At 69.1% G+C, this 57,007-nt stretch carries 51 protein-coding genes, 2 tRNA genes and 3 pseudogenes (2 of these 56 only partly in view); 36 read left to right on the forward strand and 20 right to left on the reverse strand.

Translation table 11 applies throughout. The features are described 5' to 3' along the window. Positions 1-2,541, forward strand: the 3' portion of a protein-coding gene (locus tag AS96_RS04815; protein ID WP_036286250.1) for a glycoside hydrolase family 65 protein. The gene continues 3 nt to the left of window position 1, outside the view; 2,541 of the gene's 2,544 nt are visible here — the last part of the coding sequence; its start codon lies off the left edge, out of view; its stop codon occupies positions 2,539-2,541. Between the two features lie 6 nt (positions 2,542-2,547). Here AS96_RS04815 and AS96_RS04820 read toward each other — a convergent pair whose 3' ends face one another. Beyond that, entirely contained in the window at positions 2,548-3,699 is a 1,152-nt protein-coding gene (locus AS96_RS04820) for an NAD(P)-binding domain-containing protein (RefSeq protein WP_036286251.1), read from the reverse strand. 71 nt (positions 3,700-3,770) lie between these two features. Here AS96_RS04820 and AS96_RS04825 point away from each other — a divergent pair, with 71 nt between their 5' ends. From AS96_RS04825 to AS96_RS04870, 12 genes and pseudogenes are all read left to right on the forward strand, one after another. Continuing rightward, complete coding sequence (locus tag AS96_RS04825; protein ID WP_197017261.1) at positions 3,771-5,972, forward strand: DNA polymerase III subunit gamma and tau; 2,202 nt, start codon at positions 3,771-3,773, stop codon at positions 5,970-5,972. Positions 5,973-5,975: 3 nt separating this feature from the next. Continuing rightward, positions 5,976-6,569 carry a recombination mediator RecR gene (gene recR, locus AS96_RS04830; RefSeq protein ID WP_036286253.1) on the forward strand — a complete coding sequence of 198 codons (594 nt, stop codon included), beginning with the start codon at positions 5,976-5,978 and terminating at the stop codon, positions 6,567-6,569. Further along, complete coding sequence (locus AS96_RS04835) at positions 6,569-7,483, forward strand: DMT family transporter (RefSeq protein WP_036286254.1); 915 nt, start codon at positions 6,569-6,571, stop codon at positions 7,481-7,483. The genes recR and AS96_RS04835 overlap by 1 nt, the downstream gene beginning before the upstream one ends. A 150-nt stretch (positions 7,484-7,633) precedes the next feature. Then, the gene (locus AS96_RS04840; RefSeq protein WP_155947524.1) at positions 7,634-8,134 is read left to right on the forward strand and encodes a hypothetical protein; all 501 of its coding nucleotides are present in this window, start codon (positions 7,634-7,636) and stop codon (positions 8,132-8,134) included. After that, complete coding sequence (locus AS96_RS15635; RefSeq protein ID WP_081767971.1) at positions 8,131-9,078, forward strand: serine/threonine-protein kinase; 948 nt, start codon at positions 8,131-8,133, stop codon at positions 9,076-9,078. The genes AS96_RS04840 and AS96_RS15635 overlap by 4 nt, the downstream gene beginning before the upstream one ends. Beyond that, positions 9,075-9,671, forward strand: coding sequence for a sortase (locus AS96_RS04845; protein ID WP_231477114.1), 597 nt, complete (start codon positions 9,075-9,077; stop codon positions 9,669-9,671). Before AS96_RS15635 ends, AS96_RS04845 begins: the two co-directional genes overlap by 4 nt. Positions 9,672-9,793: 122 nt before the next feature. Further along, positions 9,794-10,678: a phosphate ABC transporter ATP-binding protein gene (locus AS96_RS04850; RefSeq protein WP_081767976.1), complete on the forward strand. Its 885-nt coding sequence runs from the start codon at positions 9,794-9,796 to the stop codon at positions 10,676-10,678. A 17-nt stretch (positions 10,679-10,695) separates the two neighbouring features. Then, positions 10,696-11,502 (forward strand): annotated as a pseudogene (locus AS96_RS15905) (lytic murein transglycosylase); the annotation flags it as partial. Between the two features lie 198 nt (positions 11,503-11,700). Beyond that, positions 11,701-13,002 (forward strand): aspartate kinase, encoded by a 1,302-nt coding sequence (locus tag AS96_RS15645; protein WP_036286444.1) that lies wholly within the window; start codon positions 11,701-11,703, stop codon positions 13,000-13,002. Positions 13,003-13,175: 173 nt separating this feature from the next. Continuing rightward, on the forward strand, positions 13,176-14,249 hold the full coding sequence (locus tag AS96_RS04860; RefSeq protein WP_036286264.1) for an aspartate-semialdehyde dehydrogenase: 1,074 nt from the start codon (positions 13,176-13,178) through the stop codon (positions 14,247-14,249). 202 nt (positions 14,250-14,451) lie between these two features. Continuing rightward, a complete protein-coding gene (locus AS96_RS04865) occupies positions 14,452-15,927 on the forward strand; it encodes a malate:quinone oxidoreductase (protein WP_036286266.1) in 1,476 nt (491 codons plus the stop codon). 22 nt (positions 15,928-15,949) lie between these two features. Then, positions 15,950-16,552 carry a thymidine kinase gene (locus AS96_RS04870; protein WP_005051245.1) on the forward strand — a complete coding sequence of 201 codons (603 nt, stop codon included), beginning with the start codon at positions 15,950-15,952 and terminating at the stop codon, positions 16,550-16,552. Here AS96_RS04870 and AS96_RS04875 read toward each other — a convergent pair. Continuing rightward, the gene (locus AS96_RS04875; RefSeq protein WP_036286268.1) at positions 16,545-17,375 is read right to left on the reverse strand and encodes a DUF1295 domain-containing protein; all 831 of its coding nucleotides are present in this window, start codon (positions 17,373-17,375) and stop codon (positions 16,545-16,547) included. The genes AS96_RS04870 and AS96_RS04875 overlap by 8 nt on opposite strands. Before the next feature lie 108 nt (positions 17,376-17,483). Here AS96_RS04875 and AS96_RS04880 point away from each other — a divergent pair, with 108 nt between their 5' ends. Beyond that, on the forward strand, positions 17,484-18,221 hold the full coding sequence (locus AS96_RS04880) for a FadR/GntR family transcriptional regulator (protein WP_005051241.1): 738 nt from the start codon (positions 17,484-17,486) through the stop codon (positions 18,219-18,221). 2 nt (positions 18,222-18,223) lie between these two features. On the opposite strand, the gene AS96_RS04885 is transcribed toward AS96_RS04880, so the two are convergent. The 4 genes from AS96_RS04885 to AS96_RS04900 all read right to left on the reverse strand — a co-directional run bounded on the left by AS96_RS04885 (position 18,224) and on the right by AS96_RS04900 (position 22,716). Then, the gene (locus AS96_RS04885; protein WP_005051237.1) at positions 18,224-18,988 is read right to left on the reverse strand and encodes an HAD-IIB family hydrolase; all 765 of its coding nucleotides are present in this window, start codon (positions 18,986-18,988) and stop codon (positions 18,224-18,226) included. Between the two features lie 72 nt (positions 18,989-19,060). Continuing rightward, positions 19,061-19,134 (reverse strand) — tRNA-Pro (locus tag AS96_RS04890). A gap of 16 nt (positions 19,135-19,150) precedes the next feature. Continuing rightward, on the reverse strand, positions 19,151-20,146 hold the full coding sequence (locus AS96_RS04895) for a metallophosphoesterase (protein ID WP_016464453.1): 996 nt from the start codon (positions 20,144-20,146) through the stop codon (positions 19,151-19,153). Next, the gene (locus AS96_RS04900) at positions 20,143-22,716 is read right to left on the reverse strand and encodes a transglycosylase domain-containing protein (protein ID WP_036286270.1); all 2,574 of its coding nucleotides are present in this window, start codon (positions 22,714-22,716) and stop codon (positions 20,143-20,145) included. The genes AS96_RS04895 and AS96_RS04900 overlap by 4 nt, the downstream gene beginning before the upstream one ends. An 86-nt stretch (positions 22,717-22,802) precedes the next feature. Between AS96_RS04900 and AS96_RS04905 the strand changes: the two genes are divergently transcribed. Genes AS96_RS04905 through AS96_RS04915 form a run of 3 tightly spaced genes read left to right on the forward strand, consistent with a single transcriptional unit; the run spans position 22,803 to position 23,911 of the window. After that, positions 22,803-23,021, forward strand: coding sequence for a hypothetical protein (locus AS96_RS04905; protein WP_036286273.1), 219 nt, complete (start codon positions 22,803-22,805; stop codon positions 23,019-23,021). Continuing rightward, on the forward strand, positions 23,018-23,485 hold the full coding sequence (locus tag AS96_RS04910) for a RidA family protein (RefSeq protein ID WP_036286275.1): 468 nt from the start codon (positions 23,018-23,020) through the stop codon (positions 23,483-23,485). The genes AS96_RS04905 and AS96_RS04910 overlap by 4 nt, the downstream gene beginning before the upstream one ends. A gap of 54 nt (positions 23,486-23,539) precedes the next feature. After that, positions 23,540-23,911: a PLD nuclease N-terminal domain-containing protein gene (locus AS96_RS04915; RefSeq protein ID WP_036286277.1), complete on the forward strand. Its 372-nt coding sequence runs from the start codon at positions 23,540-23,542 to the stop codon at positions 23,909-23,911. Positions 23,912-23,951: 40 nt separating this feature from the next. Here AS96_RS04915 and acs read toward each other — a convergent pair whose 3' ends face one another. Continuing rightward, a complete protein-coding gene (gene acs / locus AS96_RS04920; RefSeq protein WP_036286278.1) occupies positions 23,952-25,922 on the reverse strand; it encodes an acetate--CoA ligase in 1,971 nt (656 codons plus the stop codon). A 400-nt stretch (positions 25,923-26,322) separates the two neighbouring features. Between acs and AS96_RS04925 the strand changes: the two genes are divergently transcribed. The 7 genes from AS96_RS04925 (at position 26,323) to tmk (ending at position 32,740) form a co-directional block, all read left to right on the forward strand. Next, positions 26,323-27,429 carry a TadA family conjugal transfer-associated ATPase gene (locus tag AS96_RS04925; protein WP_036286280.1) on the forward strand — a complete coding sequence of 369 codons (1,107 nt, stop codon included), beginning with the start codon at positions 26,323-26,325 and terminating at the stop codon, positions 27,427-27,429. Further along, entirely contained in the window at positions 27,426-28,370 is a 945-nt protein-coding gene (locus AS96_RS04930; RefSeq protein ID WP_036286282.1) for a pilus assembly protein TadB, read from the forward strand. The genes AS96_RS04925 and AS96_RS04930 overlap by 4 nt, the downstream gene beginning before the upstream one ends. A 38-nt stretch (positions 28,371-28,408) precedes the next feature. Continuing rightward, on the forward strand, positions 28,409-28,645 hold the full coding sequence (locus AS96_RS04935; protein ID WP_036286284.1) for a DUF4244 domain-containing protein: 237 nt from the start codon (positions 28,409-28,411) through the stop codon (positions 28,643-28,645). Between the two features lie 50 nt (positions 28,646-28,695). Then, complete coding sequence (locus tag AS96_RS04940) at positions 28,696-28,977, forward strand: TadE family protein (RefSeq protein WP_231477115.1); 282 nt, start codon at positions 28,696-28,698, stop codon at positions 28,975-28,977. A gap of 49 nt (positions 28,978-29,026) precedes the next feature. Then, positions 29,027-29,353 carry a hypothetical protein gene (locus tag AS96_RS04945; protein WP_036286297.1) on the forward strand — a complete coding sequence of 109 codons (327 nt, stop codon included), beginning with the start codon at positions 29,027-29,029 and terminating at the stop codon, positions 29,351-29,353. Positions 29,354-29,480: 127 nt separating this feature from the next. Next, on the forward strand, positions 29,481-32,120 hold the full coding sequence (gene topA / locus AS96_RS04950; RefSeq protein ID WP_051498758.1) for a type I DNA topoisomerase: 2,640 nt from the start codon (positions 29,481-29,483) through the stop codon (positions 32,118-32,120). Then, on the forward strand, positions 32,117-32,740 hold the full coding sequence (gene tmk, locus AS96_RS04955; protein WP_036286303.1) for a dTMP kinase: 624 nt from the start codon (positions 32,117-32,119) through the stop codon (positions 32,738-32,740). The genes topA and tmk overlap by 4 nt, the downstream gene beginning before the upstream one ends. Before the next feature lie 107 nt (positions 32,741-32,847). Here tmk and AS96_RS14895 read toward each other — a convergent pair. The 3 genes and pseudogenes from AS96_RS14895 to AS96_RS04975 all read right to left on the reverse strand — a co-directional run. Then, a pseudogene (locus AS96_RS14895) lies at positions 32,848-33,144 on the reverse strand (transposase); the annotation flags it as partial. Further along, positions 33,141-34,035, reverse strand: a protein-coding gene (locus tag AS96_RS15230) for an IS5 family transposase (protein ID WP_155947526.1) whose coding sequence is annotated in 2 segments (ribosomal slippage) — positions 33,141-33,683 and positions 33,685-34,035 — 894 coding nt in all. Because the reading frame shifts where the segments join, the coding sequence is not laid out codon by codon here. The pseudogene AS96_RS14895 and the gene AS96_RS15230, both read right to left, overlap by 4 nt. A gap of 47 nt (positions 34,036-34,082) precedes the next feature. After that, positions 34,083-35,018, reverse strand: a pseudogene (locus AS96_RS04975) (IS110 family transposase); the annotation flags it as partial. A gap of 269 nt (positions 35,019-35,287) precedes the next feature. On the opposite strand from AS96_RS04975, the gene AS96_RS04980 reads away from it, so the two are divergent. Then, positions 35,288-36,475, forward strand: a complete 1,188-nt coding sequence (locus AS96_RS04980; protein ID WP_051498754.1) for a DNA polymerase III subunit delta' — start codon at positions 35,288-35,290, stop codon at positions 36,473-36,475. Then, positions 36,472-38,052, forward strand: a complete 1,581-nt coding sequence (locus AS96_RS04985; protein WP_036286311.1) for an alpha/beta hydrolase — start codon at positions 36,472-36,474, stop codon at positions 38,050-38,052. Before AS96_RS04980 ends, AS96_RS04985 begins: the two co-directional genes overlap by 4 nt. 3 nt (positions 38,053-38,055) lie before the next feature. Here the strand turns inward: AS96_RS04985 and AS96_RS04990 are convergent, their stop codons facing one another. The 3 genes from AS96_RS04990 to AS96_RS05000 all read right to left on the reverse strand — a co-directional run bounded on the left by AS96_RS04990 (position 38,056) and on the right by AS96_RS05000 (position 40,723). Next, positions 38,056-38,715 carry a methionine ABC transporter permease gene (locus tag AS96_RS04990; protein WP_051498755.1) on the reverse strand — a complete coding sequence of 220 codons (660 nt, stop codon included), beginning with the start codon at positions 38,713-38,715 and terminating at the stop codon, positions 38,056-38,058. Further along, positions 38,708-39,748, reverse strand: a complete 1,041-nt coding sequence (locus AS96_RS04995) for a methionine ABC transporter ATP-binding protein (RefSeq protein WP_036286314.1) — start codon at positions 39,746-39,748, stop codon at positions 38,708-38,710. The genes AS96_RS04990 and AS96_RS04995 overlap by 8 nt, the downstream gene beginning before the upstream one ends. Positions 39,749-39,829: 81 nt before the next feature. Continuing rightward, on the reverse strand, positions 39,830-40,723 hold the full coding sequence (locus tag AS96_RS05000; protein ID WP_036286317.1) for a MetQ/NlpA family ABC transporter substrate-binding protein: 894 nt from the start codon (positions 40,721-40,723) through the stop codon (positions 39,830-39,832). 226 nt (positions 40,724-40,949) lie between these two features. Here AS96_RS05000 and AS96_RS05005 point away from each other — a divergent pair. From AS96_RS05005 to AS96_RS05025, 5 genes are all read left to right on the forward strand, one after another. Continuing rightward, positions 40,950-41,025, forward strand: a tRNA-Thr gene (locus AS96_RS05005). Between the two features lie 26 nt (positions 41,026-41,051). Next, positions 41,052-41,447 carry a hypothetical protein gene (locus AS96_RS05010; RefSeq protein WP_036286321.1) on the forward strand — a complete coding sequence of 132 codons (396 nt, stop codon included), beginning with the start codon at positions 41,052-41,054 and terminating at the stop codon, positions 41,445-41,447. Positions 41,448-41,509: 62 nt separating this feature from the next. Next, on the forward strand, positions 41,510-43,792 hold the full coding sequence (locus tag AS96_RS05015; RefSeq protein WP_036286324.1) for an MMPL family transporter: 2,283 nt from the start codon (positions 41,510-41,512) through the stop codon (positions 43,790-43,792). Between the two features lie 47 nt (positions 43,793-43,839). Further along, on the forward strand, positions 43,840-44,424 hold the full coding sequence (locus AS96_RS05020) for an isochorismatase family protein (protein ID WP_036286327.1): 585 nt from the start codon (positions 43,840-43,842) through the stop codon (positions 44,422-44,424). Beyond that, positions 44,421-45,203, forward strand: coding sequence for a DUF2510 domain-containing protein (locus AS96_RS05025; protein ID WP_036286331.1), 783 nt, complete (start codon positions 44,421-44,423; stop codon positions 45,201-45,203). The genes AS96_RS05020 and AS96_RS05025 overlap by 4 nt, the downstream gene beginning before the upstream one ends. Positions 45,204-45,232: 29 nt before the next feature. Here the strand turns inward: AS96_RS05025 and AS96_RS05030 are convergent, their stop codons facing one another. Next, a complete protein-coding gene (locus AS96_RS05030) occupies positions 45,233-46,468 on the reverse strand; it encodes a serine/threonine-protein kinase (RefSeq protein WP_036286334.1) in 1,236 nt (411 codons plus the stop codon). Between the two features lie 432 nt (positions 46,469-46,900). Here AS96_RS05030 and AS96_RS15235 point away from each other — a divergent pair, with 432 nt between their 5' ends. Continuing rightward, positions 46,901-47,470, forward strand: a complete 570-nt coding sequence (locus AS96_RS15235; protein WP_155947527.1) for a hypothetical protein — start codon at positions 46,901-46,903, stop codon at positions 47,468-47,470. On the opposite strand, the gene AS96_RS05040 is transcribed toward AS96_RS15235, so the two are convergent. Further along, the gene (locus AS96_RS05040) at positions 47,454-48,116 is read right to left on the reverse strand and encodes a fasciclin domain-containing protein (protein WP_005051175.1); all 663 of its coding nucleotides are present in this window, start codon (positions 48,114-48,116) and stop codon (positions 47,454-47,456) included. The two genes, AS96_RS15235 and AS96_RS05040, sit on opposite strands and share 17 nt — an antisense overlap. 278 nt (positions 48,117-48,394) lie before the next feature. On the opposite strand from AS96_RS05040, the gene sigK reads away from it, so the two are divergent. The 4 genes from sigK (at position 48,395) to AS96_RS05060 (ending at position 51,694) form a co-directional block, all read left to right on the forward strand. Beyond that, positions 48,395-48,994, forward strand: a complete 600-nt coding sequence (gene sigK, locus AS96_RS05045; RefSeq protein WP_016464474.1) for an ECF RNA polymerase sigma factor SigK — start codon at positions 48,395-48,397, stop codon at positions 48,992-48,994. Next, the gene (locus AS96_RS05050; RefSeq protein WP_051498756.1) at positions 48,991-49,803 is read left to right on the forward strand and encodes an anti-sigma factor; all 813 of its coding nucleotides are present in this window, start codon (positions 48,991-48,993) and stop codon (positions 49,801-49,803) included. The genes sigK and AS96_RS05050 overlap by 4 nt, the downstream gene beginning before the upstream one ends. Positions 49,804-49,836: 33 nt before the next feature. Beyond that, positions 49,837-50,475: a hypothetical protein gene (locus AS96_RS05055; protein WP_036286340.1), complete on the forward strand. Its 639-nt coding sequence runs from the start codon at positions 49,837-49,839 to the stop codon at positions 50,473-50,475. Between the two features lie 334 nt (positions 50,476-50,809). Beyond that, entirely contained in the window at positions 50,810-51,694 is an 885-nt protein-coding gene (locus tag AS96_RS05060) for an aminodeoxychorismate lyase (protein ID WP_036286343.1), read from the forward strand. Between the two features lie 183 nt (positions 51,695-51,877). Here the strand turns inward: AS96_RS05060 and AS96_RS15650 are convergent, their stop codons facing one another. The 5 genes from AS96_RS15650 to AS96_RS05085 all read right to left on the reverse strand — a co-directional run. Continuing rightward, positions 51,878-52,369, reverse strand: a complete 492-nt coding sequence (locus tag AS96_RS15650) for a DUF559 domain-containing protein (protein ID WP_016464478.1) — start codon at positions 52,367-52,369, stop codon at positions 51,878-51,880. 567 nt (positions 52,370-52,936) lie between these two features. Continuing rightward, complete coding sequence (gene pstB, locus AS96_RS05070; RefSeq protein ID WP_005051164.1) at positions 52,937-53,716, reverse strand: phosphate ABC transporter ATP-binding protein PstB; 780 nt, start codon at positions 53,714-53,716, stop codon at positions 52,937-52,939. Between the two features lie 15 nt (positions 53,717-53,731). Next, positions 53,732-54,832, reverse strand: coding sequence for a phosphate ABC transporter permease PstA (gene pstA / locus AS96_RS05075; protein ID WP_036286345.1), 1,101 nt, complete (start codon positions 54,830-54,832; stop codon positions 53,732-53,734). Then, positions 54,829-55,830: a phosphate ABC transporter permease subunit PstC gene (pstC, locus tag AS96_RS05080; RefSeq protein WP_036286347.1), complete on the reverse strand. Its 1,002-nt coding sequence runs from the start codon at positions 55,828-55,830 to the stop codon at positions 54,829-54,831. Before pstC ends, pstA begins: the two co-directional genes overlap by 4 nt. A 166-nt stretch (positions 55,831-55,996) precedes the next feature. Continuing rightward, positions 55,997-57,007, reverse strand: the 3' portion of a protein-coding gene (locus AS96_RS05085) for a phosphate ABC transporter substrate-binding protein PstS (protein ID WP_005051159.1). The gene runs 117 nt beyond the window's last position; the window shows 1,011 of its 1,128 coding nt (coding positions 118-1,128); its start codon lies off the right edge, out of view; its stop codon occupies positions 55,997-55,999.

Raw genomic sequence — 57,007 nt, forward strand, 5'->3', positions numbered from 1 at the left:
GATCGCGACCGCTTCCCGATCGACCCGTGGCGCCTCGTGGAGACGCGCTTCTCGCTCGACGACGTCGGTGTCACCGAGACGCTGTTCGCCCTCGGCAACGGCTACCTCGGCCTCCGCGGCAATCAGCCCGAAGGCCGCCACGCGCACGAGCACGGCACCTTCATCAACGGCTTCCACGAGATCTTCCCGATCCGTCACGCGGAGCAGGCGTACGGTTTCGCCGAGGTCGGGCAGACGATCATCAACGCTCCGGACGCCAAGGTCATGCGCGTCTACGTCGACGATGAGCCCCTGTCGTTCGACGTCGCCGACGTCCGCGAGTACGAGCGCGCGTTGGACATGCGCGCGGGCACGCTCACGCGTCACGTCCGGTGGATGACGCCGAGCGGCAAGGACGTCGTGATCGACTTCGAGCGGATGGTCTCCTTCGAGGAGCGTCATCTCGCGGTCATGCGAGTCACCGTGACGGTGCTCAACAGCGACGCCCCGGTGACGGTGAGCTGCCAGATCGTCAACCGTCAGGACGGGCAAGACGTCTACGGCGGCTCGGCGCCCGGGGGCGCTGCGAAGAAGGGCTTCGACCCGCGCAAGGCGGAGAAGATCGAAGATCGCGTCCTGCACCCCGAGGAGTACTGGCAGGACGGCGACCGCGTCGCGCTGTCGTACCGGGTGAACGCGTCGGGGATGACGATGGCGGTCGTCGCCGACCACGTCGTCGACACCGAGAACGAGTACTCGTCCCGCACGCTCATCGAACCCGACATCGCGAAGAACGTGTATCGCGTGCAGGCGAAGGCGGGCGTGCCGGTGACGGTCACGAAGCTCGTCAGCTACCACACGTCGCGCGGCGTCCCCGCGCGCGAGCTCGTCGATCGGGGTCGCCGCGCGCTCGATCGTGTGGGTGCCGAGGGCGTCTCTCGGCAGTTCGAGCGCCAGCGGGCCTGGATGGACGCGTTCTGGGACCGTTCCGACGTCGCCATCGGCGGTCACGACGACCTGCAGCAGGCGACACGCTGGTGTCTGTTCCAGCTCGCGCAGGCAGCGGCCCGCGCCGACGGCCAGGGCGTTCCCGCCAAGGGCGTGTCGGGCTCGGGGTATAGCGGTCACTACTTCTGGGACACCGAGATCTACGTGCTCCCGTTCCTCATGTACACGACCCCGCTCTGGGCTCGCAACGCGCTGCGGATGCGCTACCTCATGCTGCCGGCCGCGCGTCGTCGGGCCGCTCAGCTCAACGAGGCGGGGGCCCTCTTCCCGTGGCGCACGATCAGCGGTGAAGAGGCGTCGGCCTACTACGCCGCCGGTACCGCGCAGTACCACATCAACGCCGACGTTAGCTTCGCGCTCGCCAAGTACGTGCGTGCCACGGGCGACGACGAGTTCCTGTACCGCGAGGGCGTGGACATCGCCGTCGAGACGGCGCGGCTCTGGGCCACGCTCGGGTTCTGGCGCTTCACCGAGGACGGCCAGCCCGAGGTGTTCCACATCCACGGCGTCACCGGTCCCGACGAGTACACGACGGTCGTCAACGACAACCTGTTCACGAACGTGATGGCGCGCTTCAACCTGCGTTTCGCGGCGCGTATCGTGCGTGAGATGGCGCAGGATGCGCCGGAGCACTACGCGCAGATGGTGGAGCGGCTCTCGTTCGACCCGGCGGAGGCCGACGCGTGGGATGCCGCCGCGGAAGCGATGCACATCCCGTACAGCGAGGGCCTCGGCATCCATCCTCAGGACGAGGTGTTCCTCGAGCGTGAGGTGTGGGATCTGGAGAACACGCCGCCGGAGCAGCGCCCGCTCCTGCTGCACTTCCACCCGCTGGTGATCTACCGCTATCAAGTGCTCAAGCAGGCCGATGTCGTGCTGGCGCTGTACCTGCAGGGCAATCACTTCACCGACGAGGAGAAGCTGGCCGATTTCGAGTACTACGACCCGCTGACGACGGGAGATTCGACGCTGTCGGCGGTCGTCCAGGCGATCCTTGCGGCAGAGGTCGGGTACCAGGATCTGGCTCTGGAGTACTTCTCGCAGTCGATCTTCGTCGACCTCGGCGACCTGCACCACAACGCGTCCGACGGGGTGCACGTGGCCTCCGCCGGCGGTGTCTGGACCGCGCTCGTCGCCGGCTTCGGCGGCATGCGGGATCACTACGGCGAGCTGAGCTTCGATCCGCGCCTGCCCAAGGCCTGGCCGTCACTGTCGTTCACCCTGCACTGGCAGGGCACGCCGCTGAAGATCGAGATCACCGCGGAGCAGCTGCGCGTGGATGCCGGTGCCGGCGAGCCGGTCTCCTTCTCGGTGCGCGGCGAGACGTTCGTCGTCGGAGCGGAGTCGACGCTGACGGTGCCGCTGCGCGGTCAGGGGCCCGAGCTGTCGGGTCGTCCCACGATCAGCGACATCGGCGACGCCCTGCGCGAGGACGGCACGTTGCTATCGGCTTCCGTGCCGACGATGACGACCTCGATTCCGGTGATCACCGGCAGCATCCCGATCGTCGGGGCGATGCCGGGTGACGACGCGAACCTCGGCATCGACTCCTGAGTCCCGTCACGCCGTCGCGGAGGCGACGGTGCGCGACACCGATGGGCCCGCACCAGGGCTGCGGTGCGCATCCGTCTCGGCGGCGATGGCGCGCGCCGCGTCGCGCCCGGCGCGGTTGGCGCCCACCGTGGACTGCGAAGGTCCGTAGCCGATGAGGAACAGGCGCGGCTCGTCGATCGCGCGACGGTTCGCCACGCGTACGCCGCCGGCTGCGGTACGCAGTCCCAGCGGGGAGAGGTGGGCGATGTCGGCGCGAAAACCCGTCGCCCAGAGGATCACATCGGCGGGTTCGAACGTGCCGTCCGGCATCCGGACGCCGTGCTCTTCGATGCGATCGAACATCGGATGCCGCACCAGCACTCCCCGCTCGTGGGCGGCTCGCGCCCACGGCGTCCAGTGCTGCCCCGTCACCGAGATGACGCTCCCTGGGGGGTCGCCGCGACGCACGCGCTCCTCGACACCCGCGATCGCCGCCACCCGGGCGGCGGTGTCGAACTGCGCGGCATCCCAGGTCACGTCCTTCCGCGTCACCCAGAACGTGTCGGTGACGCGGGAGATCTCCTCCAGCAGCTGCACGGCCGAGATCCCCGCGCCGACGATGACGACGCGCTGCCCGACGAACTCGTCCGCCGAGGCGTAGTCGTGGACATGCAGCTGTCGGCCGGCGAAGTCCTCCTGGCCGGGGTAGTGGGGCCAGAAGGGGCGTCGCCACGTGCCGGTCGCGTTGATGACGTACCGCGCGAACCACACGCCGTGGTCGGTCTCGATGCGCAGGAGACCGTTCGGGTCGTCGTCGACACGGCGAACCGCGCGCACGATCACCGGACGGTGCACGCGCAGATCGAAGCGACGCTCGTAGTCCGCGAAGTACGCGGGCAGCACGCCCGCGCTCGGCGCCATCGGATCGGCGGGCGGCACGGGTGCGCCCGGAAGCTCGTAGATGCCGTTGACCGTTCCCATCCGCAGTGACCGCCAGCGATGCTGCCACGCCCCGCCGGGGGCGGCGTCGGCGTCGAGCACCGCGAAGGTGCGGGCGCTGCCGTCGCCCGGGGCGGGGACGAAGCCGCGGCGGCGCAGGTGAAAGGCGGCCGACAAGCCGGCTTGGCCGGCACCGATGACGAGGACGTCCACCGTCTCGTCGGGGGAGTCGTTGGTCATGCCCCCTTCAACGCGTCACGCCGAAGGATGTTCCCGACCTGGATGTCGGGAGCACACCGTAGTCTGTTCTGGTGACCACCGCCCTGTACCGCCGCTACCGACCGGAGACGTTCGGCGAGATGATCGGGCAGGCGCAGGTCACCGAACCGCTCATGACGGCGCTGCGCAGCGACCGCGTCGGCCACGCCTACCTCTTCAGCGGTCCGCGCGGCTGCGGCAAGACGACGTCGGCCCGCATCCTCGCGCGCTGCTTGAACTGCGCGGCCGGCCCGACCGACACGCCCTGTGGTGTCTGCGACAGCTGTGTCGAGCTCAGCCGCGGCGGCGGAGGTTCACTCGATGTGGTCGAGATCGACGCGGCATCACACAACGGTGTCGACGACGCCCGCGATCTGCGCGAGCGCGCGATCTTCGCACCCGCGCGCGACCGCTTCAAGATCTTCATCCTCGACGAGGCGCACATGGTGACCGCGCAGGGCTTCAACGCCCTGCTCAAGCTCGTCGAGGAGCCGCCGGAGCACGTCAAGTTCATCTTCGCCACCACCGAGCCCGAGAAGGTCATCGGCACGATCCGCTCGCGCACCCACCACTATCCCTTCCGCCTGGTCGCACCCGCGGCGATGCTCGAGTACGTCGAACAGCTCTGCGTCCAGGAAGGGGTGCAGACCGAAGCCGGCGTGCTTCCGCTGGTGGTGCGGGCCGGCGGCGGCTCGCCACGCGACACCCTGTCGCTGCTCGATCAGCTCATCGCCGGCTCCGACCCCGTGGACGGCGAGAACGGGGCGACGGTGCGGTACGAGCGCGCCGTCGCGCTGCTGGGGTACACCCACGGCGCGCTGCTCGACGAGGTCGTCACCGCATTCGCTGCGCACGACGCGGCCGCCGCCTTCGCTGCCATCGATCGGGTCGTGCAGACCGGGCAGGATCCGCGCCGGTTCGTCGACGATCTTCTCGAACGGCTGCGCGACCTCATCATCGTGGCTGCCACGGGAGAGGGCGCCGGGGCGGTGCTGCGCGGCATCCCCGCCGACGAGCTCGAGCGGATGGGCCGTCAGGCCTCTGCCTTCGGCACCGATCGTCTCTCGCGCATCGCCGATCTCGTCGTCGGTGCCCTCGATGACATGAGCGGGGCGACGTCTCCGCGCCTGCAGCTCGAGCTGCTCGTGGCCCGGGTGCTGGCCCACACCGCCGATGCCGCCGCCGTGCCTGCCGCGACGCCCGCCCCGGCTGTCGCCACTCCTGCCCCGGCTGCCGCTGCCGCGCCCGCCCCCGAGGCGCCGGTGGTTCCGGTCGTTGAGCGAGCGAGCGCAGCGAGCGAGTCGAAACGCCCCGACCCCGCGCCGGTTGTCGCCGATCCCGATCCCGAGCCCACGCCCGCATCGCCCGCGCCCGCCCCGGTCGCGCCGTCCGGCCCGGTCACCCTCGCGGGGGTGCGCGATGCGTGGCCGGAGATCCTCCAGCGCCTCGAGCCCGTGAGCCGATCGTCGTGGATGATCGCCGTCGACGCCACCCCGGTCGCGTTCGCCGACGACGTGCTGACGCTGAGCTTCCGCACCCAGGCGGATGTCGCCGCGTTCAAGAAGCTCGCGGCGGGCAAGGGCCCCAGCGAAGACCTGCGCGGTGCGATCCGCGAGGTTCTCGGCATCCGCGTGAAGTACGTGGCGCGGTTCGACGCCGATGCGACCGCCGAGCCGCCCGCCTCGGGTTCTCCGACTCCACCGGCCGACGGGCCTCGCGCCGACGGCGGCTCCTCTGGAGCGACCCGCTCCGACGGCGGCGAGCGGCCTCGATCGACGCCGACCATCGCATCGTCCGCTGCCGCGCCGGTGACGGAGTGGGCAGTGGCACGGATTCCGAGCGACCCCGCGCCACAGGCTTCGGCGCCGAGCGAGCCCGCGGGGGGTGCGACGGCGGCGTCCGCTCTCGCCACCGCTGCTCCTGCCGCGGTCGGGCTGGCAGTCGACGAAGAACCCGAGGACGCCACCGCCGAGCCGGTGCGTACATTGACGATCCCGCGGGACGGCACCGTGCTGCCAACGACGACGGAGTACACGCACACCGACGACGACGCCCCCGACGAGGACGAGTTCCCGCCGCCGTTGGACGACGCTCCGCTGCCGCCGCGCGCGCCCGTCGCCGTCGAACGCCCTGCGCCGCCCCGCGCACCCCGTTCCGGCGGCATCGAACGCGTCGGTGAGGCGGTCGTCCGCCAAGTGCTGGGGGCGACGTTCGTGCGCGAAGAGCCGTACACACCGCCGACGAGGTTCAGCTAAGCCATGTACGACGGCATCGTCCAAGACCTCATCGACGAGTTCGGCCGCCTTCCCGGCATCGGGCCGAAGTCGGCGCAGCGGATCGCGTTCCATATCCTTCAGACTCCGACGTTCGACGTCGCGCGTCTGTCGCACCTGCTCGGTGAGCTTCGCGAACGCGTGCGCTTCTGCGAGATCTGCGGCAACGTGAGTGAGCAGGAACGCTGTGCGATCTGCCGCGATCCTCGTCGTGATCAGACCTTCATCTGCGTGGTCGAGGATGCGAAGGACGTTTCGGCCATCGAGCGCACGCGCGAGTTCCGAGGGCTCTACCACGTGCTGGGCGGCGCCATCAGCCCGATCGCCGGCATCGGACCCGACGACCTGCGCATCACCCAGTTGATGCAGCGCCTCGCCGACGGCACGGTACAGGAAGTCATCCTCGCGACGAACCCGAACCTCGAAGGAGAGGCCACGGCGACATACCTCAGCCGGCTGCTGCACACCCTCGAGATCCGCGTGACCCGGTTGGCGTCCGGTCTTCCGGTGGGCGGCGACCTCGAGTACGCCGACGAGGTCACCCTCGGGCGCGCCTTCGAGGGGCGCCGGGCCGTCTGATGGCGCCGGCCGTCTCCGGTCGTGCCTGGGCGCTGTACGCGCTGATGGCGGTGCTGTGGGGCATCCCGTACCTGTTCATCAAAGAGGCGGTCGACTCGCTGACACCGGCCGCCGTCGTCGCGGGCCGCACCCTTCTCGGCGCGGCGGTGCTGCTGCCCATCGCCCTGCGACGCCGAGCCCTTCGGCCGGCGCTGGCGCTCTGGCCGTGGGTGCTGGCCTTCGGGGCCATCGAAATGGCCGGGCCTTTCCTCTTGCTGGGGCACGCGGAGCAGACGCTGCCGTCCGGGCTCACTGGTCTGCTGGTGGCGACGGTCCCGCTGTTCGCCACCGGGATCGCCCTCGTGCGCGGCGACCGGTCCGCCCTGAGTCCGGCCCGCGCCGTCGGACTCGTCGTCGGCTTCGCCGGCCTGGTGGTCATCGTCGCCGGCCCCGGCCTCGCCGTCGCCGAGCCGGCGCAGGCGCTGGGGGCCATCGCCCAGGTCCTGCTCGTCGCCCTGCTCTACGCGATCGCGCCGTTCATCATCGCCACCAAGCTCGCTCACGTCCCCTCGCTCGGCACCATCACCCTGTCCCTGCTCGCGGTCGGCCTCGCCTACCTGCCGTTCGCGCTGCTGACCCAGCACGAGCTTCCCACCGTCCGCAGCGGACTGTCGCTCGTCGCCCTCGGCATCCTGTGCACCGCGCTGGCCTTCCTGGGCTTCTTCGCGCTCATCGGCGAGGTCGGTCCCGTGCGTGCGCCGCTGTTCACGTACGTCAACCCGGTCGTCGCGATCCTGCTGGGCGTGCTCCTGCTCGGCGAGCCGTTGTCGCCGGGGCTGCTGCTCGGCTTTCCGCTCGTGCTCGTCGGCTGCTGGTTCGCCGCGACGGGAGGTCGGGTGCGTCTGCGACGTCAGGCGCCGCCGTTCGCGCCCTAGGGTCGCGCACGTTTCCGGCTCGACGCGCTACCCCTCGTCCGCTGGATCGACGCCCGGCGTTCACCGGTTCGTCCGGTCGCTGTCGCCTCGGACCGCCACTCTTCCCTCGCGGCCGTGTGCACGACCTCCGGTGTCGCGAAAGGGAGAATCATGTCCGCGCGTCTTCTCTACGCGCATTTTCCCGCGGCTTCGCACAGGAGCGCCCTCGAATGGATGCGCGTCGTCGCCGAGATCGCATCCGGGCATCCGGGCGTCGGGCCCTTCGCGAGCGGTCAGGAGCCGTTGCCGGTCCTCGAGCCCGCCGTCGCATGGCGTTTGGTGAGCGAGAACCGGCGCGAGATCGCACGGGGATGCCGTGTGTTCACCGATGAGGGGGCGGCCCGCATCGATCTGGCGCAGCTGTTGCGCGCGGCATCGACGTTCGAGATCCACACCAGTCCGGCGCCCCGGTTGCGCAGCACCGGGTGGTTCGTCAGCGCGCGCGGATCGCTCGTGATGATGGGCGCTCGTCGCTACGAGAAGCGCTCGGCCGCCGAGAGCGCTGCGGCTCTCGCGGTGCGCCTCATGCAGGAGCTGGCCGCCACCGCGTCGCGCGGCGCCGACCTCGGGCTCGGCCGGCCGGTACCGGTGGACCCGCTGATCCTGCAATGAGCGACGGCCTCATCGCCGAACGGTTCCACCTGCGGAAGCTCCGGGGAAGCGGCGGCACGGCCGCCGTCTTCGAAGCCGATGACACACGGCACGGGCGCCGCGTGGCCGTGAAGCTGCTGCACCCGCATCTGGCCGTCGGACCGGTCGCCTGGGAGGCGTTCTTCGAAGAAGTGCGGGCTGCGCAGGCGATCGCGCAGCCGAACATCGCGGAGGTCTACGACGCGGGTCTCGCGCCGGGTGATCCACCCGTTGCATGGATTGCGATGGAGCTCGTCGAGGGCGTCACTCTCGCCGATCACGTACGAGAGCGCGGGCCATTGACCATCGTGGATGCCGTGGCCGTCTTCGCCGCCGTCCTCGACGCGACCGGCGCCGCGCACGCCGGTGGCGTCGTCCACCGCGACATCACGCCATCGAACATCATGCTCACCTCCAGCGCGAGCGCCGACGCGGACGGCACGGTGAGCGGCATCCGGCTCCTCGACTTCGGTCTGGCCGATGTGCCGGGGCGCACGACGCGCGGCGCGGACCCGCTGCTGAGCGGTGCGGCATCCAAAGCGTCGAACGCGGGCGTCGTTGCCAGCGTTCCCTATGCCTCGCCGGAACAGCTCTCGGGTGAGGCGGTCCGAGAAGCGAGCGACATCTACCAGATCGGTGCCACGCTCTTCTTCGCGCTGACGGGACGTTCGCCCTTCGAGGGCGAGACTGCGGCGGTCGTCCGCGCGCACCTGTCGGCGCCCCCACCGGTGCCTTCGTCTTCCACCTCCTGGTCCTCAGCCACGTGCTCCACTTCGCCGCCCAGCAGCAGCTCTCCGACACCTACCGCGCGCAGCTCGCTGCGGGCACGGCGCCGGTCAGCGAGGGGGACTTCGACGACGTCCTCCTCGCCGACGGCGCGCCCGTCGGCATCATCGACATCCCGCGACTCGGGGTGCACGAGGTGATCGCGGAGGGAACATCATCGGGGGTCCTCGCCGGCGGCCCCGGCCACCGCCGCGATACGGTGCTGCCGGGCCAGGTCGGTGTCAGCGTCGTGATGGGCCGCGCCGCAGCTTTCGGCGGTCCGTTCGGGCGCTTGCAGTCGCTGCAACCGGGGGAGCGGTTCGAGGTACGTACCGGACAGGGACTGAACACCTTCGAGGTGCTCGGCGTGCGCTACGCGGGCGACCCGACGCCGCCCGCGCCCGTCCGCGGAGAGAGCCGTCTCATCCTGCTCACGGCTCGCGGGGCGCCCTACGTGCCGACCGGAATCGCGTACGTCGATGCCCGGCTCGTCGACAAAGGCCAGCCCGCGGGGGCCCGCCAGACCACCCCGATCACGCTGCCGCCGTCGAATGCGGCGCTTGCAACGGACACGACGACCGTCTGGGCGCTCGTCTTCGCGCTCCAGTTCCTCGTCGCCGCCGAGATCGCCGCCGTCTGGGCGTTTCGCCGGGTCGGCGCGCAGAAGACCTGGATCGTCTTCGTGCCGATCCTGCTGCTGGCCAGCGTCTTCGTCTGCGATCAACTCGTACGCCTGCTTCCCAACCTTCTCTGACTCGGAGCCCCATGTCTGACGACATCGAACCGTCCCGCGCATCCCACCGCGCCGAGCGGTCGAACCGCCCGCGCTTCCTCGGACGCACGAGCGGACGCGTGCCGGTCCCCGCCGCGCTGGTGATGGCCGGTGGCGAATCGGCCCTCCCTCCCGCGACGAGCGGAGCCGTCGCTCTCGGCGGTGCCCCAGCGACGCACGCGGATGCCGTCGGTTCGACGGGGGTCCCGCTGCCGCCGTCGCAGCTCGACGCGCGCTCCATCTCTGCGTGGTTCGGCGATCACCAGGTCCTGCACGACGTGTCGCTGCAGATGCCCGCGGGCCAGGTGACGGCCCTCATCGGACCGTCCGGCTGCGGAAAGTCGACGTTCCTGCGCATCCTCAACCGCATGCACGAACTGGTGCCCTCGGCATCCCTCGCCGGCGAGGTGCTGCTCGACCACGACGACATCTACGACGCCGGCCATCGTCTCGTCGACGCCCGCAAGAAGATCGGCATGGTCTTCCAGAAGCCGAATCCCTTCCCGGCGATGTCCATCTACGACAACGTCGTCGCGGGCCTGAAGCTCGCCGGCATCCGTGCGAGCCGCAACGAGAAGGCCGAGCTCGTGGAGACGTGCCTCACCAAGGCCGGGCTCTGGCGCGAGCTGAAGGACCGCCTGCGCGCGCCCGGCGGTGGGCTTTCCGGTGGACAGCAGCAACGCCTGTGCATCGCGCGTTCCCTCGCAGTGCGGCCGCGGGTGCTCCTGATGGACGAGCCGTGTTCGGCGCTGGACCCGACCTCCACGCGCGTCATCGAGGAGACCATGACGGAGCTCGCGCGCGAGGTCACGATCGTCATCGTCACCCACAACATGCAGCAGGCGCAGCGGGTGTCCCAGCAGTGCGCGTTCTTCCTCGCCTCGCAGGGCCAACCCGGACACATCGTCGAGCACGGCGACACCGACGCGATGTTCTCGGCGCCGATCGACCCCCGTACGTTCGACTACGTCAACGGCCGTTTCGGCTGACAGGGAGACGGACACGGATGGGTGCGCGGTGGTCGTGGCGCGAGGTCGCACTCGCGCTCGGTGCCGTCGCACTGCTGGCCGTGTTCCTCGGCGGCGTGATCGCCCACGTCGACGTGGCGTCGTCCGGCCTTGCCGCATCGCCCGCAGCAGCCCGGATCGACACGCTCGTGGGAGCGTCCGCGAGACAGGATGCCGCCGCCACCGCACCGGCCGCGGGTGATGCGGCCGTCGTCTCGTCGGCCCCGGTGACGCCCGGTCCTCGCGTGGACCCGGTCTGGCTCGCCCGCGTCTCCGCGGCCACCGGCATCCCCGCCCGTGCGCTCCGGGCGTACGCGGGCGCCCAGCTCACGATCGCGGCCGAACAGCCCTCGTGCGGGTTGGGGTGGAACACGATCGCCGCGATCGGGGCGATCGAGTCCGATCACGGACGGCACGGCGGCGCGGTGCTCGGTGAGAACGGCTACCCCACTCCCGCCATCCGCGGGCCGTCCCTCGACGGTGACGGCGTCGCCGTGATCGCCGACACCGACGGAGGCCGCTGGGACGGAGACACGCTCTGGGACCGTGCGGTCGGGCCGATGCAGTTCATTCCCGACACGTCGGACCGTTGGGGCGCGGACGGCAACGGCGACGGTGTCGCCGACCCGAACCAGATCGACGACGCGGCCCTCGCGACGGCGCGCTACCTCTGCGGTGCGGGCACGATGACGGATGCCGCCGCGTGGCGGGCCGCGGTGTTCGCCTACAACCACCTCGACGTCTACGTCGACCACGTCGCCGCCGCCGCGAACCGTTACGCCGCGGCGGCCGCGGCGGGCTGGGTCCGCACGAACTCCGCAGAATGTCATGAACTCCGCACCCGGGATGCCGATCGGGTGCGGACTTCGTCGCATTCTGCGGACCTGGCGAGGTGCCTCGTCGGTCGCCCGTCACATGGCGTCGGCGGTATGCGCCGATCCCTAGGATGGGGAGGTGGGCGCGGCATCCGAGTGCCCGTCGACATGTCTTCAGGAGTTCCACACGTGGCGCTGATCGTCCAGAAGTACGGCGGCTCGTCCGTCGCCGACGCCGAGAGCATCAAGCGGGTCGCCAAGCGCATCGTCGATGCGCGCCGCGCCGGGCACGACGTGGTCGTCGCGGTGAGCGCGATGGGCGACACGACCGATGAGCTGATCGACCTCGCCGCGCAGGTCGCCCCGATCCCGGCGCCTCGCGAACTGGACATCCTGCTGAGCTCCGGCGAGCGCATCTCGATGGCGCTGCTGGCGATGGCGATCCACTCGATGGGCTTCGAGGCGCGCTCGTTCACCGGCAGCCAGGCGGGCATGATCACCACCGCCGATCACGGCTCGGCCCGCATCGTCGACGTCACCCCGGTGCGGCTGCGCGAGGCGCTCGACGAGGGCGCCATCGTCATCGTCGCCGGCTTCCAGGGCTTCAACCGCGACACCCGCGACATCACCACGCTCGGCCGCGGCGGCTCCGACACGACCGCCGTCGCGCTCGCCGCGGCGCTCGACGCCGACGTCTGCGAGATCTACAGCGACGTCGACGGCATCTTCACCGCCGACCCCCGCGTCGTGCCGAAGGCCCGCAAGCTCGATGTCATCTCCGCGGAGGAGATGCTCGAGCTCGCCGCCAACGGTGCCAAGGTGCTGTACATCCGCGCCGTCGAGTACGCGCGTCGCCACGGCGTGATGATCAACGCCCGCTCGACGTTCAGCTCCGGACGAGGCACGTTCGTGCTCGGCCCGGGCATGAGCGTTCCCGATAGCCTCGCTCCCGACAGCACAGAGGAGTCCTCCATGGAAGAGCCCATCGTCGCCGGTGTCGCCACCGACCTCGGCCAGGCCAAGATCACGGTCATCGGCGTGCCCGACGTTCCCGGCAAGGCGGCGGAGATCTTCACCGTCATCGCCAAGTCCGGCGCCAACGTCGACATGATCGTCCAGAACGTGTCGGGAGCAGCGACCGGCCGCACCGACATCTCCTTCACGCTGCCCAAATCGGATGCCGCGACCGCCCTGCGAGCGCTTGCCGCCGAGCAGGCGGGCATCGGCTTCGAGAGCCTCGTGCACGACGACCAGATCGGCAAGCTGTCCGTGGTCGGCGCCGGCATGCGCACCCACTCCGGCGTGTCCGCGACGCTGTTCGAGGCGCTGTCGACGGCGGGGGTGAACATCGAGATGATCTCGACCTCGGAGATCCGCATCTCGGTCGTGCTCCGCGGTGACGAGCTCGCCCAGGCCGCCCGCGTCGTGCACGCCGCCTTCGGTCTCGACAGTGACACCGAGGCGACCGTCTACGCCGGCACCGGCCGCTGACGCCGAGCGGCCGAACCACCTCTGACCGCCGTCGCCACTACCGTCGTCGCGCGTGCGCTGGCGAACCGCCCCGTCGAGGTAGATCCGGCAGGGAGCTGCCTGCCGTGTGCAGTTCGCCTGTCTTCGGCCGACGATAGAATCACTCAACCCCTCTCACGCTGCAAGGATCCCTCATGACCCGCATCTCTGACTCAGGACTCTCTGTCGCCGTCGTCGGCGCCACCGGACAGGTCGGCACGGTCATGCGCGAGATTCTCGCCGAACGGGCCTTCCCGATCCGTGAGCTCCGCCTGTTCGCCACGGCGCGCTCGGCCGGCACGGCTGTCGAGTTCGGCGGCGAGACCATCATCATCGAGGACGTCGCCACCGCCGATCCCACCGGCATCGACATCGCGCTGTTCAGCGCCGGTGCGACCGGCTCGCGTGCGCATGCCCCGCGTTTCGCCGAGGCCGGCGCAGTCGTCATCGACAACTCGAGCGCCTGGCGCATGGACCCCGAGGTGCCGCTCGTCGTCAGCGAGGTCAATCCCCACGCGACGGTGAACCCGCCGAAGGGCATCATCGCCAATCCGAACTGCACGACGATGGCGGCCATGCCGGTGTTGAAGCCGCTCGACGCCGCGGCCGGGCTGGAGCGACTGGTCGTCAGCACCTACCAGGCCGTGTCGGGCTCGGGCCTCGCCGGCGCGCAGGAGCTGCTCGGTCAGGTAGAGGGCGTTCTTGCCCAGGGGCACACCCTCGATCTCGTGCACGACGGCAGCGCACTCGACTTCCCGCAGCCGGAGAAGTACGTCGCGCCCATCGCGTTCGATGTGATCCCCTTCGCCGGCAACCTCGTCGACGACGGCGACAACGAGACCGACGAGGAGAAGAAGCTCCGCAACGAGAGCCGAAAGATCCTCGAGCTGCCCGACCTCCGCGTTGCCGGCACGTGCGTGCGCGTTCCGGTCTTCACCGGGCACTCGCTGTCGATCCATGCCGAGTTCCGCGACGACATCACGCCCGAGCGGGCGCGCGAGATCCTCTCGTCGGCACCGGGCGTCGTTCTCGAAGAGGTGCCGACGCCGCTGCAGGCCGCCGGCAACGACCCGAGCTACGTCGGCCGCATCCGTGCCGACCAGTCCGCGCCCGAGGGCAAGGGTCTGGTGCTCTTCATCAGCAACGACAACCTCCGCAAGGGCGCCGCGCTCAACGCCGTGCAGATCGCCGAGATCGTCGCCGCGCGCCTGACCGCCCCCGCCGCCTGACGGCCGTCCGAGCACTGCTCACCGCGATGCCGCCTGACTGCGAGACACGGTCCGCGCACCGAAGAACCGTCGGACGGCGCGTGTCTCGGTGCGGAACTCGCTTCTCGCGGAGTTGAGCGGGGTGAAAGAACCGCAAGAGTTGACGGCGGGGGATGCCGCGAGTCGCGGAGGCCGGAGAAAACGGCGCCTAGACTGGGTGATTGTGAGTGAACCCGTCGACGTCGTCCTGATCGGCGGTGGCATCATGAGTGCCACCCTCGGAACCCTGCTGAAGCAGCTGCAGCCGGACTGGAAGATCGTGGTGCTCGAGCGCCTCAGCGACGTCGCCGAGGAGTCCTCGAACGCCTGGAACAATGCCGGCACGGGGCACGCGGCGCTCTGTGAGCTCAACTACATGCCCGAGGCCAAGGACGGCTCCGTCGACCCCGCTAAGGCGATCTCGATCAACGAGCAGTTCCAGCAGAGCCGCCAGCTCTGGGCGAGCCTCATCGAACGCGGCATCCTCGATGCGCCGTCCACCTTCATCAACGCGACCCCGCACATGACGTTCGTGCGCGGGGAGAAGGACGTCGCCTACCTCAAGAAGCGCTACGAGGCGCTGCGCACGCAGCCGCTGTTCGAGGGCATCGAGTATTCCGAGGACTCCCGCGTCATCAACCAGTGGGCGCCGCTGCTCATGCAGAAGCGCAAGAAGTCCGACGAGCCTTTCGCGGCCACGCGGGTGCCCGCCGGCACCGATGTGGATTTCGGCGCGCTCACGCGACAGCTGTTCTCTCACCTCGCCGACCAGGGCGTCGACGTCGTCACCAATCGTGAGGTGCGAAAGCTCCGCAAGAACGCCGACGGCACATGGAACGTGTCTTATCGTCACGCGCTCGGGCGCACCCCGGGGAGCCTGTCGGCGCGTTTCGTGTTCGTGGGAGCGGGCGGCTGGGCGATCAAGCTGCTGCAGTCCTCGCGCATTCCGGAGATCTCCGGATACGGCGTCTTCCCCATCGGCGGGCAGTGGCTGAAGACCTCCAATCCGGCCGTCGTCGCGCAGCACAAGGCCAAGGTGTACTCGCAGGCCTCGGTGGGGGCGCCGCCCATGTCGGTGCCGCACCTCGACACCCGCGTGGTCGACGGCGAGACGTCGTTGCTGTTCGGGCCGTTCGCGACGTTCAGCCCCAAGTTCTTGAAGAACGGCCGTATCACGGACATCGTCGCGCAGGTGCGTCCGGGCAACATCGGTCCGATGCTGAAGGTCGCCGTCGACAATCCGGGGCTGATCAAGTACCTCGTCAGCGAACTGCTCAAGAGCCACAAGCGCAAGGTCGACTCGCTTCGCGAGTTCATGCCGACCGCGAAGGCGGAGGACTGGGAGCTGCTGCAGGCCGGTCAGCGTGCACAGGTCATGAAGAAGGATCCGCAGAAGGGTGGCGTCCTGCAGTTCGGCACCGAGGTCGTCACCTCCGCCGACGGATCGATCGCCGGCCTACTGGGCGCCTCCCCGGGCGCCTCGACGGCGGCATCCATCATGCTGGGCCTGTTGAAGACGTGCTTCCCCGACCGCATCTCCGCCTGGGAGCCCGAACTGAAGGCGCTCATCCCGAGCTACGGGTCGACCCTCAACGGCAACCCCGCCGCCGCGGACGCGTCGCTCGACGCCACGGCCGGCGTGCTCGGCATCAACCGCTGAGCCGGATCGGGGCTGCACGCGCATGGCGAAGCTGTACTTCCGCTACGGAGCGATGAACTCCGGCAAGTCGACGGCTCTGCTGCAGGCGGCCTTCAACTACGAAGAGCGCGGGCAGCACGTTCTGCTGGCCAAGCCCGAGATCGACACGAAGGGCGCCGATCAGATCTCCAGCCGACTCGGCGTGGAGCGCCAGGTCGACTTCCTCATCGCTCCGGATGCCGATCTGCGCGCCCTCGTCGTAGAGCACGCAGCTCGTTACGACGGACGGGTGGCATGTCTTCTCATCGACGAGGCGCAGTTTCTCACACCGGCCCAGGTCGACGACCTGCTGCGGATCGTCGTCGATGACGGCATCCCCGCCCTCGCGTACGGCATCCGCACCGACTTCCAGACGCGCGCCTTCCCCGGCTCGGCCCGGCTTCTGGAGCTCGCCCACAGCCTCGAAGAGCTGAAGACGATCTGCCGCTGTGGGCGCAAGGCGCTGTTCAATGCGCGCCTGGTCGGAGGACGATTCGTCTTCGACGGCGATCAGGTCGCCATCGACGAGCTCTCGCACGAGAAGGTCACCTACGAGTCGATGTGTGCGGAGTGCTACCTGCGCGAGTCGGGCGGCCGGCTCAGCTGACGCGCGCGCCGTCTCGGCGGCGCGGCAGTGGCACCAGCATCGAGGTCGTGCGCTGATACTGCGCGTAGGCGGGGTACTTCGCGGCCGAGATCGACTCGGTGAACACGGTCGATCCCACGAACAGGAGCGTCAGCAGGATCGCGCCGACGATCGTCGGGTTGATCACGCCGCCCCACACGCCGCCTCCGGAGGCGACGGCGGCGGTGGCACCGAACGCGTAGAACGCCCACCACTGCGCCTGCTCGAAGAAGAAGTTCGGATGCCGACTGTAGGTGAACAGGCCCGTCGTGAGGAAGCCGTCCGCAGCACCGCGTGCCTTCGCCCGGTGGAAGTCCCGCTGCTGCTGATCGGCGACGCTCTCGCCGAGGAGAAAACCGACGAAGAGCACGGTGATGATCACATCGGCCGCCGTCAGCGGAGCCGGATGAGTCCTCGCCATCGCCGCAGGCAGCGTGATGAGCACGAGCAGTGTCATCTGATAGAGCACGATGAACAGCAGGTTGAAGACCTGGAACAGTACCGGCGACATGCGCCCGCGCAGGATCGCCCAACGGTAGTCCTCGACGCCGGAGTAGCCGCCCTTGCGCGCGAAGTTGAAGGTCAGTCGCGCACCCCACGCGGTCACGAGGACGGCCATCAGAATCAGGCGCCCCGCGTCTGCGTCGTCCGCGACCGCGGACACCGCGAACACCCAGACGTACGCCACGGGGACGATCGACCACAGACGGTCCACCCAGGAGGTGTCCCCGCTGACGAGCGACGCCACCCAGCAGAAGGCGGACGCGACGGCGGCGAGGACGATGACGAGCAGGAGGGGGTCCATGGTCCGAGAGTAGGCCCGTGTCTCCCCGGTCCGGCGATTATTGCCGGTCCGTCGCCGGTGCGCTAGTGTGGCCTGACCATATAGGGACGACGGAATGAGAAGCCGACGATGACGGAGAACACCCCAGCCCGCGCCTGGCGCGTCGTGCTCGAGAAGATCGAGGCCGACCTGCTCAGCGGCGCCCTCGGGCCGGGCGACCGACTGCCGCCGGAGCGCGAACTCGCGGCCACCCTCGGGGTGGGGCGGTCGAGCGTGCGCGAGGCCCTGCGGGTGCTCGAGGTTATGGGTCTCATCCGGACGGCGACGGGCTCAGGCCCCACCGCGGGCGCGATCGTCACGGCGACCCCGCACGGTGGTCTCGCACAGTTGCTGCGTCTGCAGGTCGCGGCGCACGGCTTTCCCATCCCCGACGTGTATGAGACGCGGCTCCTGCTGGAGGAGTGGGCGGTCGCCCACCTGGCCGATCTCGACGAGCCCGATCTCGCCGAAGCCCGGGCGACACTCACCGCCATGGAGGACGAGCAGCTGACGGCAGACGATTTCCTCGCGCTCGACGCGCAGTTCCACCTGCGTTTGACGGATGCCGCGGGCAACCTCGTCGTCGCCGCGACGATGGCCGGTCTTCGCACGACGATCGAGAACTACATCCGCGCCGGCGCGCGTCGGATCTCCGATTGGGACGCGACCGTCGAGCGACTGCACCGCGAGCACGGTGACATCCTCGGTGCGATCGAGTCGGGCGACGCGGAGCGCGCTCGTGAGCTCGTGCGCGCCCACATCACCGCCTACTACGCGGATGCCGGCATGCCTGCCCCGTCGGCCGCCGTCGTGGCTGTCGACGGCTGACGTCAGCGACGCGGGAGCGTCGGGATGAGCTCGGTGAGGTAGGCGGCCGTGTGCTCCCAGCCGTCCACGGCCTGGCAGGTCACGCCCATTGCCAGGACGGGGTAGTCATTGCCGTGCTCGTCGAGGCGGTCGCCGACGAACAGCATGTCGTCGAGGGGGATGTCGGTGACCTCGGCGAGCTTACGCATGCCGTACGCCTTGTCGATCCCGCGGTGGGTGATGTCGACCGACGTTGAGCCGCCCGAGCGGACCTCGAGGTCGGGGATGCGCGCGGCGACCGCGTCGCGGAGCGCGTTCTTCTTCTCGCCCGTCGGGTCCCAGGCCATCTTCGCCTCCAGGGGAGCGGTCTGGCCGAGAGCGGAGAAGGTGATCTGCGAGCCGCGATCCTCGAGGATGTCGCCCCAGGGCTCGGCCTCCCAGAGGCCGAGGCGGCGCGCCTCCTCTTCGACGGCAGCCAGCGCGCGGGACTTCTCGTCATCGGTGAGCGCGTGCGCGTACACCGTGCGGACGCCGCCGTCCTCGAGCCGGTAGTACTGCGTGCCGCAGGTGGGCATGAGGTGGAAGCGGTCGAGGGTCTCGGCATCCGCTGCGGGCAGCCGCTCGACGACCTGCGACTGGAACTGCTGGAGCTGGCCGCCCGAGATGATCGCCACCTCGACGCGCGCCGCGAGCTCGAGCAGGAGCTCGCCGATGCGGGGGTCGATGGCGCTCTTCGAGGGGGCGAGCGTGTCGTCGAGATCGAAGGCGATCAGGCGGGGGGTGGTCATCGGGTGCTCCCATCCGGTGAGTGATCCGCGAAAGGCTCCGCCCGGATCTCTCCAGGCGGAGCCTCTCTGCTGTCGGGGTGACAGGATTTGAACCTGCGGCCTCTTCGTCCCGAACGAAGCGCGCTACCAAGCTGCGCCACACCCCGTGGCAACCCTCCGAGTCTACCCCGTCGATGCCCCTCGTGACGAATCGAGCAGGCCGTTGTCGTCACGCCGTGCGCGCAGCGTGAGCACCGACGCCTCCGGGCGGCATCCGAACCGCACCGGGGCATAGATCGAGTGTCCGAGCCCGGCCGAGACGTTCAGCGGCGCGCGGCGTCCGGCGGCGGTCCATGTGCTGAGACCGCGCGCCTGGTCGAGGGGGATGTCGCAGTTGGCGACCAGCGCGGAGGGGGAGAAGGGGATGCGCACCTGACCGCCGTGCGTGTGCCCGGCGAAGATGGCCTGGGCACCCAGCTCGACGAACCGGTCCAGGACGCGCTGATACGGCGCGTGCGTCACGCCGATCACGAGATCCGCATCGCGCGCGGCGTGGAAGGGGCGACCGCGTCGCGCGGCTTCGATCGCGGCGGGCAGCGCGGGCAGATCGTCCCACTCGCGATGCGCGTCACTGACCCCGAAGGTCTCCAGCCGCAGACCACCGGCCTCGACGACGGCCGCGGTGTTGTTCAGGTTCGTCCAGCCGAGCTCATCGGTGAAGTAGGCGTCCATCGCCGCCGTGTCGAGTTTCTCGACGTTGTGCGGGCCGCCCGAAGGGCCGCGGAAGTAGTTGAGAGGATTCCGGGCCGACGGTCCGCTCACGTCGTTCGAACCGTGGACGAAGACGCCCGGCACGCCGCGCAGAGGCGCGAACGCGGAACGGATGCCGCGGAGCCCGTCGGCATGGCCGAGGTTGTCTCCCGTGTTCACGACCAGATCCGGTCGGACCGCATCGGCGAGCAGAGCGATCCACTGCTGCTTTCGATGCTGCCACGGAGCCATATGGGCATCGGAGAGGTGGAGCACCGTCAGTGAGGCCGACCCGGCAGGCAGGATGTCGAGCTCGTGGCGACGGACCGTGAAGAGGAAACGTTCGATGCACGTGCCCCAGACGGCGGCGCCAGCGGCCACCGCCCCCGCCGCCGATACGGCGGCGAGGGCGGTGCGTGCCGACGTCACGGACGTCCGCCGCAGTTCTTGGCCTGGTACTGCACGGTGATCTGCGTGCCGCGGTTGACCACGGTTCCCGCGGCAGGGTCTGTTCCCGTCACGGTGCCGTTGTCATCAGCGGTGGGCGAGGCGGTGCACTGCTGGCCCACATTGCTGAAGCCCTGCGCCTTGAGGTTGGCGACCGCGTCGGCGGGCTTGCCGCTCACGGCCGGAACGGCGATGCCCTGACCGTTGCTGGGGCGGATCGTGACGGTCGTTCCGCCGGCGACCCTGCCCGCACCGGGATCCTGCTGGATGATCGTGCCCGCGGCCTCGGTTCCGTCGACCGGGTCGCCCACCGTCACCGAGAATCCGGCCGTGCTCAGCGTCTGCTGCGCCTGGCTGACGGTCATGCCGATCACCGACGGCAGATCGGTGAGCTGACGCTTGGTCAGCGCGGCATCCGGGTCGGGGAAGCGGTCGCCGCCGTACTTCGCGTTTGCGGCTCCCTGCATCGCGGGCCAGATCGAGTTGCGGATCCGCGACAGGACGTAGCCGTTCTCGGAGTGGTCGCTCAGCAGATCGGTGCCTTCGACGTTTCCGACCCAGACGACCGTCGCGACCTTGGTCGATGAGCCGTCCATCCAGGTGTGCAGGTACTCGTGGATACCGGACTTGCCGAAGACCGGGACACCGTCGCCGATCCGGGCGCCGGAGCCGGTTCCGGTCATGACGCCCTGCAGGGTGTACGCCGCAGTAGCCGCGACCGCTTCGCTCATCGCCGGCTGGCAGGTGATCTGCGGGGTGATGTCTTTGCCCTGCGCGTCGATCGCCTTGTCGATCGCCTTCGAGGGGCACAGCGTTCCCTTCGCGGCGACAGAGGCATAGACCTGGGCCATGTCGATGGGTGCCACCGCCTGGTCGCCGAGCACGTTGTAGGCGTAGTTGGTCGTGTCCAGCGGTCCGCCGCTGCCTGTCATGACGCCCATCTTCATCGCGAGCCGGTTCGTGCTGCACACCGAGATCTTCTCCGCCATCGTGAGGAACCCGGAGTTGAGCGAGTCTCTCGTGAAGTTGTAGACCGTGCCCACGTAGCCCGAGTTGTTCTCGTAGTTTCCGATCTGGCCGTTGTTGCCGGTGACCACGTTCTGGATCGTCCCGTCGCACTGGTCGACCTTCTTCGGGCCGATGCGCCCGTTCAGGGTCTCGTTGACCGAGTGGCCCTGCTCGAGCCAGTTCAACAGGCTGAAGATCTTGTAGGTCGAGCCCGCGGAGTGACCGCCGCCGCCGCCGTTTTCCTGACGCACGTTGTAGTTCACCTGCGTGGTGGGGGCGTTGACGGGGGCATCGTCCGTCGAGAACGGGCGGTTCTGCACCATGGAGAGGATGCGTCCGGTGCCGACCTCCACCTGCACGGCGGAGGCGCCGAGGTTCATGTAGTCCACGTACGCCGGCACGATCGAGATGGCCTTCATGCCCTCGTCCTGCAGCGTCGGGTCGAGCGTCGTGTAGATCTTCATGCCGCCGCGGCGCAGGTTCGCCGCGCGCGTGTCGTCGTCGGCGCCGAAGGCAGGGTCCTTGAGAAGGATCGTGCGCACGTACTCGCAGAAGAACTCGGCACCCGTCGCGTTCTGGCAGCCCTGGCTGCGGTTCGTGATGTTCGGCGTGATGGGCGAGGCCATCGCGTCGTCGTACTCCTGCTGCGAGATCTTGCCATTGGCAAGCATCCGGCCGAGAACGTAGTTGCGTCGATCGAGGGTCAGCGAGTAGCCATCGGCCTGACTGTTGACCGGGTTGCCGGCCTTGTCGGTCGTGGACCCCTCTGGCATATCGATGCGGTAGACGTTGGGCGCCTGCACCATGCCGGCGATGGTCGCCGCCTGCGCGATCGTCAGATCGGCTGCCGAGACGCCGAAATAGTGCTGTGCTGCGGCGCCGATTCCGTAGACCAGGCCACCGAAGTTGGTGATGTTGAGGTAGCCCAGCAGGATCTCATCCTTGGAGTACTGCTTCTCGAGCTGGATCGCGTACCGCATCTCCTGCAGCTTGCGCTGGTAGCCCTCAGCTCCCTGGTTCGCCGTCGTCGTCGCGTAGCAGGCGGCAACCTCGTCGGAGTTCTGCGCCTTGCTCTCGCAGTTCTGCTGCAGCACGTTCTTCACGTACTGCTGGGTGATGGAGGAGCCACCGCGGTTCGAGCCGTTGGAGGCGTTGCCCACGAGCGCGCTCAGGGTGCCGACGAGGTCGACGCCGCCGTGCGTGTAGAAGTTCTTGTCCTCGCTGGAGGTGATCGCGTCGTACATGACCGGGTTGACCTGGTCGAAGGTCACCGGAATGCGGTTCTGGTCGTAGAACTCCGCCATCAATGCGTCGTTGCCGTTCGCGTCCTTGCGGTACATCTCAGTCGGCAGCATGAGCGGATCGATCTGGAGGAAGCCCGGCATGTTCTCGAACGTGTCGAGGGCGCTGGAAGCGGCGTAGCCGGAGACCGCGATCGCCGGAGTCACGGTGGCCGTGACGAGGATGCCGGCGATGGCGCTCAGACCGACGAGTCCCGCAATGCCACCGAGCACACCGGTGGCCGTCCGTTTGAGTTGGGGCATAGGCTTGATCGTAAGGGAGAACCCTGGGGGATCCCTCGGTGCGCGAGGGCGCGCCACCACTGGCCACACCGAATCCGGGAGTCCGCATGACCACGTGGGAGTACCTCACGACCCCGTTGCTGATCCACAACACCGCCGCGATCCTCAACAACTGGGGCAAGCAGGGGTGGGAGCTCGTCCAGGTCGTCTCGGGCCCCGAGGGTGGGCTCGTCGCCTACTTCAAGCGCCCCGTCGGCGGCGGCGCGGCCAATGCCGGCCTCGGTGCGGCGGCCGTCGCCGCTCAGCAGTTCGGGGAGGACGCATGAGCATCTCCGCCCGCCTGAGTGAGCTCGGCATCGAGCTGCCCTCCGTGGTTCCTCCCGTCGCCTCGTACGTCCCCGCCGTCGTTCACGGCGATCTCGTCTACACCTCCGGGCAGTTGCCGATGGTGTCGGGAGCGCTGCCGGCCACCGGCAAGGTCGGCGAGGGGGACGGGCTGGTCGCGGCATCCGATGCGAAGAACCTCGCGCGCCAGAGCGCGCTGAACGCTCTCGCCGCGGCGGCGGCGGTCGTGGGTGACATCGAGCGCCTGACAGGCGTCGTGAAGGTGACGGGGTTCGTCGCGTCCGTTCCCGAGTTCACGGGTCAGCCCGGCGTCATCAACGGCGCCAGCGACGTGCTCGGCGAGATCTTCGGCGACGCCGGGCGCCACGCACGCTCCGCGGTCGGCGTGCCGGTGCTGCCGCTGGACAGCCCCGTCGAGGTCGAGGTCGTCTTCGCCCTCGCCTGATCCTCGTGCCGCCGACCGTTGCGCGGAGGCGATGATGTCGCCAGGGCGGGAGGCATGCCGTTCCTCGCCCTGTTGGTCTTCGTCCTCATGGTCGTGGCCCTGATCGATGCGATCACCCGACGTGACGATCAGGTGCGCCACCTGCCGAAGTTCGCCTGGATCATCTTCATCGTGCTGCTCCCGCTCGTCGGCTCCATTCTCTGGTTCGCGCTCGGTCGCGAGTGGGGGAGCGCGCCCGAGGCGATGAGCTTCGGTGACCCGCGGCGATGGTCACGCGAGCCGGAGCCGCCGGTCGCGGCATCCCCGATGCGCGACACCCGCACGACGGAGGAGCAGCTGGCCGACCTCGAACGCGAAGAACGTGCGGCGCGTCTGGAGGCGGAGATCAGGCGGCGCCGGGCCGCGCAGGAGGGCGGCGCGAACTGACGCGCCGCCCCCCACGATCCGCCGCGGCGGTCGATGCCGCCTACTTCTTCGTGACCTTCGACTGGATCGTCGACATGACCATGGTGTCGGCCAGCGTCGTGGTGTCGCCGACCTCGCGCCCCTCGGCCACATCGCGCAGGAGCCGACGCATGATCTTTCCGGAGCGGGTCTTCGGCAGCTCGGTGACGATGTACACATCGCGCGGGCGTGCAATGGGGCCGATCTGCTCGCCGACCCACCGGCGGAGGACATCGACGATACCGTCGACGTCGTGCGCCTTGAGGAACGATTCCTTCAGCACGCAGAACGCAACCACCGCCTGGCCCGTCGTCTCGTCGGCGGCACCGACCACCGCGGCCTCGGCCACCGCTTCGTTGCCCACAAGCGCCGACTCGATCTCGGTCGTCGACAGACGGTGCCCGGACACGTTCATCACGTCGTCGACCCGGCCGAGGAACCAGACGTCGCCGTCATCGTCCAGGCGCGCACCGTCGCCCGCGAAGTAGAAGCCCTTGTCCTGGAACTTCTCCCAGTAGGTCTCGACGAAACGTTCCGGGTCGCCCCAGATGCCGCGCAGCATCGAGGGCCACGGCTTCGTGATGACCAGCAGGCCCCCGTTGCCGTTGCCGACGTGCGTGCCTTCGTCGTCGACGACGTCGATGCCGATTCCGGGAAGCGGCACCTGAGCCGATCCCGGCTTGGTTTCGGTGACTCCGGGCAGTGCCGACACCATGATCGCGCCCGTCTCGGTCTGCCACCACGTGTCGACGATGGGGGCCGCATCGCCGCCGATGATCGATCGGTACCACATCCACGCCTCGGGGTTGATGGGTTCGCCCACTGAGCCGAGGAGACGCAGCGAGGACAGATCGAACTTCTGCGGGATCTCGCGCCCGAGCTTCATGAACGAACGGATCGCCGTCGGCGCGGTGTACAGGATGGTGACGCCGTACTTCTCCACCAGTTCCCACCACCGGCCCGGATGCGGCGCGTCGGGCGTGCCCTCGTAGAGCACCTGGGTGGCGCCGTTGGCGAGCGGGCCGTACGTGACGTAGGAATGCCCGGTGATCCAGCCGATATCGGCCGTGCACCAGAAGACGTCCGAGGCCGGGTGCAGGTCGTGCACGACCCGGTTGGTGAACGCCGCCTGCGTCAGATAGCCGCCCGAGGTGTGCAGAATGCCCTTGGGCTTTCCCGTCGTCCCCGAGGTGTAGAGGATGAACAGGGGATTCTCCGCCGGGAACGGCTGAGCCTCGTGCTCGGCGGATGCCGCGGGAACCGCGTCGTGCCACCAGATGTCGCGACCCTCGGTCCAGGAGATCTCGTTGTCGGCGCGGCGCACCACCAGCACATGTTCCACGCTCTCCTGAAGCCCCTCGCCGCGGTCGCCCAGGGCCTGGTCCACCGCCGGCTTGAGGGGCGAGACGCGTCCCTTGCGGTATCCGCCGTCGGCGGTGATGACGAGTTTCGCTCCTGCATCGTCGATGCGCGAGCGCAGGCTGTCGGCCGAGAACCCGCCGAAGATCACGGAGTGGATGGCGCCGATCCGGGCGACCGCGAGCATCGCGACGATCGCCTCGGGGATCATCGGCAGGTAGATGGCGACCCGGTCGCCGGCTCCGATGCCGAGATGCTCCAGCACGTTCGCCGTCCGCTTGACCTCCTCGGTCAGTTCGGCGTAGGTGATCCGGCGCTCATCGCCCGGCTCGCCTTCCCACAGCAGGGCGACGCGGTCGCCGTTGCCGGCCGCGAGGTGGCGGTCGAGGCAGTTGTACGCGACGTTGAGCTCGCCGTCGGCGAACCACTGGGCGAAAGGCGGGTTCGTCCAGTCCAGGACCTGGGTGAACGGGGTGTGCCAGTGCAGGCTCCGGGCCTGCTCGGCCCAGAATCCTTCACGGTCGGCATCCGCCTGCGCGTAGAGATCGGCGGTGGCGACGGCATCCGCGGCGAACTCGGGGGAGGGGGCGAACCGGCGGGTTTCATTCAGCAGGTGTTCGATCTGGCTGCTCATCTGCGCGCTCCTTTGCGGCGGTGGCGGGATCGGGTCCCGGACGACTCACGAAATCTAGCGACCGCGACCGACACGGCACTACCTCCGGAAGGAGGGGGCGAGCCCTGTGGCGCAGGTCCGTGGTTTCACCGATATATCAGCGTCGACACGCGTTTTCGAGTGGAGCCCGGCGGGGCGTCTGCGTATGCTCGATCCGGCCGAACTTCGATTCAGGCAGCGCGACTCCCGACCACCCCCGATTCCGGGATGTCGCGTGGCGGCATCCCATCTCCCCCTATGGGATGCCGCCTTCTCTCTTTCCACCCCCGCCGGCTCCTCCCCAGAGGCGGCGGTCGGTGCGTTGCTCACGGATGACGTCGCCGCCCGCCGTCGCCGCCCGAGGCGCACGTAGCGTCGGGGTATGTCCGAGCCTTTCGTCGCCCACCGTCGCGGCACACGCCGCGTTCCGGAGGCGGTACGTCGGTTCGTTGTCGACGAACGTGGCGTCGAGTCCGTGGCACGTGTTCGTGCCGACGCGGCGGAGCCCGCGATGGTGTCGGCGCCGATCTTGCGGCGTCGTGCGCGGCGCCGACGCCTTCCCGATCATCCGGCCCTCGAGCCGCTTCGTCACCTCCTGAGCGATCCCGAGGTGACGGACGTGTTCATCAACGGTACGGATGGCCTGTTCGTCGACCGCGGCGCCGGGGCCGTGCCGGTCGTCGATTGGCGGGCGGATGCCGATCAGCTGCGCGCGCTGGCCGTCGCGCTCGTCGGCATCGGCGGGCGCCACCTCGACGACGCCTCACCCGTGGTCGACGTGCGGTGGGAGCACGGCGCGCGCGTGCATGCGGTGCTTCCCCCGGTCGCGTGCGCGGGCGCGGCCATATCGATTCGTCTGCCGCAGGTCGATGTCCCCGACCTCGACGAGCTCGCCCGTCGCGGCCTCTGCGATGCCGAGACCCAGAAGCGGCTCGAGCAACTGGTCACGGCGCGTCGGAACATCCTCGTGTCGGGCGCGACGGGTGCGGGCAAGACCACGCTGCTGTCGGCGTTGTTGGGCCTGGTGCCGCCCCAGGAGCGAATCGTCACGATCGAGGACGTCGCCGAGTTGCGGGTGGACCATCCGCACCACGTGCGTCTCGAAGCGCGCCAACCGAATCTCGAAGGCGCCGGCGCCGTTCCGCTGTCGCGTCTCGTCCGCGAAGCCCTGCGGATGCGGCCCGATCGGCTGGTCGTCGGAGAGTGTCGTGGCGAGGAGGTCCGCGAACTGCTGACCGCCCTGAACACGGGTCACGAGGGCGGCGCGGGCACGGTGCACGTCGGCCGTATCGCCGATCTGCCCGCTCGGCTCGAAGCGCTGGGCGCTCTCGCCGGAATGGACGATCGGGCGCTCGCGCGCCACGTCGTCAGCGCGATCGGTGTCGTGGTGCACGTCGAGCGCGGTCCGGACGGCATTCGTCGCGTGGTCGGTTTCGCCCGGCCCGGGCTCGACGGCCATGGTCGGTTGGAAATGGCGGCCGTGCCATGAAGGCTGCCCCGGCTGACGCCACGGAGGCCGCCGAGACGTTGCAGAGGCTCGCCGTCCTGCTGGAGGCCGGTGTCGCGCCGGCGCAGGCGTGGTCACTGTTGGCGGAGGACGGCGATGCCACGGCGCTGCGCCTCCTCGACGAGGCTGCGCCCGACGGCGGAGGGGACGCGGAGGGCGTTCCTCCTCCGCAGCACCACCCGCTGCTCGATCCGACGGAGAACATGGATCGGCTGGGAGGGGCGTGGACCGACGTCGCGGTGGCCTGGCGCGTCGCCCAGACGGTCGGAGCTCCGCTGGCGCCGAGTCTTCGCCAGTTCGCCGGCGCGCTGCGATCAGCTGCCGAGATGCGCGATGACGTCGCCGTGGCCCTTGCCGACCCTCGGGCCACGGCGCGCCTCGTCGCGTGGTTGCCTGTCGTCGCGATCCTTCTCGGGATCGCCCTCGGATTCGACGTGGCCGCGGTGCTGGTGCACCCGGTCGGAATCGGCTGCATCGCCACCGGCGCCGCGCTCATGCTCGCAGCGCGCCTCTGGACGGCGCGCCTCGTCGCTCGGGCGGAGCCCGACAGGCGGCTGGCGGGACTGCAGAGCGAGATCGTGGCGATCGCTCTCAGTGGGGGCGTGTCGGTCGAGCGCGCCCTCGCCGTGACCACCGCTGCGGGCGCGGGCGAGATCGAAGCCGACGTCCACGCGATGCTTCGGCTCTCACGACGTGCCGGTGCGCGCGCGGTGGAGTTGCTGCGTGCGGACGCGGCAGAGCAGCGTCGCAGGGCGCGCACGGACGGCCGGCTGCGCGCCGCTCGCCTCAGCTCTCGGCTGCTCCTGCCGATGGGTGTCTGCACCCTGCCCGCCTTCCTTCTTCTCGGCGTCGCCCCCCTGCTGATCTCGGTCCTCAGCGGGTCGACGCCCCTCCTCACGTCCGCGGGATCGCCGGCGGCCTGACGTGCCCCCTTCCACACCGAGAGAAAGTAGGACTCTGCATGTTCCATCCTTCGCCCATCACGCTCACGAGCGGCGGGGCCACCGCTCTGCCGCCGCTCACGCTGCGACGTGCGCGCGAGCTCTACGCCGACGAGTCGGGGGCGGCCACCGCGGAGTACGCCGTGGCCACCATGGCCGCCGTGGCCTTCGCCGGGCTGCTGGTCATGATCATGCGCAGCGATGAGGTCCGCGGCATCCTCACCGACCTCGTCCGCCGCGCCCTGACGGTCGCATGATCCGCCGGTGCGATGACGGCGGATCCGCGACTGCCGAATTCGCCGTCATCGTGCCCGCGGTCGTCCTTCTCATCGCCCTGACCGCGGGCTCTCTGAGTGCCGTGGGTCGCCTCGTGCGTCTGGAGCAGGCGGTTGCGCAGGCCGCGCGACTCGCCGCTCGCGGGGAGCCCGATCGGGTCGCCGAGCTCGTTGCGACCATCGCCGATGCGCGTCTCGATGCGATCGCCGCGGACGGCGACCTCGTCTGCGTGACGGCCTCCGCCGGCGTCCGCGTGCCGCTGCCCCTTCCCGAGCTGAGCGCGCGCTCCTGCGCTCTCGACGGCGGGCGGTGAGCATGGTGTCGGCGGATACGTTCGACGCGCGCGGTGGGGAGTCCGCCTGATGGCTGGGTCCGCCGCCGCGCTCGGCGCTTTCGCCGTCGCCGCGGCGGCAGCGGTGGGAGTCGGCGCGGTCGGCGCCGCCTCGGTCCACTCCGCTCGCGCGGCGGGAGCGGCCGACGCCGCGGCTCTCGCCGCCGCGGATGCCGTGACCGGAGCTGCCGTCGGCGTGCCGTGCGATCGCGCGGCCGAGGTGGCCGCCTCCGTGGGGGCGGAACTCATCGCGTGCGCGGTCGTCGAGATGACCGCCACCGTTCGCGTCCGCGTCGGCGGCGGCCTGCTCGGCGCCGAAGCCCGCGCGCGTGCCGGACCGCCGTCGGGGAGGGAATGACCGGTCCGCTCCCAGCGTCTTCCCCATGGGGCGGTGTGTATGGTGTGCATCGGAGAAAGGACGCCACGTGGCAGCTGTCAAGAGTGCTGGGGGCAAGAAGCTCGTCATCGTCGAGTCGCCGACGAAGATGAAGTCGATCCAGGGATACCTGGGCGACGGATACGAGGTGCTCAGCTCGGTCGGTCACATTCGTGACCTTGCGGACAAGAAGGACATTCCCGCCGAACTGAAGAAGACCTCGGTCGGGAAGTACTCGATCGACATCGAGAACGGCTTCACTCCTCTGTACGTGGAGAGCGAGCGCGGCAAGAAGACCGTCGCCGAACTCAAGCGCGCCCTGAAGAACGCCGACGAGCTCCTGCTCGCAACCGATGAAGACCGCGAAGGCGAAGCCATCGCGTGGCACCTCCTGGAGGCACTCAAGCCCAAGGTCCCCGTCAAGCGCATGGTGTTCCACGAGATCACCAAGGACGCCATCCGCGCCGCCGTCGACAACACTCGCGAGCTCGATCTCGCGCTGGTCGACGCTCAGGAGACACGCCGCATCCTCGACCGTCTGTACGGGTGGGACGTGTCCGACGTCACCCGGCGCAAGGTCGGTCAGGGCACCTCCGCCGGGCGCGTGCAGTCGGCGGCCACCCGCCTGGTCGTCGATCGCGAGCGTGAGCGGATGGCGTTCGTCTCGGCCTCCTACTGGGATGTGGAGGCACTCGCCGCCTCCGGACAGGAGTCCTTCGCCACGCGCCTCGCCCGCCTCGACGGCGCGCCGCTGGCCCGCGGCACCGACTTCGACGACGCCGGTCAGCTCAAGAAGGCCGTCGTCGTGCTGACGGAATCACAGGCGCGTGAACTTGCCACCGCGATCGAGACGCGAGGCGACGCCACCGTCACCGCCGTCGAAGCCAAGCCCGGCACCCGCAGCCCGAAGCCCCCGTTCACCACCTCCACCCTGCAGCAGGAGGCCGGACGCAAGCTCTCGATGAGCGCCAAGCACGCCATGGGCGTCGCGCAGCGGCTCTACGAGAAGGGCTTCATCACCTATATGCGCACCGACTCGACGGCCCTGTCGACGCAGGCCGTCACCGCCGCGCGCACCCAGGCCGTCGCCCTCTACGGCGACAAGGCCGTGCCGGTCAACCCGCGCAGCTACCGCAACAACAGCAAGAACGCGCAGGAGGCCCACGAGGCGATCCGCCCCTCCGGTGATGCGTTCCGCACCCCGGCATCCGTCGCGTCCTCGCTCGACCGCGACGAGCTGCGTCTGTACGAGCTCATCTGGAAGCGCACCGTCGCCTCGCAGATGTCGGATGCGAAGTACGAAACGACCACGGTGACGCTCGAGACCGAAGCCGCAGGTCGGACGGCCGCCTTCACCGCATCGGGCACGGTCTACACCTTCAAAGGCTTCCTCGAGGCCTACGAAGAGGGACGGGACGAGAAGCGTGGCGACGCGGACAAGTCCGACGATCAGTCCCTTCCGGCGCTCGCCGTCGGCGACGTGCTCTCTCTGAGCGACGTCGAGCCCAAGGGCCACGCGACGAGCCCGAAGCCCCGCTACACCGAGGCTTCGCTGGTCAAGGCGCTCGAGGAGAAGGGGATCGGCCGCCCATCCACCTTCGCGAGCATCATCGACGTCATCATCAACCGCGAGTACGTCACCAAGCGGGGCCAGGCACTGGTTCCGAGCTGGCTTGCGTTCAGCGTCGTCCGACTGCTCGAGGAGCACTTCGCAGACCTCGTGGACTACGACTTCACCGCGGCGCTCGAAGACGATCTCGACGCGATCGCCCGCGGCGAGCAGCAGCGGGTCGCGTGGCTGAACGAGTTCTACTTCGGCTCCGAGAACCACGTCGGTCTGCGCCACATCCTCGACAACCTCGGCGAGATCGACGCGCGCGAGATCAACGCCACCAAGATCGGCGACGTCGCCACACTCCGCTTCGGACGCTACGGGCCCTACCTCGACGTGCCCAACGATGACGGCACGACGCGCATCGTCAACGTCCCGAGCGATCTGGCCCCCGACGAGCTCACCCCCGAGAAGGCGCGCGAGCTCATCGACGCCCCGATCGCCGGCGACCGCGTGCTCGGGCAGAACCCGGACAACGGGCGCGACATCGTCGTGAAGGACGGACGCTTCGGCCCCTACCTCGAAGAGGTGCTGCCCGCCGAGCCCGAGCCCGAGCCCGAGCCGGTGGTGGCCGAGGGGGCTCCGAAGAAGCGCGTCGCGAAGAAGAAGGTCGAAGCGCCGAAACCGCGTCGCGCGTCGCTGTTCAAGAGCATGTCGCCCGAGACGATCGACCTCGAGACCGCTTTGAAGCTCTTCTCGCTGCCGCGCACCGTCGGCGTCGACCCCGAGACGCAGGCGCCCATCACGGCTCAGAACGGTCCCTACGGTCCGTACCTGAAGAAGGGCACGGACTCGCGGTCGCTCACGAGCGAAGACCAGATCTTCGACATCACGCTCGAGCAGGCTCTGGAGATCTACGCGCAGCCGAAGTACGCGAACCGCGCCGCGAGCTTCCTCAAGGAGTTCGAAGCCGACCCGGTGTCCGCCAAGCCCATCCGCATCAAGGACGGTCGGTTCGGCGCGTACGTCACCGACGGCACCACGAATGTCACCATCCCGCGTGGGCAGACCGCCGATGACATCACGTTCGAGGTCGCCGTGCAGATGCTGGCGGACAAGCGCGCCAAAGGTCCCGCGCCCAAGCGCACCACCCGGCGAGCGACGACCACGCGCAAGCCGGCCGCCAAGAAGAAATGACCCGCGGGATCTGGGTCACCTTCGAGGGCGGCGACGGCACCGGCAAGACCACGCAGGCCACGCGTCTGGAGAACTGGTTGCGTGAGCAGCAGCGCACCGTCGTGCGCACGCGCGAACCCGGCGGCACTGAGGTGGGTGTGCTCATCCGCGAGATCGTGCTGCACCATCGCGGCGAGGTCGCGCCGCGGGCCGAGGCGCTGTTGTACGCCGCGGACCGCGCCCAGCACGTGGCCACGCTCGTGCGGCCGGCGCTGGCGCGCGGCGACGTGGTGATTCAGGACCGCTATCTCGATTCCTCCGTGGCCTACCAGGGCGCGGGACGCGTGCTGGATGCCGAGCAGGTGCGGGATCTGTCGATGTGGGCCACCGAGGGGGCGCTGCCGGATCTGACGGTGCTGCTCGACCTCGACCCGGCTGTCGCGCGGCGGCGCCTCGACGCGGCGGACAAGCCCTTCGACCGCCTCGAGGCCGAAAAGAGCGAGTTCCATGAGCGCGTGCGCTCCGCGTTCCTCGCCCTTGCGGCGGCGGACCCCGCTCGCTTCCTGGTGCTGGACGCCGCGCTGCCCGCCGACGAGCTCGCCGCCGCCGTGCGGGCCCGCCTCCACCACCTCCTGTCCTGACCCCGCCCCCTTCGCCGAGCCGCTGTCTTCTCGCCGAGCCGCCATGCTCCGGTGCGCATAATCATGGCGGCTCGCGGGAGGGCGGGAGGGTGCCCCTATGTCGTTTGTCAAGCGGCAAGGGCGGATTCGGTGACGTGCGGCTGGTAGAGGGTGCCGTCGCGGAGCATGGCGTAGAGGACGTCGCAGCGGCGCCTTGCGAGGGCGATGAGCGCTTGGTTGTGTCGTTTGCCCTGTGCGATCTTGCGGTCGTAGTAGGCGCGGGATTCGGGGTCGCGGAGCGCGGCGAATGCGGAGAGGAACATCGTTCGTTTCAGGATCTTGTTTCCGCGCCGGGAGGGGTGCTCGCCGCGGATCGAGGATCCGGATCGGCGGGTGACGGGTGCGAGGCCGGCGTAGGCGGCTAGGGCGTGTCTGACAAAGTCTTGGTCCAGGCGAGGACGGCGTTGAGGACGACGGCAGCGCGGTAGACGACGGCGTGTTTGTCGTAGCGGGTGGCGAGGCCGCGCCATTGCTTGATGTGGCAGTAGCGGCGCTCGATGACGTTGCGGTTCTTGTAGTCGTCGGCGTCGAGTTCGACAGGTCTGCCTCCGCGTGACCCGCGACGCTTGCGATGGCCCTTCTGGTCGTCGGGTTCGGGAATGACGGCCCTGATCCCGCGGGAGCGGAGATGGCCGCGGATCGCGCGAGACGAGTAGGCCTTGTCGGCACGCACGGAGTCCGGGCGGGTGCGGGGCCGGCCAACATCCCGGCCGACCCGCAGCTGTGCCATCAGCGGCAGGAACATCGGCGAGTCGCCCGCCTGACCCGGAGTGATCAGCGTAACCAGCGGGAGTCCGTTGCCGTCCACCAGCTGATGGATCTTCGTCGACAGGCCGCCGCGGGAGCGGCCGATGCCGTGATCAGGCGGCTCTTCCCGCAGATTCTTGTAACTCGATCCAGCCCCCTGTGAGGCGCGTGGTGTTCGTCGCATGTTGATGCGCGCGCGCGATGGTGGAGTCCACCGACAACGACCAGTCCACCACGCCGGCCGCGTCCGCCGCGGCGGTGAGTTTCGCGAGCACCCGATCCCAGGTCTGGTCGAACGCCATCCGGCGATGCCACGTCCATACCGTCTGCCACGGCCCGAACACCTCCGGCAGATCCCGCCACGCGATCCCGCACCGATACCGGTAGATGATCGCCTCGACCATCAGTCGCGCGTCAGAGAACTTCCGTCCGGGCCGGCCCGTCGGACGGGGCAGCAAATCTTCGATCAACGACCACTGAGCATCCGAGAGCATCTGAAACCGAGACACCAAACGAGACTCTCAGCCCGTCGCCTCAACCTTTGTCAGACACGCCCTAGGTGCCCGGCGGTTGGGAAGCTCTTCGTGGTGACCTCGGTGAGGAGTCGGGCTGCGGTCCTGACGCCGACTCCGGGCATGCTCGTCAGGACCGGCTGAAGAGGGTGCTGATCGACGAGCTTCTCAACCTCGATGGCGATCTCGTCACGCTGCCGACGCAGCGCCGCGAGCTGCTCTGCCAGGCGGGGGAGCACGAGCGCGGCAGCACCGGTGCCCGTGACCACGACCGTCTGCTCGCCGAGAGCCGTGAGGATCTCAGCCGCCCAGACGCGGCCTTTGCGGGGCGCGTTCTTGAGCAGCCGGTTCCCGAGTCGCTTCTCGCCAGCGGTGCGCATCGCGGCCGGAGACGGGTAGTGCGCCAGCAAGTCGAGGATCGCGGGGTGGTCCAGTCGCGGGCCGAGCACGCGTTCCAGAGCGGGGTGGATCTGCGTCAGCAGGCCTCTGATCCGGTTCGAGACTTGAGTGATCTGACTTGCGAGGTCGTCATCGAACCCGCAGAGCATGGAGAGCTCGGCGACCTGCTCGTCGGTCACTTGGATCGACCGCAGCGTGTGCGGCATCGTCCGCGCGGTCTCCGCGATGATGAACGCGTCACGGGCGTCGGTTTTCGCCTCGCCCGGATGCAGGTCAGCGATGCGTCGCATCGCCAGACCGGGCAGGTAGCCCACGAGTACGCCGTTGGCCTGCGCGAGCGCGACGGGAAGCGCGCCGACCGTCGCGGGCTGGTCGACGACCAGCAGCACGGTGCCGTGCGCGGCGAGCTGGTCGAGCACCGCCTTGAGCCTGCGCTCGTCATTCGGGAGCGGCCGGTCGTAGAGCCGCTGGCCCGCCCGATCCAGAGCGACCGCGTGATGTTCGCCTTTGCCGACGTCGAGCCCGACGAACACGTCGACCTCGTCGTACCTGTCGATGCTTGTGACCACCTCGTCCTCCATCCGGTTTCGCAAACGACGGCAACCGCAGGCGGCGCGTCTCGGCATCCACGTTACGAACGGCCTCGAGCAGCAGCTCGGGTCCAGCCCCTATCAGCGATCACACACCGCCAACCAGGCCCGGTGACAACACCCCCCAGATCATGACTTCGACAGGGGGCAGCAATCATGCCGAGCCCGGCAGGCCGTCAACCCTCAGGATCCCTCCATCCGGGCCACAAAGAAAGTAACGGGGGCGGGGGCTTGTCGGTGCGGGCACGTAGGCTGGGGGCATGACGGCGGAGGCGGCGATTGCCACGGGGCGGGAACCGGGCGGTGGCGTGCATGACGTGCCGTGGGGCGAGGTGTGGGGACAGGACGAGGCGCTGCAGCAGCTGCAGGCCGCGGCATCCGATCCCAGCCAGCTCGCCCACGCCTGGCTGATCACGGGTCCGGCCGGATCGGGCCGCTCGACGCTGGCCGCGGCCTTCGCCGCCGCGCTCATCGCCGAACCGGGCGACGAGGCGGCCATGCGGCAGGTGCTCGCGGGAACGCACCCCGACCTCACGGCGCTGCGCACCGAGGGCGTCATCATCTCCATCAAGGATGCGCGGGCCCTCGTCGAACGCTCCTACTTCTCGCCGTCGCTGGGTCGGTACCGCGTCATGGTGATGGAAGATGCCGATCGCATGATCGAACGCACCAGCAACGTGCTGCTGAAGGCACTCGAAGAGCCTCCCGAGCGCACGGTGTGGATCCTCTGCGCGCCCAGCGAGGCCGACCTCCTGCCCACGATCCGTTCGCGCGTGCGCACGCTGCGCCTGCGCGAGCCCGACGTCGCCGACGTCGCCCGGCTCATCGTCGCCCGCACGGGTGTGGACGAGCAGACCGCCGAGCAGGCGGCGCGTCTGTCGCAGCGTCACATCGGCATGGCCGTGCGCCTCGCGACGGATGCCGACGCGCGGGCGCGTCGTGACGAGACCCTCCGCGCCGTGCTGTCCGTGCGCGGTGTCGGGTCCGCGGTCGAAACAGCGGCGCGCATCGTGCAGCTGGCCACCGACGACGCGAAGGCGCTGACCACCGAGCGCGACGAGGCCGAGCGGGAGGGGCTGTTGCGGACGCTGGGCATCACCCCGGGAGCCGCGGTGCCGCCTGCCGTGCGCAGCCAGCTCAGCGCGCTAGAAGACGATCAGAAGCGCCGGGCCACCCGGAGTCTGCGTGACGGCATCGACCGCGTCCTGACCGATCTCGAGTCGATGTTCCGCGACGTTCTGATGCTGCAGTTCGGCCGCGACGACGATCTCATCAACCGCGAGTTGGCCGACGGTCTGGCAGCACTCGCGGCCGCGTGGAGCGCCCCGCGGACGCTCGTCGTGCTCGACGCGATCGCCGCCACCCGCACCAACCTGGAGGGCAACGCCGCCCCCGCCCTGGCCCTGGAGAGCATGCTCGTGACCGTCGCGAGCGGGAGGACCCTGTGACCGAGACACCCCGCCGTCCCCGCCGAACCCTCATCCGCCGTGCGCTGATCGCGGTCGCATCCGTCGCCGCGGCATCCACGATGCTCACCGGATGCCTCTATGCGGCGATCCCGCCCGAGAGCGCGGCCACGCCGGCGCCGAGCCGCCAGCCCGACGTCGAGGGCGTTCCGGCCGGGTTCGAGCAGTTCTACGGGCAGACGCTGGGCTGGAAGGCGTGCACCGGGAGCGATGCCGGCCGTTTCGACTGCACCACGGTGACGGCCCCGCTGGACTGGTCCGACCCTGCTGTCGGGACGATCGATCTCGCCGTCATCCGACGCGCCGCGACGGACGGGGCGCCGATCGGCTCACTCCTGACCAACCCGGGAGGTCCGGGCGCGAGCGGGTACGACCTCATCGCCCAGTCCTCGTCGTTCGCGGTGGGCTCCGCGCTGTCGAACGCCTACGACGTCATCGGTTTCGACCCCCGCGGCGTCGGCCGCTCGACCGCGGTGCGGTGTTTCGACCCGTCAGCGATGGACGCCTACCTCTTCGACATTCCCGCCGATCCGCGCGGCAGCCAGGGGTGGACCGACGAGCTGACGGCGCGAAACCGCGACTTCGTCGCGGCCTGCGAGGCCAACAGCGGCGGCATCCTGCCGTACATCACCACCGACAATGCGGCGCGCGACATGGATCTGCTGCGCGCCGTGCTCGGGGACAGCAAACTCAACTATCTCGGCTACTCCTACGGCACCTTCCTGGGCGCGACCTACGCGAAGCTGTTCCCCGAACGGGTCGGACGACTCGTGCTCGACGGCGCGATCGATCCGTCGGTTTCCGGGCTCGACGTGAGCACGACGCAGGCGATCGGGTTCGAGTCGGCGCTGCGGGCGTACATGACGGACTGTCTGCAGAGCCGCAGCTGTCCGTTCTCCGGCACGGTCGATGAGGGCATGGCGGCGCTCGGCACCCTGTTGGCCAGCGTCGACCGCGTGCCGCTCACCGCTTCGGACGGCCGCAAGCTCGGCGCCGACACGCTGATGACGGCGATCATCGCCGCCCTGTACTCGCAGGACAGCTGGACGTATCTGTCCACCGCTCTGTCGGATGCCCTCGCCGGCAAGCCCGACACGGCGTTCCAGCTCGCGGACTTCTATTACGCGCGCTCCAACGGCACCTACCAGGACAACTCCACCGAGGCGTTCCGTGCCTACAACTGCATGGACTACCCGCTCGACACCGCGCAGGCCGACAAGGATGCCGCCGACGCGCTCGTGAAGCAGAAGGCGCCGACGATCGCCCCGTACTGGCAGGGCGTCGACGTCTGCGAGGTGTGGCCGTATCCGCCCACCGGCGTGCGTGAGAAGATCACCGCCGATGGGGCGGCTCCGATCGTCGTCGTCGGCACGACGAACGACCCGGCCACCCCGTACGCGTGGTCGGTGTCGCTCGCGCAGCAGCTGTCTTCGGGCGTGCTGATCACCCGCCAAGGCGAGGGCCACACCGGCTACAACAAGGGCAACGCCTGCGTCGACAAGGCCGTGGAGTCCTATCTCGTCGACGGTACCGTGCCGACCAACGGCCTCACCTGCTGATCGCTAACGACGCAGGACGCGTCGAGCGAGGGCGTTGCCCACGAGCTGCACGAGCTGCACGATGACGATGATCACGAGCACCGCCGACCACGTCACCCACGGGTTGAACTGTTTGAAGCCGTAGTTGATGGCGAACTCGCCGAGACCGCCCGCGCCGATGGCGCCGGCCATCGCCGTCATGTCCACGAGGGCGACGACGACGAAGGTGTAACCCAGCAGGAGCGGGCCGAGCGCCTCGCGCGGGATCAGTCGGAACAGGATCCTGGAGCGGCTCGCTCCCGCGGCGCGCGCCGCCTCCACCACGCCCGGGCGCACCGTCAGCAGGTTCTGTTCGACGATGCGACTGATCGCGAACAGCGACGCGATCGTGATCGCGAAGATCGCGAACGGCACGCCGATGCCGGGAAGTCCGATGCCGCGGGCGATCGGTTGGACGGCGGCGAGCAGAATGATGAACGGTATCGGACGGAAAGTGTTCACGATGACGTTGAGAACCCCGAACACCACGCGGTGTGGAAAGAGGCTGCCGGCCCGCGTGGCGTAGAGCGCCATTCCGAGCACCAGGCCGCCGAGGCCGCCGAGCAGCAGCCCGGCGGAGGCGACGTAGAGGGTCTCGACCGTCGCGTCCCAGAGCTGCGGCAGAAGAGTGATGAGCCTATCCACGAGTGTCCTCCTCGGTCAGACGAGCGACGGTGGATGCCGCCGCCAGTGCGCGCTCCACGGCATCCGCCTCGCCGGTGAGCGCGAGGGTGAGGTGGCCGAACACTCGACCGTGGATGTCGTTGATACCGCCGTGGACGACTTCGAATCTCACGCCGTGCGCGGCAAGGGTCGCGAAGACCTGGGCCTGCGCGGAACCCTCGCCCTCGCGGACGTCGATGGTGACGATGCGCCCGTCGTGCCGCGCGCGCAGTGCAGCAAGGTCGGCGCCGCGGGGGACCTCGTCGATGACGCTCGCCACGAAGCGTGCGGTGGCGGGGTGCTGGGGGGCGGAGAGTACGTCGAACACGCCGCCGGACTCGATGACACGACCGCCCTCCATGACGACGACGCGGTCGGCGATGACCCGGATCACCTCCATCTCGTGCGTGATGAGCACGATCGTCACGCCGAGTTCACGATTCACGCGTCGCAGGAGAGCGAGAACCTCCTGTGTGGTGTCGGGGTCGAGGGCGCTCGTGGCCTCGTCGGCGAGGAGGATGCGAGGGCTCGTCGCGAGAGCGCGGGCGATGCCGACGCGCTGCTTCTGCCCGCCCGAGAGCTGTTCCGGGTAGGCGTTCGCCCGGGCGGCGAGGCCGACGAAGTCGAGCAGCTCGGCCACGCGATGGCGGATCTCGCTCCGCGGCCTGCCGGCGACCTCGAGCGGGTAGGCGATGTTGCCCGCGACGGTGCGCGAGTCGAAGAGGTTGAACTGCTGGAAGATCATCCCGATATCGGAGCGGAGGCGGCGCAGCTGCCGTTCGGGCAGCCGCGTGATGTCGGTGCCGTCGATCTCGACCGCGCCTGTCGTGGGGATCTCGAGGGCATTGATCAGGCGCAGGAGGGTGGACTTGCCCGCCCCCGAGTAGCCGATGACGCCGCACACCTCGCCGGCCGCGATCTGAAGTGAGACGTCGTCGAGGGCGACGACGGGTGGAGCGCCCTTCGTCTGCGGCGGATAGGTCTTGGTTGCGGAGACCAGTCGGATGAGGCTCATGAGATCTCGCTCGGTGTCGATGGACGGACGACGAACGCGCGCATGCGGCCCTGCCCGTAGGCGGGGGCGCATGCGCGGGGGTCACTGCTGGGCGCGGATGTCGTCCTCGGTCTTCTTGAGCGAGCTGACGAGGTCGGCGACCGGCGTCTTCAGCAGCACGGCGCTGCCGCCGGATGCGTCGAGCACCCCTTGCTGCACCGATGCCGTCTCCTGGTAGATCTTCACGAGCTTCTGGTACGTCGGGTTGTCGGCATCCTTCGCCTTGGCGGCGAAGACGTTGATGTACGGGAAGGCCGCGGGATCGGACGGGTCGTCCTGCGCGAGAAGCTGGTCCTTGGTCAGTCCGGACTTGGCGACGAAGTCGTTGTTGACGACGGCTCCGGCGAAATCGGGGAGGGAGGATGCCGTGAAGTCGGCGGCCACGGCCTCGACCTTCGCCTTGGACCCGGGCTGGATGTCGGCCACGGTCGAGAAGATCGATCCGCCGCCCTTGAGCGAGATCAAGCCGGCCGACTGCAGCACGAGCAGGGCGCGTGCCTGGTTGGACTCGTCGTTGGGGACGGCGATCGTGCCACCGTCCGGGATGTCCGCGACGCTCTTGTACTTCGTCGAGTACAGGCCCAGCGGGTAGATCGCAGTCGCACCGACCGGGACCAGATCGTCGCCCGCCTTCACGTTGTAGGTCGCGAGGTAGATGATGTGCTGGAACTGGTTGAGGTCGAGCTCGCCCGCAGACAGGGCGGGGTTGGGCTGGTCGTAGGCGTCGAAGTTCACGATCTCGACGTTGATCCCTTCGGCGGCCGCAGCATTCTTGTAGGTCTGCCAGTACGGGTCGCCCGCGCCGACGACACCGATGCGGACGGTGTCCTGCGCGCCGCCGGTGCCCTCCGCGGGGGCGGCGGCGCCGGATGCGCAGGCGCTCAGAAGAAGGGCAAGGGGAACGGCCAGGATCGCGGCCAGGGACTTTCGGGACATGGTGGTGCTCCTTGTGGATCGGGGCACCGCGTCGCGCGGGATCTCTCGGCTCCCCGCGCTCGCCTCGTCGCGGTGCCTGATCCACGGTAGGCACAGTCGACCGAGGTCGTGGAATCGCTCCGTAACACGGCGACACCGCGCGGGTGAGGCGGTCGCCGTCGTGGTTCGCGACCGGGCTCCGGACCCTGTAAGATCGGTGATCGTGCATGGCGCTCCGGCTCCTTGCGCCGCCTTAGCTCAGACGGCAGAGCGATTCACTCGTAATGAATAGGTCAAGGGTTCGATTCCCTTAGGCGGCTCCACTTCTTCACCGACTTCGGGGAGACCGATGGATCACGCGATCGACGCGCTGATCGAGATCTTCACCTGGGTGGGTTTCGGTGCCTTCCTCGTCCTCGCGATCGCCGTCGTGGTCGCCTGGGCGGCAGACGGGACATGGCTGCCGGCGGAGGCCATCATCGACCGTGACGGCGGTGATCCGATCGTCCGCTGGTTCGACGCAGACGGTGACGCCAACAGTGCACCGTTGTCTGCGTCCGACGCCGCGGTCATCGGCGACGCCGACGCGGCATCCATCTGGTATCGCCATGGCTGGCAGGGGCGCATGCGCCTGCAGCGGCGGCCCGCCGGACTGCGCGCGCTCACGTGGTCGGCAGCGGGCATGCTCGCGTTGGGGGTCGTCAGTCTCGTCGCGGGATGGGTGCTCTACTTCGCTCGCGGCTGAGGGCGGCGTGCGCCCGCAGATCGGGGTGGCGCGCTCGGATTATTACTAGATAAGCTAGCGACATGACTGGTCGCACCGACACCCCCACCCGCTGGCTGCGCATCGGCATCCCTGTTCTGCTCGTCCTCATCTGGTTGGTGGGCGGCTCCATCGGTGGCCCGTACTTCGGCAAGGTCGACGAGGTCGCCACCAACGATCAGTCCTCGTTCCTGCCGTCGTCGGCGGAGTCGACCCAGGTGCAGGAGCGGCTCTCGCAGTTCACCGGCGGCGACAGCATCCCGGCCGTGGTCGTCGTCACCGGCGAGGGAGTGCTGAGCGCCGCGCAGCTCACCCAGATCAGCGAGCTGGCGACCACGATCTCCGCTGTCGACGGCGTCGAGCAGGTCTCGCCGGCCATTTCGTCCGAGGACGGCGAAGCGGTGCAGTTCTTTGTGCCGATCTCGACCGCCGGCGACGTCGGTGAGACGGTCACGGCACTCCGCGAGAGCATCGAGAAGAACCTGCCGACGGGTCTGGAAGCCTGGGTCACCGGGCCCGCCGGCTTCACCGCCGATCTGGTGGCCGGGTTCCTCGGCATCGATGGGATTCTGCTCGCCGTCGCGCTCGGCGCCGTGTTCATCATCCTGGTGATCGTCTACCGATCGCCACTGTTGCCCATCCTCGTGCTGCTCACCTCGACGTTCGCCCTGTGCGTCGCGCTGCTGACGGTGTGGTGGCTGGCCAAGGCCGGCATCTTCGTGCTCAACGGTCAGGTCCAGGGCATCCTTTTCATCCTCGTGATCGGTGCCGCCACGGACTACGCCCTGCTCTACACCGCACGTTTCCGCGAAGCGATCGGCACGGGGGCGAAGCGCTGGGATGCCGCGCTCATGGCCTGGCGCGGCGCCTTCGAGCCGATCATCGCCTCCGGCGGCACCGTGATCGCGGGCCTGCTCTGCCTGCTGCTCAGCGACCTCGCCAGCAACCGCGCGCTCGGGCCGATCGCCTCGATCGGCATCGCCTTCGCGGTGCTGTCCGCTCTCACCTTCCTGCCCGCGCTTCTCGCGATCTTCGGGCGCGCGGCGTTCTGGCCCTTCATCCCGAAGGGCGCCGACGGCGACCCGGGCGACAACGCCGAGCGTCTCGTCACCGACCCGAGCGCTCCCGTTCGCGGCTTCTGGGGTCGCCAGGCCCGTCTGGTCGCGCGCCATGCGCGGCCGGTATGGATCGTCTCGACGGTCGTGCTGCTCGCGGCATCCGTCGGCGTGCTGCAGCTCAAGGCCGATGGCGTGCCGCAGAGCGACCTGGTGCTGGGAGCCTCGCAGGCCCGCGACGGGCAGGACGTGCTCGCACAGCACTTCGCCGCGGGATCGGGGAGTCCCGCATACATCGTCGTGCCCCAGGATCGCGTCGCGGATGCCGTGACCGTGCTCGAGAAGGCGCCCGGCATCGAGTCCGTCGCGGCGACCGCCAAAGAGACCGCCTCGGGTCAGGTCGGTGTCTCGGTGCAAGGCGGCACCCCGGTGTACACGCTCGCCGGTCCGCCGAGCGCCACGCCGCCTGAGCCGACGGTGGTCGACGGCGACGTGCTGCTGGTGGCGACGCTGTCGGATGAGGCCGACTCGCTCGCGGCGGAGCAGACCGTGCGCGACCTGCGGACGACCTTCACGAGCGAGCTCGGATCCGACGTCGCGCTGGTCGGCGGACCGACGGCGATCGATCTCGACACGAACGACACGTCGATCCGCGACCGCACTCTCATCATCCCGGTGATCCTGGCGGTCATCCTCGTCATCCTGATGCTGCTGCTGCGCGCAGTCGTCGCCCCGGTCATCCTGATCCTGAGCGTGATCCTCTCGTTCGGTGCCGCGCTCGGAGTGAGCGCGCTGGTCTTCGACAACCTGTTCCACTTCCCGGGAGCCGATCCGGCGGTGCCGCTGTACGGCTTCGTCTTCCTCGTGGCGCTCGGCGTCGACTACAACATCTTCCTGATGTCGCGCGTGCGGGAGGAGTCGAAGCGGCACGGCACCCGGCCCGGCATCCTGCGCGGCCTCGTCGCGACGGGCGGCGTCATCACCTCTGCCGGGCTCGTGCTGGCCGCGACCTTCGCGGCGCTCGGGGTGATCCCGATCCTGTTCCTCGCCCAGCTCGCGTTCATCGTCGCCTTCGGAGTGCTGCTGGACACCTTCGTCGTGCGCTCGCTGCTGGTGCCGGCGGCGACCTACGACCTCGGGCGGCGGATCTGGTGGCCCTCGCGCCTCGCGCGCTCGGACGTCGATGCTGTTCCGACCTCCTCCATTCCGGCGGAGGAAGCCACGACACGCCGGTCGCGGCGGCAGAACCGGAACGACGCGCGGGAGTTGTGAACGGGCAGCGCTGACCGCAGCGGTGTCGAAGGGCTAGCCTCGGTGGTATGACCAGAGCACTGTTCATCGTCGACGTTCAGAATGACTTCACGGAGGGCGGAGCGCTCGCCGTCGCCGGTGGCGACGCGGTCGCGCGCGGCCTGACGGCATACCTGTCCGCCCACGCCGGCGACTATGACCTCATCATCGCCTCGCGTGACTGGCATGAAGGCCACACCGACAACGGCGGTCACTTCGCGACCGATGCCGCCCCCGACTTCGTCGACACCTGGCCGGTGCACTGCGTCGCCGACACGCCCGGGGCCGATTACGACGCCGAACTCGTCACGGATGCCGTGACCCACCATGTGAAGAAGGGACAGGGCATGCCCGCCTACTCGCTGTTCGAAGGAACCACGGATGCCGGTGAGAAGGTGTCATCGCTGCTGAGCGTGCACGGCGTCACGGACGCGGACGTCGCGGGGCTCGCGACCGATTACTGCGTGCGCGCGTCGGCGCTCGACGCGATCGAGCACGGACTCCGCGTGCGCGTTCTCACGGATCTCGTCGCCGGTGTCGCCTCGGAGACCTCCGATGCTGCGCTCGCCGAGCTCGCTCACGCGGGCGCCGAGCTGGTCGGAGCGGCAGCGTGAGCGCCCCGGCCGGCTGGTACCCGGACCCCGCCGACCCCGCGGCGCGCCGCTGGTGGGACGGGACGCAGTGGACGGCGCAGACCGCCCCGGCGCCCCGGTTCGGTGAGTACGCCCCGACGCCCGGAGCGCCGACCACCCCTGCCGCACCCGCCACCCCTGCTGCGCCCGTCGGGCCGCCGACTTCCTCCCCGCAGGCCGCGCCGGCGATGGGCGGCTCTGCGGCCTATCCTGCCGCACCCGCCTACGCCGGTCCGGGGGCCACCCCGCCCGTCGTCGACGTTCCGACCAGCACGGTCTGGGTGTGGTTGGCCGTCGCGGCATCCGTTCTGCCGATCCTGTCGGTCTTCCTCATCGACTGGAACGGCTACATCGCAGCCGTCGTGGCGATGTCGCGCGAAGCCTCGTCGGGGATGAGCGGCGTGCCGGCGGAGCTGATGTCGTGGGAGGCGCGCACGTTGGGCATCTCCCTGGTCGGGTGGGTGTTCTACGCCGCGTTCGTCGTGTTCAGCTGGCTGGACTGGCGCGAGCTGAAACGCCGCGGCGTCGTCGCCCCCTTCGGCTGGGCGTGGTCGTTCTTCGTGCTGCTCGGCCTCGGATCCGCGGTCTACATGATCGGCCGCGCCGTAGTGCTGCGCCGCCGCACCGTCGCCGGCGGCTGGGCGCCGCTGTGGACCTGGATCGCGGCGACGGTCGTCGGCTTCATCGCCTCGATCTCGCTCATCGTGTGGGTCATCGGAGAGATCGTGCAGGCGGTGTCCTTCACCGTCCAGGGCAGCTGATCACGGCATCGGACCGGGGCAGGCGGCGCTCAGCCGCCGCCCTTGCCCGGCCCGCCGCCCTTGCCACCGCCGTTGTTGCCGCCGGGGCCACCTTTGCCGTTTCCGTTGTCTTTCGGGGCCGCGGGGGTCGCGGGTGCCTTACCAGGGTTCGAGACGGTGTTCGCATCCGTCACGGCGGGCGTCGGGGTCGTGTCCACGACTCCCGTCGGTGAGGGATCGACGGTCGGTGCACCGGACAGTCCCGACCACGCCGCCAGCGCGACGACGATCGCCATCACCGCCGCGCCCCCGCCGACGAGGACACCCGTCCGTCGCCACCACGGTCGCTCGGTCGCTCCCGCGTGATCGAACCGTGCCGCCGCGACGGCTGCCGGCTCGGTGGGCGGCTCCGGCGCGGCGAGAACACGGGTCTCGTCGTTGCTGGTCTCACGTGGGGGAGCGGCGAGCGTGTCGGAGATGGCCGCGGCGCTCGGGCGTGCAGCCGGGTCGCGGCTGAGCATGGCCCGCAGAAGCTCCGCCCAGAGCGGAGACAGATGATCGGGAATCGCGGGATCCTGCGCAAGTCGGGCGAGCAGCTGCGCGGCGCCCTGAGCGGACGGGAAGGCACGCGTCCCGGTGAGCGCCTCGAGGAGGACGAGTCCGAGCGCGTAGACGTCGGATGCCGGGGCGGGCGCGTTCCCGAGCGCGACCTCGGGCGCCAGGTAGGCCGCTGTGCCGATGAGGGAGCCGGGCTGGGTGATGCGATCGGAGCCGAGCAGGTGTGCGATGCCGAAGTCGGCGAGCTTCGCGCGCGGCGGCCGGGTCGGCGCCGTGCTCGCAGCGAGCAGGATGTTCGACGGTTTGATGTCGCGGTGGACGATGCCGGCGGCGTGCACCGCGCTCAGCGCGTCGGCGAGTTCGCCGGCGATGCGGGTGACCTCGGCATCCGTCATCGGACCGTCCGCCAGCCGCGCCGACAGCGACGGTCCGTCGATGCGTTCCATCACGAGATAGCGCGGGCCGGGGCCGGTCAGGCGCGCATCGTGCAGAACGACCAGGTGGGGGTGGGTGAGCGCGGCTAGCGCGGCAGTCTCTGCGCGCACCCGCTGCCCGGCATCGAGGTCGTCGTCCGTCGCCGTGATGATCTTGATCGCCACGGTGCGGCCGAGCAGGAGGTCGCGGGCCGCGTAGACGCGGGACATGCCGCCGGTGCCGATGAGCGCGTCGATGCGGTAGCGCTCATCGAGCACGGTCCCGGCATCGACGTCCGGAGTCTGATCGTCCACGTTCCGAGAGTAGTCGGGCGATGGATGCTGTGGTGCTGCGCGCTTGCTAGGCTGATGCCGCCCCTATAGCTCAGTTGGTTAGAGCAACGGACTTCAACAGAACACAATGGAGCGCCAGCGTAGAAATGCGCTGGATGACCGCCGCTATATGCTGGAACGCCCTGAGAGCCCGAGGTACTCGCCGGATGCTGGTCATCTGGCAGTGAAAATCCGAGGGATTGGGTAATCAGCAGGTAACCGCAAGGGAACCTCAGAGACTACACGCGGCGCACCTGACCGGTCAGGCCGAAGGTGAAGATATAGTCCAGACTGCAAGCCGGTAGAACGGTGGCGGGGGAAACCTCGTGCAGCAGGTTAATCCGTGGGTCCAGGGTTCGAGTCCCTGTGGGGGCACCACGCAGCGATGTCCGAAGATGGTTGTAGACCACTCCCATGACGCCGCGAAACGATGACGTCCTCAGCGGGGGCGCTGGCAAGGAATGCGGCACGTGTCACGAGACCAAGTCGCTCACGGAGTTCAATCGCAAGCGGCGGCGTCCGGATGGCCTTCAGGAGACGTGCCGCGAATGCAACCGCGCGTCTTCGCGGCGTTACTACGCGGCGAATCGTGAACGACATGTGCGCGTTGTCGTCGCTCGCACGGCGAGGCGTCGGATCGAGGCGAAAGAGCATCTGCTCGCCTACCTGCGTTCTCATCCGTGCGTGGACTGCGGGATCGGCGACATTCGGGTTCTCGATTTCGACCACAGGCCCCAGAGCTCCAAGCGCAAGCACGTCATGCAGCTGGTCACAGAGGGATTCAGTATCTGGATCATTCAGGACGAAGTCGACAAGTGCGATGTGAGGTGCCGTAACTGCCACGCGATTCGCCACCCTCGAAAGGGCACCGCAGAACTGGCGTTCGCGTGCGGAACGACACGGATGACGCGACGAGGCCGCCGACGCGCAGTGCGCCGGCGGCCCCGACCGGGGGTGATCGAAACGATCAGTTGGTGGGCATGAGCACCGAGTCGATCAGGTACACCGTGGCGTTGGCGGTCTGGACGCCACCGCAGATGACCTTGGCGCCGTTGACCATGATGTTGTCGCCCGAGCCGGTGACGGTGACGTCGCCGCCCTCGACGGTCTTGTGGGTGCCGTCGATCTCCGACGGGGCGAGCTGGCCGGGAACCACGTGGTACGTGAGGATCTTGGTCAGCGTGGCGCTGTCGGTCTTCAGGGAGTCGATCGTGGCGGCGTCGATCTTGGCGAACGCGTCATCGACGGGCGCGAAGACCGTGAACTGGCTGCCGTTGAGCGTGTCGACCAGGTTTACGTCGGGGTTCAGCTGGCCGCTGACTGCGGCGACGAGCGTCTTCAGCAGCGGGTTGTTCGAGGCGGCCGTGGCGACGGGGGCCTGCGACATCCCCTCGACGGAGCCGGAGCCGGACGGGACAGCCTCGGCGTAGGCGGCGCAGCCCGGGCCGACGAGGTTGGCGGCGGGGTCCATGGTCGACGGAGACGGAGCCATCGACTGCGTCTCTTCGCTCATCGCGGGGGGCGTGGTCGCCGAGGTCGACGACGAACCCATCGAACATGCCGACAGGGCGAAAGCGCCGGCGAGGGTGAGCGTCAGAGCGGCAGTGATCTTCTTCGTCTTGCTGAGCATGATGTCCTCCATGTGAGCGGAATGGTTAGTCCTGCCGAGCCGCGTGGTGCGGTCTCGACAGGTCCTTCGGAGCCCGAGAGATATCGGATGGGAGAAAGTTCGGATCCGTTCGACCTGGTCCGAGATCAATCCGATCGGTCGCGGACGCCGAACAACGGTCGGGCTCCGAGAATCTGCCGGCAGACGGGCGCTCAGCGCCGGGAGGTGCGGTCGTAGCACACGCGGTCTTTCCGCGCCACCCGCGCGCGGGCTGCACGACAGGAGGACGGTGATACGGCATGCTGAGAGAGATGGTCATCGACGGTGTGGACGTACCCGAGGATTCGCCGGCACGCGATCACGCCGGGGAGCTTCTGGTGCGCGTCGCCGCGGGCGACCGCGCCGCGTTCGGACAGCTCTACGACATGCTCGCGCCGCGCGCGTTCGGACTCATCCTGCGCGTGCTCGTGAACCGTGCGCTCAGCGAAGAAGTGCTCCAGGACGTGTTTCTCGAGGTGTGGCAATCCGCTTCGGGCTTCGCTCCGAACAAGGGACAGGGACGGTCCTGGGTCCTCACCATCGCCCACCGTCGCGCCGTCGACCGGGTGCGTTCCACACGCGCCAGCACCGAGCGCGACGAGAAGGCGGGACTGCGCGAACTGAACAGCGGCCAGGACAGCGTCGACGATCAGGTCGCCCTGCGTATCGAAAGCAGGCGCGTCGCCCGAGCGATGGACGCACTTCCCGATGCGCAGCGCGAAGCACTGCTGCTGTCGTATGTCGGGGGATATTCTCAGAGCGAGATCGCCGCACTGGTGGGATCGCCCCTGGGGACGATCAAAACAAGAATGCGCGACGGTTTGTCGCGCCTGAGGCAGGAGATGGGGGTGACGTCATGAACGACCGCGAGTACCGAGACATCGGAGCAGACGAGTTTGCCGAGCTCTCGGCAGGGCACGCGCTGAACGCGCTGTCGCTCGACGACGAGCGCGCCTATCAGGCTGCCCTGGCCGCGCACCCCGAGTGGGAACAGGTCGCCCGCCTCGACGCGGCCACCATCGACGTCCTGGCCGACGGCATCCCGCCCGTCGCTCCGCCGATGGACCTCCGCTCGCGACTGATGCGGGCGATCGACACCGACGAGTCGCCGACCGCAGCGGATGCCGCGGCATCCGCCGTCGAGGAGGAGGAGCGCGCCGAAACCGCTCCGGTCGCGCCGCCGACAGAAGTGGTGCAGGCGGTGCAGCGTCGAAACTGGACGCGCGGACTTTTCGCTCTCGTCGCCTCGGTCGCACTGCTCGTCGCAATAGGGTGGGGCACCGGAGCCCTGACCAACCTGTGGCGTACGCCGGCCGCGGTGACCGCGCTGGAGCAGATCCAGTCGGCCCCCGACGCCTCGTCGGCGCAGGTCAGCTTCCAGGGCGGCGAGGCCACGGCGCACTGGTCGGCCAGTGTCGGCAAAGTGGTGCTGGTCGCCGACGGGTTGCCCGAGCTGCCGAACGATCGCACCTTCGAACTGTGGTTCGTGCGCGGAACCCAGCCGATCGCGGCGGGCACCTTCGACGCGTCCGGCTCGGTGACCACCGCGGAGCTCAGCGGGACGATGCAGCCCGGCGACACCATCGCCGTGACCATCGAACAGGCCGGAGGCTCGCCCGACGGCAATCCGACCACCAAGCCCATCATCGCCATCCCGACCACCGCCTGAGCCCACCGCTGCGGCCGCCGGTAGCCTGGAACGATGAGCGACGAGCCCCGGGACTATCACCGCCCCGTCCATCGGCCGGCGGACACGTTCGACCGTCGGTTCGGCTCCACCGACCCGGCCGACGTGTCGCGGATCGCGCACGCCACGGCATCCGCCCTGATCACGCGCGTGCGCGACGAGCCCACGGATGCCGTCGTCGAGCGGTTGATCACGTTCACCGACGCCCACGGCCTCGAGACCGTCGCTGAGCTGTGGTCGCACTCCCCGGCGAAGTCGCTGCCCGGGACGCTGTGGCGTCTCTACCTGCTGCAGCTGATGGTGCGCGACGATGCCGCGACCGCCGCCCTGCTGTACGAGCGGGGGCGCACGGTGCTGCGCTCGGTCGACGATGTCGTCGCGGGAGCTCCGACACCGGCCGGGCCGGAGGAGCTGATGACGCTGGTCGACGAGATCCTGCGCGGCGTGTTCACCGGCGACTTCGCCGTCGCCCTGGAACGCGCCGCCTCGTTCTGCCGCGTCGAGGCCGCCGGCGCCGCGGACCTCGCCGACGACTACGACGACACCGAACCGAACCGTGCGAGTACGTTCACCACCCGGGCGCTGCGTCTGGACACCTACGCGGGCGATCTCACGGCGTGCGCCGGGCTGTGGCGGCGCGACGCGCTGACCTGACCGGGCGTGCGGCGTCGCGTGGGGCGCGGGGCGTGGGGCGTTTCGACTCGCTGCGCTCGCTCAACGACCGGGAGCCTGTCGCGCATCTTCGATCGTTGAGCGAGGAGCGCAGTGACCGGGGCGGGCGCCTCACCCGGTCGTTGAGCGAGGAGCGCAGTGACGAGTCGAAACGGAGCGTTCGGACGTCCGGGCAGAGAAGTGCCGGGCCGCAGAACGCCTCTCGGCGCGAGGCCGCTCGGAGCGGCGAAAGATGGAGCCCGGGGTTACTGCGGCCCGGCTGTTCCAGTGTAACGGACCGCCTCTGCGAGCTATTCCCGCGGTCTAGGCTCGGGTCATGGCTTGGCACTTCGCGTTGATGATCGACCCCGCCGACAGTGGCGATACTCGCTCCGATTTCGCGGGCACGTTCACCGAGGTCGATCCGGCCGCCCCCGCACTGACCGTCGGGGAGCTCAGCACTCAGCGCGGCGACGGCATCTTCGAATCGATCGGGGTCGTCGACGGTCACGCGCAGGAGGTGGAGGCGCACCTGTCACGTCTCGCGCACTCCGCCCAGCTGTGCGATTTGCCGCATCCCCACCTCGAGCAGTGGCGTCAGGCGGTCGCCCTCGCCGCCGCCGCGTGCGGTGCAGGGGAGGCCGTGATCAAGCTCATCCTGAGTCGAGGGATCGAACACGGACCGACCCCGACCGCCTGGGTGACGGCGGCGCCTGCCACTGATTTCTCGGCGGCGCGCACGCGCGGCATCCGCGTCGTCACGCTGGATCGCGGGTACACGCTCGACACGCCCGCGCGAGCGCCGTGGCTGCTGCTGGGAGCGAAGACGCTGTCGTATGCCGTGAACATGGCTGCCCTGCGCGAAGCGCACCGTCGCGGTGCGGACGACGCGATCTTCATCACGAGCGACGGCTTCGTGCTCGAGGCGCCCACCGCCTCATTGATCCTTCGCCGCGGCAACAGCTTCGTCACGCCCGCGCCGAACGCCGGCATCCTGCATGGGACCACGCAGCTCAGCCTGTTCGAGCACCTCGAGGCGCGCGGATTCGAGACCGGCTACGAGACGATCCCCGTATCGGAACTGCAGACGGCCGACGCCGCGTGGCTCGTGTCGAGCGTGCGCCTCGCCGCGCCGGTCACGGCGGTCGACGAGCGCGAACTCGCGGGGGATGCCGCCCTCACGGCATCCATGAACGCGTACCTCCTGAGCCCGCGCGACTGACGCCCCCGCGACTGACGCGCACGCCGGCCCGCGTCCTCGCGGCATGACGGATGCCGAACTGCGAGGCGTCGGCGGCGACACGCCGCCCGTGGCCGTCGGTAACCGGCGTGTCGAGTTCTGCGCCTTGCAGTTGCGTCGCGAGCAGAGGAGGCGAGGAGCGGAGCGGCGGCGGGGAGGCGGGCGTCAGATGGTGACCCGGGGCGCCTGCGCGAGCGTCGCGAGCATGCCGACGATCGCGGCTTCGACGAGATCCCAGTCGTGCACGATGAGGGCATAGTCGAATCGCAACGTCACCAGGCCCCAGGCGGCCGCGTTGGCATCGCGCACGAGGTCCTTATGGCGGTGCGACGGACCATCGTGATTGTCGACGCCATCCGCTTCGATGAGAAGTCGGTCCCCGATCAGCAGGTCGACCCGCCCGACGCCGACGACAGTGCGCTGGGTCTGCACCCGCAGGTCGAGGCGGCGAAGGCGCCAGCGCAGCAGCGACTCCAGCCCGCTGTCGGCATCGTGGCGGGCGAGGGCGAGAGCTTCGCGCCCCGCGGCATCGACCCGCTCGTGCAGCCACCGCCGACCATCGTCATCGATGAGACCGAGTCGCAGCGCCGATTCGAGCACGACGAAGAACTCTTCGACGCCGTGGCACCGCTGGATCTGCAGCAGGACGCGCGGCACGGACGCGCTCGTCCCGGCGCGCCCGAGGGGGCCGTCATCCCAGTGTTCGACACAGCCGCATCCGCGGGGATGGTAGGTCCGCTGTCCGTCGCAGAGCCACACGTGCGTCCGCGCATCGTCGGTCAGAACCCAGAGCCCCAGGTGCCGAGCCGCAGTGACGCAGGCGAACCGTCCGCCGTGGGCGCCTATGTCTCGGGCAGCGTCGCAGGCAGCGACAGTCGTGTAGACGCCTCGGCGGCATCGGTGGAACGTACCCGCGCTGATGTGTTGTCGCAACTGGCTTCGCAACAAGCCGCAGCGCAGGAGAGCGCCGGTAGTGAAGACGGCCTGGGACGCATCGCACATGGCGACACCCTGCACAGTTCGCACGCGCATGACCGCTCGGTTCTCGGCATCCGTGGACAAATCCGCACACCGCACGGCCTGTGCAGGACGAGTTGCCGACGGTCGCCGCGTGCCGAACGGCAAGGCCCGTCAGGCGACACGCCGGGCGGATGCCGCCGCGCGCGGCGTGTCGTTACGAAACCCTTGCAGTTCGGTTGCGGTGGCCGTTCTCCGCCGGGCGATTCAGCCGAAGCGGCCGGAGACGTAGTCCTCGGTCGCCTGCACGGACGGGGCCGTGAAGATGGTGTCGGTGTTGTCGTACTCGATGAGCTTTCCGGGCTTGCCGGTGCCGGCGATGTTGAAGAACGCCGTCTTGTCGGACACACGCGATGCCTGCTGCATGTTGTGCGTCACGATGACGATCGTGTACTCCGTCTTCAGCTCCTGGATGAGCTCCTCGATCGCGAACGTCGAGATCGGGTCCAGGGCCGAGCACGGCTCGTCCATCAGCAGCACGTCGGGGGAGACCGCGATCGCGCGCGCGATGCACAAGCGCTGCTGCTGCCCGCCCGACAGGCCCGCACCGGGCTTGTCGAGGCGGTCCTTGACCTCGTTCCAGAGGTTTGCGCCCTGCAGCGAGCGTTCGACGAGGGCGTCGGCGTCGCTCTTGGAGATGCGCTTGTTGTTGAGCTTCACGCCGGCCAGCACGTTCTCCTTGATCGACATGGTCGGGAACGGGTTCGCCCGCTGGAACACCATGCCGACGTGACGACGCACGAGCACGGGGTCCACGCCGCTGCCGTACAGGTCATCGCCGTCGACGAGGACCTTGCCTTCGACTCGGGCGCCGGGGATGACCTCGTGCATGCGGTTGAGCGTGCGCAGGAACGTGGACTTGCCGCAGCCGGACGGCCCGATGAACGCCGTGACGGCGCGGGGTTCGATCTCCATGGAGACGCCCTCCACGGCGAGGAAATCGCCGTAGTAGACGTTGAGGTTTTCGACTTCGATGCGCTTGGACACAGGGGCCTTCCTTGCTTAGCGTGCCTTCGGCGCGAAGACCATCGCGACGATCCGGGCGATCAGGTTGAAGATGACGACGAGGATGACCAGCAGCAGCGCCGCGCCCCAGGCCTGGGCCTGAGAGGCGTCGATGTCCTGCCCCGGGAAACTGTAGGCCGTGTAGGCCATGACCGGCAGGGTCTGCATCGCACCGTTGAACGGGTCGGAGTTGAAGTTGTCGGTGAAGCTCGCGGCGATGAAGATCGGCGCCGTCTCGCCGATGACACGGGCCACGGCGAGCACGACGCCGGTGATGATGCCGCTGGCGGCGGTGCGCAGGACCACCTTGATGATCGTGATCGATCGCGGCACGCCGAGGGCGAACGACGCCTCGCGGAGGTCGGCGGGCACCAGGCGCAGCATCTCCTCGGTGGAGCGGATCACGATCGGGATCATCAGCACCGACAGGGCGATGGATGCCGAGAAGCCGCTGAACGCCTTGGGGCCGACGATCAGGGCGAAGAGCGAGAAGGCGAACAGACCGGCGACGATCGAGGGAATGCCCGTCATCACGTCGACCAGGAACGTGATCGTGCGCCGCAGAGGGTTCTTCGGCTGCGCGTACTCGACGAGGTAGACCGCCGCGAGGATGCCGATCGGCACCGAGATCAGCGCCGCGATCCCCGTGATGATCAGCGTTCCGACGATGGCCTGCAGCGCGCCAGGGGTCGAGACGACGGCCAGGGTGTTGGGGTCGAACGCCGTCCCGCCCACCTTGGTGATGAAGTCCCACGACATGACGCCCATGCCCTTGGAGAACACGGTCCACAGCGTCGAGATGAGCGGTGCCACGGCCAGGACGAAGGCCACGGTGACCAGGCCGCGCACGACGCGGTCGGTCGACTTGCGCCTGCCTTCGACGATCGCCGAGAACACGCCGATGGCGAGCAGGTAGACGATCGCGCTGAGGATGAGCCAGGTCGCGACGTTGAAGCCGCCGAGCACGAGCTGCAGGGCGGCGATAACCGCGAGGGAGACGACGAGCACGATGGGCTCGATGAACCGCGGGAGCTGACCGCTGGTGAGCGACAGCGGCGGCGTGGAGGTCGTGGCCACGGGGGTGGTGAGCTCGCTCACGAGCGCTTTCCTCTCTTGCGGCCCTTCGCGCCGGGCCCCGTGGCCGCGATGATGTAGCGGGCCAGCATGTTCACGGCGAGGGAGATGACGAACAGCATCAGACCGGTGCCGATCAGCGCGGAGCGCTGCAGGTCGGTGGCGATCGGGAAGTTGAGCGCGATGTTGGCGGCGATCGTCTGCGAGTTGTAGCCGTCGGTGAGCAGGGCCACCGAGAAGATGAGGCTCGGCGAGACGATCAGGGCGATCGCCATCGTCTCACCCAGCGCACGGCCGAGCCCGAGCAGTGTGGCCGAGACCATGCCGCTGCGGGCGTAGGGGAGCACCGCGAGGCGCACCATCTCCCATCGCGTCGCGCCGAGGGCGAGGGCCGCCTCCTCGTGCAGACGCGGCGTCTGCAGGAAGATCTCGCGCGTGATGGAGGTGACGATCGGAAGGATCATCACGGCGAGCACGACCCCACCGGCGAGCATCGTGGAGCCGGTGCTGGACACCGGACCCCGGAACAGGGGGATCCAGCCGAAGTACTGGTTGAGGAAGTCGGCGAGCGGCAGCAGCAGCGGGCGCATCACGATGATGCCCCAGAGGCCGAAGACGATGGAGGGCACGGCGGCGAGCAGGTCGATGATGTAGCCGAGCAACCCGGCGATGCGTCGCGGTGCGTAGTGCGAGATGAACAGGGCGATGCCGATGGCGACAGGTGTGCCGAGGACCATGGCGATCAGAGCAGCCCAGATGCTTCCCCACAGCAGCGGTGCGACGTAGTCCCAGAAGCTGGACCAGTCGGCGTTCTGGTATCCGGCGAGATCGCCCTGCGACCAGTTGGCGGTGATGGCCGGAAGGCCCTTGAGGATGAGGAAGATCGCGACGCCCGCGAGGATGATCATGATCGACACGGCGGCCGCGGTCGACAGACCCAGGAACACCGAGTCGCCGGCGCGACGCTTGCCGACGATGTTGGATGCCGGCTTGTGCGCGGGTGCGGTCTTGACGTCAGCCATGACGGCCCTCCGGGTCGGGCAGGGTCATGTGTTCTCCTCGGGTCGGGATCGCTGAGTCCGGGTGTGTGTCCGACTCAGCAGGGTCGTCGATCGCGGATCGACGACCCTGCTCAGCCAGGTCCGGTCTGCGCAGCGTGAGCCGCGCAGACCGGACCGGGACGAGGTGTTACTTGATCGCGGCGAGCGTCTTCGCAGCGGCTGCGAGGACGGAGGCCGGCAGCGGCGCGGAGCCGGCGTTCTTCTCGGCCACCGACTGGCCGAGCGAGCTGGTCACGAAGCCGAGGTAGGACTTCACGAGCTCGGCCTGCTTGGCATCCTTGAACGTGGAGCAGATGACCGCGTAGGAGACCAGCGGGATCGGGTACGTGTCAGCCGTCAGCTTGGAGTAGTCGAACTTCTTCGACAGGTCTCCCGGAACACCGTTGGAGGCCTCGACAGCGGCGACGTCGAACGTCTTCGAGACCGCGTCACCGCTGAACGCGATCGCGGTGCCGTTGGTGAGGATCGACGCGGCGTTCAGCGAGCCGATGGCGGAGTGGTCGGCGTAGCCGATGGTGCCGGAGCCGGCCTTGACGGCCTCGACGACACCCGAGCCGCCCTTCTGCTTCGAAACGTTGCCCTGAACCGGCCAGTCCTTGCCCGCGGGGAAGGTCCACACCGACGACTGGGTCGCGGCGAGGTAGTTGGTGAAGTTCTGGGTCGTGCCGGAGCCGTCCGAGCGCGCCACGGTGGTGATCGCGCCAGCCGGCAGCGCCGTGCCGTTGTCCTTGGTGATGGCCGGGTCGGACCAGTCGGTGATCTGCAGCGCGAAGATCTTCGCGATCGTCTCGCCGCTCAGCTGCAGCTTGGTGACGCCGGGGATGTTGAAGACGATCGCGACACCGTCGAGGTAGATCGGGATGTTCACGGCACCGTCGGTGCACAGCGCCTTCGACTGAGCCGTCTGGTCGGCGTTGAGGGGCGAGTCCGAACCCGCGAAGTCGTACGCGCCGCTGAGGAAGTTCGTGACGCCGCCGCCCGAGCCCTGCGACTTGTCGTAGTTGATCTTCACGTTCTTGGCGGTCGCGTTGTACGCGGTCGTCCAGGCCTGCTGCGCGTTGGACTGGGCGCTCGATCCGCCGGCGGTGATGGTGCCGCTGAGGCTGGGGTCGATCTGGAAGGCGACGTCCGAGCTGGT

Source organism: Microbacterium sp. MRS-1, assembly GCF_000585455.1.
In the GTDB taxonomy this organism is placed as follows: domain Bacteria; phylum Actinomycetota; class Actinomycetes; order Actinomycetales; family Microbacteriaceae; genus Microbacterium; species Microbacterium laevaniformans.

What these genes read in the sequence shown, in the direction of transcription:
- AS96_RS04820 (WP_036286251.1), bottom strand. Translation starts at nt 3,699, where the DNA reads ATGACCAACGACTCCCCCGACGAGACGGTGGACGTCCTCGTCATCGGT.
- recR (WP_036286253.1), top strand. Translation starts at nt 5,976, where the DNA reads ATGTACGACGGCATCGTCCAAGACCTCATCGACGAGTTCGGCCGCCTT.
- AS96_RS04835 (WP_036286254.1), top strand. Translation starts at nt 6,569, where the DNA reads ATGGCGCCGGCCGTCTCCGGTCGTGCCTGGGCGCTGTACGCGCTGATG.
- AS96_RS04840 (WP_155947524.1), top strand. Translation starts at nt 7,634, where the DNA reads ATGTCCGCGCGTCTTCTCTACGCGCATTTTCCCGCGGCTTCGCACAGG.
- AS96_RS15635 (WP_081767971.1), top strand. Translation starts at nt 8,131, where the DNA reads ATGAGCGACGGCCTCATCGCCGAACGGTTCCACCTGCGGAAGCTCCGG.
- AS96_RS04850 (WP_081767976.1), top strand. Translation starts at nt 9,794, where the DNA reads ATGGCCGGTGGCGAATCGGCCCTCCCTCCCGCGACGAGCGGAGCCGTC.
- AS96_RS04860 (WP_036286264.1), top strand. Translation starts at nt 13,176, where the DNA reads ATGACCCGCATCTCTGACTCAGGACTCTCTGTCGCCGTCGTCGGCGCC.
- AS96_RS04870 (WP_005051245.1), top strand. Translation starts at nt 15,950, where the DNA reads ATGGCGAAGCTGTACTTCCGCTACGGAGCGATGAACTCCGGCAAGTCG.
- AS96_RS04875 (WP_036286268.1), bottom strand. Translation starts at nt 17,375, where the DNA reads ATGGACCCCCTCCTGCTCGTCATCGTCCTCGCCGCCGTCGCGTCCGCC.
- AS96_RS04880 (WP_005051241.1), top strand. Translation starts at nt 17,484, where the DNA reads ATGACGGAGAACACCCCAGCCCGCGCCTGGCGCGTCGTGCTCGAGAAG.
- AS96_RS04885 (WP_005051237.1), bottom strand. Translation starts at nt 18,988, where the DNA reads ATGACCACCCCCCGCCTGATCGCCTTCGATCTCGACGACACGCTCGCC.
- AS96_RS04900 (WP_036286270.1), bottom strand. Translation starts at nt 22,716, where the DNA reads ATGCCCCAACTCAAACGGACGGCCACCGGTGTGCTCGGTGGCATTGCG.
- AS96_RS04905 (WP_036286273.1), top strand. Translation starts at nt 22,803, where the DNA reads ATGACCACGTGGGAGTACCTCACGACCCCGTTGCTGATCCACAACACC.
- AS96_RS04910 (WP_036286275.1), top strand. Translation starts at nt 23,018, where the DNA reads ATGAGCATCTCCGCCCGCCTGAGTGAGCTCGGCATCGAGCTGCCCTCC.
- AS96_RS04915 (WP_036286277.1), top strand. Translation starts at nt 23,540, where the DNA reads ATGCCGTTCCTCGCCCTGTTGGTCTTCGTCCTCATGGTCGTGGCCCTG.
- acs (WP_036286278.1), bottom strand. Translation starts at nt 25,922, where the DNA reads ATGAGCAGCCAGATCGAACACCTGCTGAATGAAACCCGCCGGTTCGCC.
- AS96_RS04925 (WP_036286280.1), top strand. Translation starts at nt 26,323, where the DNA reads ATGTCCGAGCCTTTCGTCGCCCACCGTCGCGGCACACGCCGCGTTCCG.
- AS96_RS04930 (WP_036286282.1), top strand. Translation starts at nt 27,426, where the DNA reads ATGAAGGCTGCCCCGGCTGACGCCACGGAGGCCGCCGAGACGTTGCAG.
- AS96_RS04935 (WP_036286284.1), top strand. Translation starts at nt 28,409, where the DNA reads ATGTTCCATCCTTCGCCCATCACGCTCACGAGCGGCGGGGCCACCGCT.
- AS96_RS04945 (WP_036286297.1), top strand. Translation starts at nt 29,027, where the DNA reads ATGGCTGGGTCCGCCGCCGCGCTCGGCGCTTTCGCCGTCGCCGCGGCG.
- topA (WP_051498758.1), top strand. Translation starts at nt 29,481, where the DNA reads ATGAAGTCGATCCAGGGATACCTGGGCGACGGATACGAGGTGCTCAGC.
- tmk (WP_036286303.1), top strand. Translation starts at nt 32,117, where the DNA reads ATGACCCGCGGGATCTGGGTCACCTTCGAGGGCGGCGACGGCACCGGC.
- AS96_RS04980 (WP_051498754.1), top strand. Translation starts at nt 35,288, where the DNA reads ATGACGGCGGAGGCGGCGATTGCCACGGGGCGGGAACCGGGCGGTGGC.
- AS96_RS04995 (WP_036286314.1), bottom strand. Translation starts at nt 39,748, where the DNA reads ATGAGCCTCATCCGACTGGTCTCCGCAACCAAGACCTATCCGCCGCAG.
- AS96_RS05000 (WP_036286317.1), bottom strand. Translation starts at nt 40,723, where the DNA reads ATGTCCCGAAAGTCCCTGGCCGCGATCCTGGCCGTTCCCCTTGCCCTT.
- AS96_RS05010 (WP_036286321.1), top strand. Translation starts at nt 41,052, where the DNA reads ATGGATCACGCGATCGACGCGCTGATCGAGATCTTCACCTGGGTGGGT.
- AS96_RS05015 (WP_036286324.1), top strand. Translation starts at nt 41,510, where the DNA reads ATGACTGGTCGCACCGACACCCCCACCCGCTGGCTGCGCATCGGCATC.
- AS96_RS05020 (WP_036286327.1), top strand. Translation starts at nt 43,840, where the DNA reads ATGACCAGAGCACTGTTCATCGTCGACGTTCAGAATGACTTCACGGAG.
- AS96_RS15235 (WP_155947527.1), top strand. Translation starts at nt 46,901, where the DNA reads ATGACGCCGCGAAACGATGACGTCCTCAGCGGGGGCGCTGGCAAGGAA.
- AS96_RS05040 (WP_005051175.1), bottom strand. Translation starts at nt 48,116, where the DNA reads ATGCTCAGCAAGACGAAGAAGATCACTGCCGCTCTGACGCTCACCCTC.
- sigK (WP_016464474.1), top strand. Translation starts at nt 48,395, where the DNA reads ATGCTGAGAGAGATGGTCATCGACGGTGTGGACGTACCCGAGGATTCG.
- AS96_RS05050 (WP_051498756.1), top strand. Translation starts at nt 48,991, where the DNA reads ATGAACGACCGCGAGTACCGAGACATCGGAGCAGACGAGTTTGCCGAG.
- AS96_RS05055 (WP_036286340.1), top strand. Translation starts at nt 49,837, where the DNA reads ATGAGCGACGAGCCCCGGGACTATCACCGCCCCGTCCATCGGCCGGCG.
- AS96_RS05060 (WP_036286343.1), top strand. Translation starts at nt 50,810, where the DNA reads ATGGCTTGGCACTTCGCGTTGATGATCGACCCCGCCGACAGTGGCGAT.
- pstC (WP_036286347.1), bottom strand. Translation starts at nt 55,830, where the DNA reads ATGGCTGACGTCAAGACCGCACCCGCGCACAAGCCGGCATCCAACATC.